At 36.9% G+C, this 57,671-nt stretch carries 57 protein-coding genes, 2 tRNA genes and 1 riboswitch (2 of these 60 running past the window's edge); of the genes, 30 read left to right on the top strand and 29 right to left on the bottom strand.

Annotated features, from left to right (window positions below; translation table 11 throughout):
* Together BM207_RS08375 and BM207_RS08370 are read left to right on the top strand one after the other, a co-directional pair.
* Positions 1–1,691: the 3' portion of a TonB-dependent receptor gene (locus tag BM207_RS08375; protein WP_143095931.1), read on the top strand. Its footprint begins 673 nt before the window's first position; the window shows 1,691 of its 2,364 coding nt (coding positions 674–2,364); its start codon lies beyond the left edge, outside the window; it ends in the stop codon at positions 1,689–1,691.
* Between the two features lie 30 nt (positions 1,692–1,721).
* Complete coding sequence (locus tag BM207_RS08370; RefSeq protein ID WP_090993124.1) at positions 1,722–2,918, top strand: serine hydrolase domain-containing protein; 1,197 nt, start codon at positions 1,722–1,724, stop codon at positions 2,916–2,918.
* Between the two features lie 9 nt (positions 2,919–2,927).
* Here BM207_RS08370 and BM207_RS08365 read toward each other — a convergent pair whose 3' ends face one another.
* The 4 genes from BM207_RS08365 to BM207_RS08350 form a co-directional block, all read right to left on the bottom strand.
* Positions 2,928–3,653: a menaquinone biosynthetic enzyme MqnA/MqnD family protein gene (locus BM207_RS08365; RefSeq protein WP_090993123.1), complete on the bottom strand. Its 726-nt coding sequence runs from the start codon at positions 3,651–3,653 to the stop codon at positions 2,928–2,930.
* Between the two features lie 13 nt (positions 3,654–3,666).
* Positions 3,667–4,299, bottom strand: a complete 633-nt coding sequence (locus BM207_RS08360) for a histidine phosphatase family protein (RefSeq protein WP_090993122.1) — start codon at positions 4,297–4,299, stop codon at positions 3,667–3,669.
* Between the two features lie 9 nt (positions 4,300–4,308).
* Positions 4,309–5,493, bottom strand: a complete 1,185-nt coding sequence (gene mqnE, locus BM207_RS08355) for an aminofutalosine synthase MqnE (RefSeq protein ID WP_090993121.1) — start codon at positions 5,491–5,493, stop codon at positions 4,309–4,311.
* A 115-nt stretch (positions 5,494–5,608) separates the two neighbouring features.
* A complete protein-coding gene (locus tag BM207_RS08350; protein ID WP_090993120.1) occupies positions 5,609–6,100 on the bottom strand; it encodes a lipocalin family protein in 492 nt (163 codons plus the stop codon).
* A gap of 102 nt (positions 6,101–6,202) precedes the next feature.
* Between BM207_RS08350 and BM207_RS08345 the strand changes: the two genes are divergently transcribed.
* From BM207_RS08345 to BM207_RS08335, 3 genes are all read left to right on the top strand, one after another.
* The gene (locus BM207_RS08345) at positions 6,203–7,324 is read left to right on the top strand and encodes a trans-sulfuration enzyme family protein (RefSeq protein WP_090993119.1); all 1,122 of its coding nucleotides are present in this window, start codon (positions 6,203–6,205) and stop codon (positions 7,322–7,324) included.
* 133 nt (positions 7,325–7,457) lie between these two features.
* A riboswitch (SAM riboswitch) is annotated at positions 7,458–7,570 on the top strand.
* Positions 7,571–7,794: 224 nt separating this feature from the next.
* The gene (locus tag BM207_RS08340) at positions 7,795–8,853 is read left to right on the top strand and encodes a homoserine O-acetyltransferase family protein (protein ID WP_090993118.1); all 1,059 of its coding nucleotides are present in this window, start codon (positions 7,795–7,797) and stop codon (positions 8,851–8,853) included.
* A gap of 15 nt (positions 8,854–8,868) precedes the next feature.
* Complete coding sequence (locus BM207_RS08335; protein ID WP_090993117.1) at positions 8,869–10,110, top strand: homoserine dehydrogenase; 1,242 nt, start codon at positions 8,869–8,871, stop codon at positions 10,108–10,110.
* A gap of 98 nt (positions 10,111–10,208) precedes the next feature.
* Here BM207_RS08335 and BM207_RS08330 read toward each other — a convergent pair whose 3' ends face one another.
* The 3 genes from BM207_RS08330 to BM207_RS08320 all read right to left on the bottom strand — a co-directional run bounded on the left by BM207_RS08330 (position 10,209) and on the right by BM207_RS08320 (position 15,568).
* Positions 10,209–11,552 (bottom strand): dihydrolipoamide acetyltransferase family protein, encoded by a 1,344-nt coding sequence (locus BM207_RS08330; RefSeq protein ID WP_090993116.1) that lies wholly within the window; start codon positions 11,550–11,552, stop codon positions 10,209–10,211.
* Positions 11,553–11,641: 89 nt separating this feature from the next.
* Entirely contained in the window at positions 11,642–12,886 is a 1,245-nt protein-coding gene (locus BM207_RS08325; protein ID WP_090993115.1) for a competence/damage-inducible protein A, read from the bottom strand.
* 9 nt (positions 12,887–12,895) lie between these two features.
* Complete coding sequence (locus BM207_RS08320) at positions 12,896–15,568, bottom strand: putative LPS assembly protein LptD (RefSeq protein ID WP_090993114.1); 2,673 nt, start codon at positions 15,566–15,568, stop codon at positions 12,896–12,898.
* A gap of 56 nt (positions 15,569–15,624) precedes the next feature.
* On the opposite strand from BM207_RS08320, the gene BM207_RS08315 reads away from it, so the two are divergent.
* Genes BM207_RS08315 through BM207_RS08305 form a run of 3 tightly spaced genes read left to right on the top strand, consistent with a single transcriptional unit; the run spans position 15,625 to position 18,299 of the window.
* Entirely contained in the window at positions 15,625–16,503 is an 879-nt protein-coding gene (locus BM207_RS08315) for an N-acetylmuramoyl-L-alanine amidase family protein (protein ID WP_177217084.1), read from the top strand.
* Between the two features lie 41 nt (positions 16,504–16,544).
* On the top strand, positions 16,545–17,321 hold the full coding sequence (locus BM207_RS08310; RefSeq protein WP_090993113.1) for an N-acetylmuramoyl-L-alanine amidase family protein: 777 nt from the start codon (positions 16,545–16,547) through the stop codon (positions 17,319–17,321).
* A 24-nt stretch (positions 17,322–17,345) separates the two neighbouring features.
* On the top strand, positions 17,346–18,299 hold the full coding sequence (locus tag BM207_RS08305) for an MlaD family protein (RefSeq protein WP_090993112.1): 954 nt from the start codon (positions 17,346–17,348) through the stop codon (positions 18,297–18,299).
* Positions 18,300–18,302: 3 nt separating this feature from the next.
* Here the strand turns inward: BM207_RS08305 and BM207_RS08300 are convergent, their stop codons facing one another.
* From BM207_RS08300 to BM207_RS08285, 4 genes are read right to left on the bottom strand one after another with little or no spacing between them, the layout of a single operon-like run.
* Positions 18,303–19,214 carry a ribonuclease Z gene (locus BM207_RS08300; protein ID WP_090993111.1) on the bottom strand — a complete coding sequence of 304 codons (912 nt, stop codon included), beginning with the start codon at positions 19,212–19,214 and terminating at the stop codon, positions 18,303–18,305.
* 2 nt (positions 19,215–19,216) lie between these two features.
* The gene (locus BM207_RS08295) at positions 19,217–19,603 is read right to left on the bottom strand and encodes an STAS domain-containing protein (protein WP_090993110.1); all 387 of its coding nucleotides are present in this window, start codon (positions 19,601–19,603) and stop codon (positions 19,217–19,219) included.
* Between the two features lie 41 nt (positions 19,604–19,644).
* Positions 19,645–20,595, bottom strand: a complete 951-nt coding sequence (locus BM207_RS08290) for a phosphoribosylaminoimidazolesuccinocarboxamide synthase (protein WP_090993109.1) — start codon at positions 20,593–20,595, stop codon at positions 19,645–19,647.
* A gap of 19 nt (positions 20,596–20,614) precedes the next feature.
* Positions 20,615–21,571 carry a PhoH family protein gene (locus BM207_RS08285; RefSeq protein WP_090993331.1) on the bottom strand — a complete coding sequence of 319 codons (957 nt, stop codon included), beginning with the start codon at positions 21,569–21,571 and terminating at the stop codon, positions 20,615–20,617.
* A gap of 101 nt (positions 21,572–21,672) precedes the next feature.
* On the opposite strand from BM207_RS08285, the gene BM207_RS08280 reads away from it, so the two are divergent.
* Positions 21,673–22,452 carry an SAM hydrolase/SAM-dependent halogenase family protein gene (locus BM207_RS08280; protein WP_090993108.1) on the top strand — a complete coding sequence of 260 codons (780 nt, stop codon included), beginning with the start codon at positions 21,673–21,675 and terminating at the stop codon, positions 22,450–22,452.
* A gap of 151 nt (positions 22,453–22,603) precedes the next feature.
* On the opposite strand, the gene BM207_RS08275 is transcribed toward BM207_RS08280, so the two are convergent.
* From BM207_RS08275 to BM207_RS08240, 8 genes are all read right to left on the bottom strand, one after another.
* Entirely contained in the window at positions 22,604–23,842 is a 1,239-nt protein-coding gene (locus tag BM207_RS08275) for a DUF1015 domain-containing protein (RefSeq protein ID WP_090993107.1), read from the bottom strand.
* Positions 23,843–23,909: 67 nt separating this feature from the next.
* Positions 23,910–24,860: a D-2-hydroxyacid dehydrogenase gene (locus BM207_RS08270; protein WP_177217083.1), complete on the bottom strand. Its 951-nt coding sequence runs from the start codon at positions 24,858–24,860 to the stop codon at positions 23,910–23,912.
* Between the two features lie 26 nt (positions 24,861–24,886).
* Complete coding sequence (gene serC / locus BM207_RS08265) at positions 24,887–25,960, bottom strand: 3-phosphoserine/phosphohydroxythreonine transaminase (RefSeq protein WP_090993106.1); 1,074 nt, start codon at positions 25,958–25,960, stop codon at positions 24,887–24,889.
* Between the two features lie 50 nt (positions 25,961–26,010).
* Positions 26,011–28,449 carry a TonB-dependent receptor gene (locus BM207_RS08260; protein WP_090993105.1) on the bottom strand — a complete coding sequence of 813 codons (2,439 nt, stop codon included), beginning with the start codon at positions 28,447–28,449 and terminating at the stop codon, positions 26,011–26,013.
* 8 nt (positions 28,450–28,457) lie between these two features.
* Positions 28,458–29,129 carry a ribulose-phosphate 3-epimerase gene (gene rpe, locus BM207_RS08255; protein WP_090993104.1) on the bottom strand — a complete coding sequence of 224 codons (672 nt, stop codon included), beginning with the start codon at positions 29,127–29,129 and terminating at the stop codon, positions 28,458–28,460.
* Positions 29,130–29,361: 232 nt separating this feature from the next.
* Positions 29,362–31,497 carry a polyribonucleotide nucleotidyltransferase gene (pnp, locus tag BM207_RS08250; RefSeq protein ID WP_090993103.1) on the bottom strand — a complete coding sequence of 712 codons (2,136 nt, stop codon included), beginning with the start codon at positions 31,495–31,497 and terminating at the stop codon, positions 29,362–29,364.
* A gap of 116 nt (positions 31,498–31,613) precedes the next feature.
* Positions 31,614–31,898: a 30S ribosomal protein S15 gene (gene rpsO, locus BM207_RS08245; protein WP_090993102.1), complete on the bottom strand. Its 285-nt coding sequence runs from the start codon at positions 31,896–31,898 to the stop codon at positions 31,614–31,616.
* A gap of 178 nt (positions 31,899–32,076) precedes the next feature.
* Positions 32,077–32,628 (bottom strand): ATP-binding cassette domain-containing protein, encoded by a 552-nt coding sequence (locus BM207_RS08240; RefSeq protein ID WP_090993101.1) that lies wholly within the window; start codon positions 32,626–32,628, stop codon positions 32,077–32,079.
* A 414-nt stretch (positions 32,629–33,042) separates the two neighbouring features.
* Between BM207_RS08240 and BM207_RS08230 the strand changes: the two genes are divergently transcribed.
* The 5 genes from BM207_RS08230 (at position 33,043) to BM207_RS08210 (ending at position 36,981) form a co-directional block, all read left to right on the top strand.
* Complete coding sequence (locus tag BM207_RS08230) at positions 33,043–33,462, top strand: acyl-CoA thioesterase (protein ID WP_090993099.1); 420 nt, start codon at positions 33,043–33,045, stop codon at positions 33,460–33,462.
* Between the two features lie 79 nt (positions 33,463–33,541).
* Positions 33,542–35,317 carry an aminopeptidase P family protein gene (locus BM207_RS08225; RefSeq protein ID WP_090993098.1) on the top strand — a complete coding sequence of 592 codons (1,776 nt, stop codon included), beginning with the start codon at positions 33,542–33,544 and terminating at the stop codon, positions 35,315–35,317.
* Between the two features lie 38 nt (positions 35,318–35,355).
* A tRNA-Arg gene (locus tag BM207_RS08220) sits at positions 35,356–35,430 on the top strand.
* A gap of 96 nt (positions 35,431–35,526) precedes the next feature.
* Positions 35,527–36,414, top strand: coding sequence for an SDR family oxidoreductase (locus BM207_RS08215; protein ID WP_090993097.1), 888 nt, complete (start codon positions 35,527–35,529; stop codon positions 36,412–36,414).
* Positions 36,415–36,435: 21 nt separating this feature from the next.
* The gene (locus tag BM207_RS08210) at positions 36,436–36,981 is read left to right on the top strand and encodes a YciE/YciF ferroxidase family protein (RefSeq protein ID WP_090993096.1); all 546 of its coding nucleotides are present in this window, start codon (positions 36,436–36,438) and stop codon (positions 36,979–36,981) included.
* Between the two features lie 35 nt (positions 36,982–37,016).
* Here BM207_RS08210 and BM207_RS08205 read toward each other — a convergent pair whose 3' ends face one another.
* Positions 37,017–37,244: a hypothetical protein gene (locus BM207_RS08205; protein ID WP_090993095.1), complete on the bottom strand. Its 228-nt coding sequence runs from the start codon at positions 37,242–37,244 to the stop codon at positions 37,017–37,019.
* Between the two features lie 432 nt (positions 37,245–37,676).
* Here BM207_RS08205 and BM207_RS08200 point away from each other — a divergent pair, with 432 nt between their 5' ends.
* Positions 37,677–38,207: an RNA polymerase sigma factor gene (locus BM207_RS08200; RefSeq protein WP_090993329.1), complete on the top strand. Its 531-nt coding sequence runs from the start codon at positions 37,677–37,679 to the stop codon at positions 38,205–38,207.
* A 1-nt stretch (position 38,208) separates the two neighbouring features.
* On the opposite strand, the gene BM207_RS08195 is transcribed toward BM207_RS08200, so the two are convergent.
* Positions 38,209–38,412, bottom strand: a complete 204-nt coding sequence (locus tag BM207_RS08195; protein WP_090993094.1) for a KTSC domain-containing protein — start codon at positions 38,410–38,412, stop codon at positions 38,209–38,211.
* Positions 38,413–38,534: 122 nt separating this feature from the next.
* On the opposite strand from BM207_RS08195, the gene BM207_RS19185 reads away from it, so the two are divergent.
* The 4 genes from BM207_RS19185 (at position 38,535) to BM207_RS08175 (ending at position 40,484) form a co-directional block, all read left to right on the top strand.
* Positions 38,535–38,828 carry a CinA family protein gene (locus BM207_RS19185; RefSeq protein WP_218155033.1) on the top strand — a complete coding sequence of 98 codons (294 nt, stop codon included), beginning with the start codon at positions 38,535–38,537 and terminating at the stop codon, positions 38,826–38,828.
* Between the two features lie 232 nt (positions 38,829–39,060).
* Positions 39,061–39,339 carry a hypothetical protein gene (locus BM207_RS08185; RefSeq protein ID WP_090993093.1) on the top strand — a complete coding sequence of 93 codons (279 nt, stop codon included), beginning with the start codon at positions 39,061–39,063 and terminating at the stop codon, positions 39,337–39,339.
* Positions 39,340–39,355: 16 nt separating this feature from the next.
* On the top strand, positions 39,356–40,006 hold the full coding sequence (locus BM207_RS08180) for a DUF4142 domain-containing protein (RefSeq protein WP_090993092.1): 651 nt from the start codon (positions 39,356–39,358) through the stop codon (positions 40,004–40,006).
* A 124-nt stretch (positions 40,007–40,130) separates the two neighbouring features.
* Positions 40,131–40,484 (top strand): hypothetical protein, encoded by a 354-nt coding sequence (locus BM207_RS08175; protein ID WP_143095930.1) that lies wholly within the window; start codon positions 40,131–40,133, stop codon positions 40,482–40,484.
* 53 nt (positions 40,485–40,537) lie between these two features.
* On the opposite strand, the gene BM207_RS08170 is transcribed toward BM207_RS08175, so the two are convergent.
* Both BM207_RS08170 and BM207_RS08165 read right to left on the bottom strand, forming a co-directional pair.
* Entirely contained in the window at positions 40,538–40,717 is a 180-nt protein-coding gene (locus tag BM207_RS08170) for a histone H1 (RefSeq protein ID WP_090993090.1), read from the bottom strand.
* Positions 40,718–40,882: 165 nt separating this feature from the next.
* Positions 40,883–41,284 (bottom strand): cupin domain-containing protein, encoded by a 402-nt coding sequence (locus BM207_RS08165; RefSeq protein WP_090993089.1) that lies wholly within the window; start codon positions 41,282–41,284, stop codon positions 40,883–40,885.
* A gap of 112 nt (positions 41,285–41,396) precedes the next feature.
* On the opposite strand from BM207_RS08165, the gene BM207_RS08160 reads away from it, so the two are divergent.
* Positions 41,397–42,188, top strand: coding sequence for an MBL fold metallo-hydrolase (locus BM207_RS08160; RefSeq protein ID WP_090993088.1), 792 nt, complete (start codon positions 41,397–41,399; stop codon positions 42,186–42,188).
* On the opposite strand, the gene tamL is transcribed toward BM207_RS08160, so the two are convergent.
* Positions 42,185–44,617 (bottom strand): translocation and assembly module lipoprotein TamL, encoded by a 2,433-nt coding sequence (gene tamL / locus BM207_RS08155; RefSeq protein ID WP_090993087.1) that lies wholly within the window; start codon positions 44,615–44,617, stop codon positions 42,185–42,187. The genes BM207_RS08160 and tamL overlap by 4 nt on opposite strands.
* On the opposite strand from tamL, the gene BM207_RS08150 reads away from it, so the two are divergent.
* The 6 genes from BM207_RS08150 (at position 44,608) to BM207_RS08125 (ending at position 47,318) form a co-directional block, all read left to right on the top strand.
* Complete coding sequence (locus BM207_RS08150) at positions 44,608–45,360, top strand: TrmH family RNA methyltransferase (protein WP_090993086.1); 753 nt, start codon at positions 44,608–44,610, stop codon at positions 45,358–45,360. The two genes, tamL and BM207_RS08150, sit on opposite strands and share 10 nt — an antisense overlap.
* Before the next feature lie 87 nt (positions 45,361–45,447).
* Positions 45,448–45,518 (top strand) — tRNA-Cys (locus BM207_RS08145).
* A gap of 39 nt (positions 45,519–45,557) precedes the next feature.
* On the top strand, positions 45,558–45,734 hold the full coding sequence (locus BM207_RS08140; protein ID WP_090993085.1) for a spore protein: 177 nt from the start codon (positions 45,558–45,560) through the stop codon (positions 45,732–45,734).
* Between the two features lie 395 nt (positions 45,735–46,129).
* Complete coding sequence (locus BM207_RS08135) at positions 46,130–46,456, top strand: ArsR/SmtB family transcription factor (protein ID WP_090993084.1); 327 nt, start codon at positions 46,130–46,132, stop codon at positions 46,454–46,456.
* A 7-nt stretch (positions 46,457–46,463) separates the two neighbouring features.
* Positions 46,464–46,898 (top strand): SRPBCC family protein, encoded by a 435-nt coding sequence (locus BM207_RS08130; protein ID WP_090993328.1) that lies wholly within the window; start codon positions 46,464–46,466, stop codon positions 46,896–46,898.
* Between the two features lie 48 nt (positions 46,899–46,946).
* On the top strand, positions 46,947–47,318 hold the full coding sequence (locus BM207_RS08125) for an iron chaperone (protein ID WP_090993083.1): 372 nt from the start codon (positions 46,947–46,949) through the stop codon (positions 47,316–47,318).
* A 15-nt stretch (positions 47,319–47,333) separates the two neighbouring features.
* On the opposite strand, the gene BM207_RS08120 is transcribed toward BM207_RS08125, so the two are convergent.
* Positions 47,334–48,362 (bottom strand): quinone-dependent dihydroorotate dehydrogenase, encoded by a 1,029-nt coding sequence (locus BM207_RS08120; RefSeq protein ID WP_090993082.1) that lies wholly within the window; start codon positions 48,360–48,362, stop codon positions 47,334–47,336.
* 87 nt (positions 48,363–48,449) lie between these two features.
* On the opposite strand from BM207_RS08120, the gene BM207_RS08115 reads away from it, so the two are divergent.
* A complete protein-coding gene (locus BM207_RS08115) occupies positions 48,450–50,360 on the top strand; it encodes an ABC-F family ATP-binding cassette domain-containing protein (protein WP_090993081.1) in 1,911 nt (636 codons plus the stop codon).
* A gap of 168 nt (positions 50,361–50,528) precedes the next feature.
* Entirely contained in the window at positions 50,529–51,788 is a 1,260-nt protein-coding gene (locus BM207_RS08110; RefSeq protein ID WP_090993080.1) for a type IX secretion system plug protein, read from the top strand.
* 11 nt (positions 51,789–51,799) lie between these two features.
* Here the strand turns inward: BM207_RS08110 and BM207_RS08105 are convergent, their stop codons facing one another.
* Positions 51,800–53,272 (bottom strand): alpha-amylase, encoded by a 1,473-nt coding sequence (locus tag BM207_RS08105; RefSeq protein ID WP_090993079.1) that lies wholly within the window; start codon positions 53,270–53,272, stop codon positions 51,800–51,802.
* Positions 53,273–53,342: 70 nt separating this feature from the next.
* Between BM207_RS08105 and BM207_RS08100 the strand changes: the two genes are divergently transcribed.
* Entirely contained in the window at positions 53,343–53,864 is a 522-nt protein-coding gene (locus tag BM207_RS08100; protein WP_090993078.1) for an acyl-CoA thioesterase, read from the top strand.
* A 12-nt stretch (positions 53,865–53,876) separates the two neighbouring features.
* Positions 53,877–55,061 carry a cation:proton antiporter gene (locus BM207_RS08095; protein ID WP_090993077.1) on the top strand — a complete coding sequence of 395 codons (1,185 nt, stop codon included), beginning with the start codon at positions 53,877–53,879 and terminating at the stop codon, positions 55,059–55,061.
* Here BM207_RS08095 and BM207_RS08090 read toward each other — a convergent pair.
* The 3 genes in view from BM207_RS08090 to BM207_RS08080 are tightly spaced (at most 50 nt apart) and all read right to left on the bottom strand, a layout consistent with a single transcriptional unit that may run on beyond the window.
* The gene (locus BM207_RS08090) at positions 55,054–55,578 is read right to left on the bottom strand and encodes an LSm family protein (RefSeq protein ID WP_143095929.1); all 525 of its coding nucleotides are present in this window, start codon (positions 55,576–55,578) and stop codon (positions 55,054–55,056) included. The genes BM207_RS08095 and BM207_RS08090 overlap by 8 nt on opposite strands.
* Complete coding sequence (locus tag BM207_RS08085) at positions 55,578–55,982, bottom strand: EVE domain-containing protein (protein WP_090993075.1); 405 nt, start codon at positions 55,980–55,982, stop codon at positions 55,578–55,580. Before BM207_RS08085 ends, BM207_RS08090 begins: the two co-directional genes overlap by 1 nt.
* A gap of 50 nt (positions 55,983–56,032) precedes the next feature.
* On the bottom strand, positions 56,033–57,671 hold the 3' portion of the coding sequence (locus BM207_RS08080; protein ID WP_090993074.1) for a sulfatase-like hydrolase/transferase. 401 nt of this gene lie beyond the right edge of the window; only the last 1,639 of its 2,040 coding nucleotides appear in the window; its start codon lies beyond the right edge, outside the window — the gene reads right to left on this strand; the stop codon is at positions 56,033–56,035.

The following is a 57,671-nucleotide window of genomic DNA, read 5'->3' as shown; positions in this document are numbered from 1 at the left end:
TATTAAAAAAGAACAGTTTATCAGGTTTAAACGGTTCCCTACAAGCTGGTGCCGGCTCGCCCGCGATATACAATGGGAATGCAAACATTAGTTTCAAAACAGAAAAAATTAATTTATTTACCAATTTAGGTTTACGGATTAGGAATCTATATTTAACGGAAAACCGTATTCAAACTACCATAGGAAACGTTGTAAAAAAGACCTTGTTTCAAGACAATTTCACAAAAAGGCGAGATGATTCTTATGATTTTTATCTGGGGGGAGATTATTATATCAATCCAAAGAACACTTTAACGGGAAGTTTTTTTCATAGTACGCTGATCATAGATAATGATATTGATTATAACTATAATTATTTCGGTAATAACAATACGCGCGATAGCAGTATTTACAGGCACGAGCATTATAGAGAGCCAAAAAAATACAATCAACTGGAACTATATCACGTTAAAACCTTCGATAACAAAGATCACAAGTGGACTACTAGCTTACAATACGATTTTTGGAATGATGATGAAAATCAGCATATCAATCAGCAGCAAACTTTTCCGAGTTCAATTTCAAGCAGCAATTTAACTACCAAAAACATTGAGCGTAGCAATGATATTTTTATCCAAAGTGATCTGAAAACAACTTTAGGCATATTTGGGAATTTTGAAACAGGGCTTAGAAGTGACCTTCGCGCAATAAGAAGCGATTATTGGGCCAAATCTAATGATATCTTACTTCCTCAATATAACAACAAATTAAACTACGACGAGAACTTATTTAGCGCCTATGTGCAATTTGGAAACAAAATAAAAAAATTAAACTACCTATTAGGACTTAGAGCAGAAATGTCTTTTATTGGCATTTCTGATAGGGTTGGAACTTTTAATGAGAAAAAAGAGTATATAAACATATTTCCAACTGCGCATCTCGTGTATAATCTTCAAAAAAATACAGACTTACAACTAAGTTATAGTAGAAGAATTAACAGACCCGAATTTTGGCAACTTAATCCCTTTGGGGGACTTTCTGACATCCGTAATCTCACTGTCGGCAATCCAGACCTAGACCCTACCTATACTAATTCTTTTGAACTAGCGCTATTAAAAAGATGGAATAAATTTACTATTACCCCTAATTTCTATTTTGCACGTACAAATAACTATTTTCAGTATGTACTTAAGCAAACCGCTGAGGGTAACTTTTTACGAACTCCAATCAATCTAAATAATGAGGAACGATATGGCTTGGAAATATCAAGTACTTACAATCCAACTTCTTGGTGGCGATTATCTTGGAACTTAAACTATTATAGGTTTAAACAACAAGGTGCATTTGAAGGCAAGGAATACGGCGTAGATGACAAAATGTGGACTACCCAGTTAAACAGCAGGATTAAGTTACCAAAAAATTTAGCTATAGAATCATTAGTTAGTTACCGGGCTAAGTTTAAAGACATCCAATCCATCAACAAAGCCCAATACCGGGTTAACCTGGCGATAAGCAAAGACATCTTACAGGAAAAGATGACCATCAGCGCCACTGCAAACAATATTTTCAACTCTTTAATTGACCGGCAAATACTTAATGCACCCACTTATGAATTACAATCTAGGTATAATGGCATAGGACCCATTTTAAATGTCACAGCAGTTTACCGGTTTAACAGAAAAAAGGGGGAAAAAGATCGCTTACCAGAATAGTATTATTAAACCTTTAACAAAATTAAAAACATGAAAAATCCCATTACTTTTATATTAGTCATAGCTTTATTAGCACCTTATAAAAAGGCGCAAAGTCAAGGTTTTAAATCTGCAAATGAGCATACAAGAAGCTCAATCGATTCATTGATTGAAGCGAAAATGTCCAAAACAGGAATAGTAGGTATGAGTGCGGCCATCATCGTTAACAATAAATTAGCGTGGATAAAGGGATTCGGGTATGCGGACAGAGAAAAAAGAACGCCGTTTACGCCAAAGACTATCATGAATATTGCTTCAATCACAAAAACATTTACCGGCGTTTGTTTGATGCAAGCTGTTGAAGACAAGAAAGTTTCTTTGGATGAAGACATTAACACCTATTTACCCTTTAAAGTGGTTAATCCAAACTTTCCGGATGAGAAAATAACATTAAGACATTTAGCCACACATACTTCTGGGCTCGTAGACCGCCATCCTTTTTATGGCGATAGCACCCAATTTTATGGAGGGGAAAAACCAGAAGATCTTGGTTCATTTATAAGTAATTATTTTTTGCCCGAAGGGAAATATTATTCAAAAGATAATTTCTTACAATCAAAACCTGGCACTTATAGAGCATATAGTAATGTGGGGGCAGGATTAGCTGGTTATATCGTAGAATTGAGAACAGGAGAAAAACTTAGCGAATATGCTAAAAAACATATATTCAAACCATTAAAGATGTATAATTCTGGCTGGTCATTGTCGGATATAGATATTAATAAACACACCAAACTTTATAGTAAGCAAGGCGACAAGGTTGAACCTATACCTTTATATGAGAGTACAACTTATCCAGATGGAGGTATGCGCACCTCAGTAGCTGAACTATCAAATTTCTTTAGCTGCCTATTAAATGATGGAAAATATCAGAAAGTTAGCTTACTAAATGAAAAAAGTGCGCGTGAACTAACTCGATTCCAATTTACCGAACAAAATAAGCCGGAAAACGTAAAGTTAAACGGACTGAATTCCGGAATCTTCTGGGCAACAAAAATGGGTGGCACCCGCATTGGTCATAACGGTTCAGATCCTGGAGTGCGTACTTTTATGCTGGCCGACTTGACCAAGGAAGTTGCCGTAATATTCTTTTCCAATACTTCGTTAAACGAAAACGAAGAAGGCCTATTCTTTGATATTTATGATGACCTTTATAATTACGGTAACATGCTAAAAAATTCTAAGTAAGCTGCTAACTTAAAGTTCCTTTAAATATTCCAGGAATAAATTCAAGGCCTTTCGCTTAGCTGAGGTTAGGTCGAAGTCTAGCTTATTCATCAAATAGTCTTCTAAATCAAAACCAGGAACCGAAGGAAGTTCCTTTAACAAAGCCTGACGCTGTGCTAAGCCCAATTTTAGTGCAGCGTTAAAATCGTCTATAAATGGCGTTGGAATACTTTTATTCGCCACCCAAGCTGCATAAACAAATGGTAAACCGGTAAATTTCATCCATTCCTCTCCCATATCATATGCATACTTAAACTCGCTTTTACGCGCAAAAGTTCGGTCGCCAATTAAAACAATGGCATCACAGTCTTCATCTTGGTTCACTTTAAATTCAACAGGCACTTTAAAGTGGAACTTTAATAAAACTTCTGCCAGTTTATTAGATGTACGTGATTCGGGGTCAAGTTTTACCGTTTTAATTTCGGCAGCAGGAACATTGGATAAAATAAACACTGAATTAACGGCACCAACAGATCCAATACAATAATCACCAACAATCTTCGCACCCTGAACAAAAGGAATGACCGCAACTGGAACTAACCCTATATCTACCTGATCATTAATTAATTTTAAAGCACAATCTGCAGGAATATCTAAAGCTAATGAAATCTGATTTGATACCTCAGATTTTTGAATTCCGTAAATAAAGGGTTTGGTATTGGTATAAACAACAGCCGAAATTTTGATCTTATTCAATATATTTATTTTTTTAACGCTTAGCAGTTGGCAAATAATGATCCAGGTGCTCGGTATTGTTAAAATCTATCACCTCAAATTTGTTCCCAACATAACTTAATCTGTAAAGTGTTGTATTTTGGTGAGGAAAATCGGCCATTTCAGACAATGGCTTATTGAGCAGGTAACACAACAACAGGCGCATTGCTCTCCCATGCATACAGACCAAAATACGGCCTGCAGTCACATTTTCTTTGATGAGGTCAACTGCTTTTGTGAGACGGAAAAGCACTTCATTCGGACTTTCACCACCTTCAAACTTCGCTTCATAATTGCCGCCCTGCCATTTCTCAACAATTTCCTTAAAAGCGTGCCTTGCTTCTTCTGTATTAGGCTTACCCTCCCAATCTCCCCATGCTAATTCATCTAAACCTTCTAACTGTTCCCACGGGATAGCTAAATCAATAAATTTCTGAACAGTTTGATGGGTTCGTTTAAGTTTTGAGGTATAAATATAATCGAATGGAATATGCCGATAGTGTGCGAAAAAAGCATCTGCCTGTTCTCGGCCTGTGTTATTTAAATCTGTATTCACACCCCTACCTTGTACAATCCCCAATCTATTTAATTCAGTTTCGCCGTGGCGGATGATATAAAGTTCTACCATATAATCCTCCTAATTGATAACGGGTAATTTATAATATTGTGGTTTAACTTCATTTTCAAAAACAACGTCCGTATAATCGGTTACAACATGATATAGCGTATCTCTTTCAATCGGCTTACGACCAACCTGCTTAATCAAATTAACTAATTCTTGGGTGCTCATTGCCGGGTTCTGTTCCTCTGCACCCGCCATCGAATAAATTTTAGTGGTATCATCGAGAGTTCCGTCAATATCATCTACACCAAAATTTAAAGACATTTGAGCCGTTTCCCTGCTAATCATAGCCCAGTAAGCCTTAATATGATCAAAATTATCTAGGTAAATACGGCTAATTGCATAATTCCTTAGATCCTCAATAACAGAAACTTCCGCTATGTGACTCATTTGGTTATGCTGATTTCTAAACTTTAAAGGAATAAATGTCTGGAAACCACCAGTTTTATCTTGCAACATACGCAAGCGATCCAAATGATCAATGCGATGTTCGAAGCTTTCTATGTGGCCGTATAACATCGTTGCATTTGAGCGCATCCCTAATTTATGCCATTCTTCATGAATAGCAAGCCATTGGTCGGCGGTACATTTATCTTTTGCAATCTGCTCCCTAATTTCCTCGGCAAATATTTCTGCTCCGCCCCCTGGAATTGATTCTAAGCCTGCTTTCTTCATGAGGCTCATTCCAGTTGCATAATCTATTTTTGCCTTCTTAAATATATAATGATATTCTACCGGTGTTAGTGCTTTAACATGCAGTGCGGGACGATGCTGTTTAATTGCCGTAAATAATGTACTATAAAACTCAACGTCGTACTGTGGTAAAACGCCCCCTACAATATGCACTTCTGTAACCGGCTCATGGTCATATTTTTTCACAATGGCTAACATTTCTTCCATTGTTAAGGCCCAACCCTCTTCTTTCTGTTTAATTAGCCTGGAATAGGAACAGAATTTACAGTCGTAAACACAGAGGTTAGTCGGCTCTAAATGAAAGTTTCTATTAAAATAAGTAAGATCTCCATGCTTCTTTTCTCGGATATAGTTAGCCAAAACGCCTAAATATCCAAGTTCCGCATGTTCATATAAGTAGACACCTTCCTCCAGGGAAATTCGTTCATTATCCTTAACTTTCTGGGCTATGGTTAATAATGGCTTCGGTAGATTCGGGTTATTTAAAAGAATAGCTAATGATTGCACGTATGATTTTCCTTAATGATTAGCAAAAGTACAATATTGCTGTTACTGAACATCATTTTGTTGTAATTTTAATAGGTCATTCGATAGGAGAAACCTTCGAATGACCTATTTTATATTACCTTACTGCTTTGGTAAAGTTGAGTACTACGTAAGCTGAACCACTCCCGTATTCAATTGGTGATTTAATAACCATGTTATTATCATCTGCAGAGCTAAGCATTAAACGATATCCGTCGGTTATATTTTTTGGTTTTTCACCTTCATTTACTTTCTTAAACTGAAAAGTTTCATCTGCGGTGCTCACAGACCAAAAAATATTCTGAGTCTTAGCTCCACAAGTAGAATTTGCCGGTAATTCATATTTACCATTACCACTGTTTGTTAAACTCCAAGTACTACCAATAAAACATGCGTATGAATTCTCTCCTAAAAATGACTTCACTGCAATTTCTGGGATATTTTCGAAAGAGACATTCGATAAAATCCAATTTCCACTAACGTCTCCCCGTTTCACTGCAACGGTTCCAGAAGTTGTTTTTGGAGAGCAGCTATCTAAAGTGATGAGTAAGCCAAGAGCTAGGCTGGCGATTAGGAATATTCTTTTCATGATCTTATAATTATTTAATTTTGTAGATGATTACATAAATCTTGCCAAAAATAATTCAATTGTCCTTTTATCGAGTAAATTTGCTTTGATAATTCGATCTATATGAAACCTGAAACTAAAGCTATTCACGCACTCAACCACACCGAAGCAGCTACTGGCGATGTAAGCATGCCCATTAGTTTATCCACCACATTTTATCGCGCTGAAGATGGAGGTTATCCTGGGGGCCATATGTATAGTAGAGTGAGCAATCCAAATCGATCAGCTTTAGAAAGTGTGATTACTGCATTGGAATTTGGTGCTGAAACCTGCACATTCTCCTCCGGGAATACGGCTGGAATGGCTGTCTTCCAAGCTTTAGATCCCGGCAGCCATATTATTGCGCCTGATGATATGTATTGGGGTTTCAAAAAACAGCTGCAAAGTATGTTCAGTACTACACTTAGCTTCGATTTTATAGATTTAACAGCAATTGAAAATATAGACAGCTATGTAAAACCTGAAACAAAAATGATCTGGGTGGAAACGCCTTCCAATCCATTATTAAAAATAAGTGATATAGAGGCAATTGGAAAAATATGCAAACAGCATCATTTAATTCTTGCCTGTGATAGTACATTTGCCTCACCGATGTTGCAAAATCCATTAACATTAGGTGCTGATATTGTTATGCACTCTACTACCAAATATATAGGTGGCCATAGCGATGTCTTAGGAGGTTCTTTAACGACCGCAACCGTTAATCCATTCTGGGAAAAAATTAGAAATATACAACAAATTGGCGGTGCAGTACAGTCGCCGTTTGATTGCTACTTACTACTTAGAAGTATTAAAACACTAGCCTATCGCATAAAAGGTCACTGCGAAAATGCAATGGAATTGGCGAAGTATCTAGCCGCTCATCCAAAAGTGGAATTTGTATACTATCCTGGGTTAATAAGTCACCCTCAACATGAGATTGCGAAAAAGCAAATGAAAAATTTCGGCGGAATGCTTTCCATTCTAGTCACGGGAGGTGCGGAAAGCGCACGAAAAGTAGTAAATTCAGTACAACTATTTTCCCAGGCAACTAGCTTAGGGGGTGTAGAAAGCTTAATAGAGCATAGAGCTTCTGTAGAAGGGCCCGACACTAAAACTCCACAGAATTTAATTCGAATTTCAGTTGGACTCGAGCATGTAGATGATATCAAAGAAGATTTAAACCAGGCATTAGCACAAATTTAATAAAAATCGTATTCACTTTCAGTAAGTTGATTAAATATCAGAATATAATTTTGTAAATGAAATATTATATTCCTACCTTTGAAATATTATTTGGCGAAGGCTAAATATATAAAGTCAATTCCTTTATTGGTTTGATTTATAAAGAAGTGGCTAGAGACAGGCTCTTTGACCCACTGGCAACCCTCCCAAACGGAGAAGGTGCCAATTCCTGACCGGGTAACATGGTGTTATTTGGAAATATAAATTTAAAGAATATGAAAACTTTCAATTCAATTTCGCTTCGCGAGAACTTGGGTCTGAACTCAAAACTGGTTTTTTTTACGATAAATATGTCGTATAGTAAAAGTATATGCTTTAGCATGTGCTAACCAATAATCTTCCATTTTATTTTCTTTAAACTAGGAAAGCATCGGTTAAGCCTCTTCTTTTAAGATGATTATGCCCATCATTCACACTTACAACTTTAATAAATGAGCACTACTTCAATATATAAGCACCCTAAAATCTTCAAACTCGAAAACGGAAAAAAATTACGTAATCTGGAAATTACCTATCAAACATTTGGCAAATTAAATGCTGCTAAAGACAATGTAATTTGGGCCTGCCATGCTTTAACCGCAAATTCGGATGTACTAGATTGGTGGAAAGGATTATTCGGGAATAATGCATTATTTAACCCGGAGGAACATTTTATCATTTGTGCTAATATAATTGGCTCCAATTATGGCAGTTCCAATCCATTAAGCAAGAACCCCGTAACCGGTTTGCCATATTACCTTTCGTTCCCGGAATTCACGATCAGAGATCTGGCTGCAGCTCATCACTTGTTAACCAAGCATTTAGGCATAAACAAGATTAAGGTGTTGATTGGCGGCTCATTGGGAGGACAACAGGCATTGGAATGGTCGCTAGCTGGCACTAATGAAATTGAAAATTTAATATTGGTTGCTACCAATGCGGTTCACTCACCTTGGGGAATTGCCTTCAACGAAAGTCAGCGTTTAGCCATCAGTACTGATCGTACTTTTTATGCAAACCAACCAGATGGAGGATTAAAAGGGTTAAAGGCAGCCAGGAGTATTGCACTATTGTCCTATCGCACTTACGAAGCTTACGCAGCTACACAACTGGAAAGTGTTAATGAAAAAACAACCGGTTATCGGGCAGCATCTTACCAGAATTATCAGGGAGAGAAGTTATGTAAACGTTTTAATGCTTATAGCTACTGGTATTTAACCAAGGCAATGGATAGCCACAATGTGGGCAGAGGTAGGAAAAGTGTTACAGATGCATTGAACAATGTAAAATCGAACACCTTGGTTATAGGTATAGAAAATGACGTGTTATTCCCTCTCAGTGAACAAAAATTTTTAGCAACACATATTAAAGGTGCGCAACTTAGCAGCATTAGCTCAGCATATGGACATGATGGATTCCTAATTGAAACGGATCGCTTAACTAATATTATTGGAAATTTTTTAAAGGAAAGTCCAAGCGAGAAAATAATAAAACTAAATAGAACAGCATAATTTTAAAAATAAAAAATGAGTAAGAAACTTAAGATCGGGTTATTTGGATTTGGTGTGGTTGGTCAGGGGCTGAATGATATTATTCGCAGTCAGAGTTTAAATTTGGAAGTAGTTAAAATAGCCATTAAAAATCCTGATAAGGAACGTACTTTACCAGCGTCGTTATTTACGACTTCTCATGATGAAATTTTAGATAATCCTGAAATCAATACCATTGTGGAATTAATCGATGATGCAGATGCTGCATTTAAGATTGTAAAAAAAGCGCTCAGTAATGGGAAAAATGTAGTATCGGCCAATAAAAAAATGATCGCTACACATTTACAGGAGTTGGTGAAATTACAGGCCGAGCATGGCACTTCCCTGTTATACGAAGGCGCTGTATGTGGTAGTATCCCTATCATTCGTAATTTGGAAGAATATTATGATAATGAATTACTACACGGCATAAGCGGTATTTTTAATGGATCTTCAAACTACATTTTATCGAAGATATTTAATGAAGGACTTGCTTATCAAACTGCTTTAAAGCAAGCGCAGGATTTAGGCTTTGCTGAAACAGACCCTATCCTAGACGTTGGAGGTTATGATCCTAAATTTAAACTTACCATTGCAACGGCACATGCTTATGGTCTCTTTATCAATCCCGACCACATCTTAAATGTTGGTATTCAAAATCTATCAGACAATGACATCCAATACGCTAAAGAAAAGAATTATAAAATTAAATTAGTCCCTACTGCCCGTAAAATTAGCACCAAACAGGTGGTTACCTTTGTATTACCAAAGTTTGTAAAAGCCGACGACTTCTTATACAATGTTGAAAACGAATATAACGGCGTGACCGTTCAAGCAGCATTTGCCGACAAACAATTCTTCTTTGGCAAAGGAGCCGGAGGTCACCCAACAGGTGCAGCAGTATTATCAGACATCGCAGCATTACGCTACGATTACCGTTATGAGTACAAAAAATATAACCAACAAAACGGTCTTATTCACACTGACAAAGTAAACATTGAAGTTTATCTACGTTATATACATGAATATACCGTTGATAAGCTACAAGTTGAAAATATTGTGGAACGCTTTTCTCGAAACGACTACAAATACGTAATCGGAAGCGTTAGCTTAAAAAATCTTATCGCCAATAAGGACTTATTAATTCAAAAAGATGTATTTATCGCGCAAACCGGGAAACTAAATTACAGTGAGGATATGATAAAGTCGATTGCCGAGGAAGGTGTATTGTTAAATTAATTAATTATTTTTTTTTGTTTTACTTGCAAAAAGCTCTGGATTTCGATTCGGAGCTTTTGCTTTTTAACACCACTGAGGTCGGATTATTAACAGTAAACTTATAGCTCTCTATTCAGGTCCCATTCCTCGAGATAATCCGCCACCCGGCGTACAAAGGAACCACCTAATGCTCCGTCAACTACACGGTGATCATAGGACAGCGATAAAAACATCATATGCCGAATAGCAATTACATCCCCAAATTCCGTTTCTAATACCGCAGGCTTTTTCTTTATGGCGCCAACTGCCAAAATCGCAACCTGTGGCTGATTGATTATTGGGGTACCCATAACATTGCCAAAAGAACCAACATTGGTTAGCGTAAATGTACCGTTTTGAGTTTCATCGGGCTTTAGCTTCGAGATGCGAGAACGACTCGCTAAGTCATTCACCGCTTTAGTTAATCCTACCAAATTTAGTTGATCTGCATTCTTAATGACAGGTACAATTAAATTTCCACTTGGTAAAGCTGCTGCCATACCTATATTGATATCTTTTTTCTTAATAATTTGTGTCCCATTTACGGTAATATTAATCATTGGGAAATCTTTTATTGCTTTACTTACCGCCTCGATAAAAATTGGTGTAAAAGTAATTTTTTCATTTTCACGTTTTTCGAAACTAGCTTTTACTTTATCACGCCATTTAACCAGATTTGTTACATCAGCTTCAACAAAGGAAGTTACATGGGGTGAGGTATGCTTGCTCATCACCATATGATCGGCAATCAATTTACGCATTCTGTCCATCTCAATAATTTCATCGCCACCGCTCACAGAAGTTGTCCGTTGTTCAGTGTTCGGTGTTGGTCTGGATGGCTCTTCCTTTGGCAAAGGTGTTTCCATTACTACAGTCGCTACTTTCTCAGGCTGGCCGCCATTTTTACTTTGAATATAATTTAACAGATCATCTTTTGTTACACGTCCCTCCGACCCTGTCCCTTTAATTTGATCGAGTTCATCAAGAGAAATATTTTCTTGGGTGGCTATGCTCTTAACCAATGGCGAATAAAAACGGTCGGAACTTTTAAAGTCTGGTATCTCATCAACCTGATTTGTTAATAAATCAGTTCCAGGCACCTGTGAACTATCAACTACTAACTGAACACTATCTGCTACCAACTGGGCACTATCACCTACTATTACCGGGCTTTCAACAGAAGATTCTGTTTCAATAATTGCGATTACCTCGCCTACCTGTACCACATCATCAATGGCAAACAATTGCTTTACCAATTTCCCTGCCACTGGCGACGGGACTTCAGAATCTACTTTGTCTGTCGCAATTTCCAACACGGTATCATCCAATTGGATCATATCTCCAAGTTGCTTATTCCATTTAATGATGGTTGCTTCTGCAACACTTTCTCCCATTTTTGGTAACAATAATTCGTATTGAGCCATTTTATTCTAAAGTTATATCCGGTAGTTAGACGCAAAATTACATTTTTTCTGCATTTTATCTAGGAAAATAATCTATGCTTGCATAGAAATCAAACATCTTGCTTTAATAAATTTAACAAAAGCGTAAATGCAGCTGTGGCAGATCTCTCTATGTTTTGAACTCTCTTTCCACCAAAGTTGAATACTTTAGCCACTACTTGCTGTTTGTGCGCAACAGCAATCCACACGGTACCAACGGGTTTGTCTGGCATTCCCCCATCCGGACCAGCGATCCCACTCACCGCAATAGCACAGTCTGTCTTAAAGTGCAAAATGGCACCTTGAACCATTTCCCTTACTGTCTGTTCGCTAACTGCTCCAAAATCATTAAGCGTCTTATGATTTACTCCCAAAATGGATTCTTTAAGATCGTAAGAATACACTACCGCTCCGCCAGCAAATACAGCCGAAGATCCTGCATGTTGCGTAATTAAATGAGAAATATATCCTCCGGTGCAACTTTCTGCAGTAGACAAAGTTAAGTCCATTGCTTTCATCTTATCCAGGATCGCTTTTTCCAGTGTAAGATCATCTGCTACTACCACATATTTCGATATCCTGGCGACAATTTGTTCGGTTATGGCGCTAACTTCATTTTTCAACAATTCTTCATCACTCCCTGATGCAGACAACCTTAACCTAACCTGACCTAGTTTTGGTAAATAAGCTAACTTAATATGCGACGGAATGCTATCTTCAATATCAGCAATCTCTTGGGCAAGAAATGATTCTCCAAGTCCTGCAGTTAACATAGTTTGATGGATAATTACAGGCAATTTAAAGGCGGTCTTTATACGGGGAATAATCTCCTCCTCCATTAAATACATCATTTCGAAAGGAACGCCTGGCATCGACACAATAATTTTCCCTTGATGCTCAAACCACATACAGGGTGCTGTTCCATTGGCATTTTGTATAACTGTACAACCATCGGGCACATCAGCTTGACGAATATTTGATTCAATCATCGGTCTATTTAACCTTGCGAAGATGGAGGTAATATGATCCAAAGTAACTTTATCTTGCCTCAATGGCATATTAAAGTACTTCGATAATGTGAGTTTGGTAATATCATCTTTGGTTGGACCTAAGCCACCCGTTATTAAAATAATATCTGCTCTTTTTTGAGCTTCGTTTAATGTTGACACGATATGTGCCGCATTATCTGAAACTGAAGTAATTTGCTTTACCGCAAGTCCGATTTTATTTAACTCTTTAGCCATCCAGGCCGAATTGGTGTCTACAATCTGTCCAATAAGAATTTCGTCTCCGATTGTAATTATTTCTGCGAGCATAGTATTTGATTAATACTTCGTATAATATCCTTTTCTCTTACTTAATTTAAGATCTTGTAAAATGGCTTCCTTCACCTGGATGGTAACTGAATAACTTGCATAAGTACCAAAAGGGATCCAGCTCGCATTTAAGTTCCAGCAATGTAAATCTCTGTAAATAGAGAATGAAGTATGTGAAATATTTTTTGCTTTAAAATCCCAGCCAGACTGGAATTGAATTTTCCACTTTGGCGTTAAGCTAACGTCACCATTAAAATTTAATGTATTTGAAATATTTTTAGTCGTTCTTGAGCTTAGCGCATTACTATAATTAAAGCTATAGGAGAACGCAAAATTCCAAGGCACATTAAAATCTACAAATGCATTTGGATCTCTACTGATAGCCTCCAACTCAGCAATCTGTTCTGGAGTTCTTCCTTGATTAGCTGGTTGATTCTTTAAAGCATCCATATTTTGATTTCGCTTTTTTAATGCCTCTGGATTAAAACTATAATCAAACGAGAAACTAAAGTTGGTTAATCTCGGGAGTTTACCTTCCGAAAACACATAGCTGTCTGATTCGTTAAGTTGATAAATCCCCGTATTGGTATTAAGAATATTTTCCACCAAGTAAGGACTAAAGGTACCACTAAAATTGAAACCCAGTTTATCTGTGAACTGTGAGCGCCCGCTAAAGCCTATCGGGGAAAGTTTTTTTACAGGAGCAACAAAATTATAGGTCCCGGAGAATGATAAACCCTGTATAATTGGAATTTTCTTTTCACCGGCGTTGGTCGTGTCTTTTTTAGACTTAACCTTTAACTCTACATTATTTTCAAGTGAAAAACTCAAGTTGGCCTGCTCGCCCGCAGATGGGCCACCAAATTGTGAGCCATCAAATATAGAGTACATAAGGGGTTTACCTCGATAATCTAGTATTGGTTTGCCATCAATTAATTGACTACGTCCCGGTCTGATATCGTTCTCGTAATACTTAAGTTCTTTATAATAACCATATTTCTTTGCCGAAAAATCTGGCTTGTAAGAGAAACTGAAATTGGGAGTTATCACATGGCTGATACCTTTTATATTACCAAAATTAGTAAACTGCTTTCGCCCGTAAATTTTTGTCGACATGCTCATGCCAATATTATATTCACCTGCTCTTTTAAAGCCATTTACCGTATCTAAAGCCACACTGTCGACACCCAAAAATTTTCGTTGATTAACCGTTTGGAAGTACCATTTTTCGCTGTAATTGGCATTTGCATTAAAATTAAAATAGTTTAACAGATTAAATGCCATATTTATCGGTATGGAATGACTTACGCCATTTTTAAATCTCTTTAATCCTCCTTTGTCAAATAAAAGATCTTCCTTTGTATTCACTGTGTTACTGGCCTGCATGCTATATCCCACTGCAATTTTTTCGTACCATCTTTTAGGACCCAGGTTACTTTTTGATTCGAACGGATTTAGTGTCGACATGTTTAAACTTACTTGAGGTAATGTTAAACTTATTGTTTTAGCCTGTGTTTCTTGCGAGTGGCTTAAGGCAGCAGTCAAATTAAATCGGCCGTCGCCAAAAACTTTACCGTAGGCAATACTAGAACTCATCGTATTCTGCGCAATTGCACCTATATCATAACTTCCATTGGCTGCGGTAGTTGTATAGTAGCTAGAAGTACCTGCATTCACAGAAGCGCTAAATGTTGAACCTGGTCTGGCCAACGCATTTTGAGCATGTTGCCAAGAAATATTGAAGTTGATTTGCGGCTTGTATTCAGGAGTGCCTTCCAATCCATTTCTTGTACTGGAATAACTTAGATTAACACCCCCATTGTATTTATATCTTTTTAGATATTGCGACATCAAACTGAGGTCGTAACTCCCGTTTGTATAAACGTTTGTCAGCACCCTTCCATCAAAATAATCATTAAATGCTTTATAATATCCTCCTCCATTAAGGGAAAATCCCCGAGTTTGATCTTGATTTGGTGTGGGTAAAATAAAACCTGACGCCTTTTTATTGGGCTTGGGAAAAAACCCAAATGGTAGGCCTAAAGGCATCGGGATGTCTTCAATTTTAAGATAAACCGGCCCCGTTATAATTTGCCTCTCAGTTGCGATACCCCTTGTAATAAATATCCCAAAGTGTGGATGTGGTAAATTACACGTACTAAACACCTGCCCTTTTATATGCACCTCATTATCAGGCTGTACTTTAGCTTTTCCTCCCGAGAAGAACCCTCCTTCTTGTGCAGTATATACTCCATGAATAACGCCGGTTTTAGTTACATTATCATAATAAAGTGAATCGGCAATTGCATTCCCTTCTAAACCACTTTTAAAAATCGGTCTGCCTGCATATTTCCCGTTCTTATTCCTAACTCCACTCGCAAAAATAATCTCGTTCTTTGAATCATACCTAATATAATCCGCTTGGAGCTCAAAGCCATCCGATGAAACTTTGGCGTTACCATAGAGGTAAACCATACCTGTTTTCTTGTCGGTGATCGTTGAATCATCCGCAGCATATTGAACTTTATCAGGCGCATCCTCTTTATTACCAGCTTTACGAGTGGTATCTGTTTTTTGGGTTGTTTGCTGAAAAGAAAAATAATTGGCCGCTTTTAACGTTTTACCAACAAGTGTTAATAAAACAATGACCAATATAAAAATGATGTCTTTAAAAAATTTCAATTTCGTGTGTGAATGTTATTTTTGTATTATTGTTTAACCCAAAACGTTCAAAATTAATGAAAAATATACCATTGGTTAGACCAAATGCAATTTTGATGTTATTTATTTGCTTAGCAATTACGCTATACGTTAAAAATCAGGCAGTTGCGCAAGAATATAAAATTAAAACAATTGTAATCGATGCAGGCCATGGCGGTAAAGATGGAAGTACACGCGGCGAATACTCTACTGAAAAAGATGTTGCGTTAAAAACAGCATTAAGGCTCGGAAAGGTTATAGAAGAAAAGATGAAGGATGTGAAAGTAATTTACACCCGCACTACCGATGTATTTATTCCGCTCTATGAAAGAATTGCCATCGCAAATAATGCCAAAGCAGATATTTTTATTTCTATCCATTGCAACGACATGCCTGTATATGCTAAAAAATATATCAGCGGTTATACCAAAAACAAAAAGGGCAAGAGGGTACCAATCTATAAAACCAGATATTCAAAAAGCACTTCTACAAAAGGAACGGAGACATTCGTATCGGGTATTGGCAGAGTAAATGAGCAAGATGAAGCCATTAAAAGAGAAAACGCCTCTATCTTTTTAGAGGATAACTACAAAGACAATTATGAGGGATTTAACCCAAATGATCCTGAGAGTGCCATAATCTTATCTTTGATGAAGAACACTTTTAGAGCGCAGAGTCTCAAACTTGCTAAGCTTGTACAAGACGAATATGTGAATGTTGGCCGCATAAATAGAGGCGTTCAGGAAAAAAGCTTAGCCGTGCTCGCTCGGGCAGGTATGCCGGCTATTTTAACTGAGATAGGTTTTATCAGTAACCCAGGTGAAGAGGATTACATGAATTCAGAGGAAGGGCAAGTGGAAATCACCAATTGTCTTTTAAAAGCCATACAAGCATATAAGCACAGCGTTGAGATATAATTTAACCTAAATTATTGTAAATTCGCAGCAAATATCGATTAATGAGACAAAAAACGATTATTCTATTTACGCTTATCTCCTTATTTTGTTTAAGTAACCATGTTTCCCGAGCGCAGGGTTACCGCATAAAAACCATTGTGATTGATGCCGGACATGGTGGCGTAAAACCAGGTGCAAAAGGAAGATATTCTTACGAAAAGAATGTGGCTTTAGAGGTTGCCTTAAAACTGGGTAAAAAATTTGAAAAGGAGCTTCCAAGCATTAAAATTATACAAATCCGTAAAACTGATGTTGATGTAGACTGGTATCGCAGAGCGGAAATAGCGAATGATGCCAAAGCAGATATCTTTATATCCATTCACTGTAACTCCATGCCAAAAGGCAATCATACTACAAGAGGAACAGAAACCTTTGTTGGTGCCTATAGGCGGATAAACGAGATGGATGCCGGATTAAAGGAAAATGAAGACATTATCAACGACAAAAATTACAAGAATAAGGAGGAGGCCATTGTTACCGATCCAGAAGAATTGATCAAATTATCCTTATATAAATCTCTTTACAGAGCAAAAAGTTTATCTTTAGCTAAACTTGTACAAAAAAATTATACCGAACTAAACAAAAGAGTAAACAGAGGTGTTAAGGAGCAAGGCTTATTGGTATTACAACGTGCTGCTATGCCCTCGATACTTACTGAAATAGGTTTCATTTCCAATCCTGAAGAAGAAGATTATATTAACTCTGATGAAGGTCAAGAAGAAATAGTGAACGCCATTTTTAAAGCCGTTTCGGAATATAAAAAAGAAATTGAGAATTAGTTAATAACAGAAATCCCTAAATTAATGAAAATAAAAAACGAAACAAAAGTAGGTGTATTGGCGGCATTTGCTATCGCATTATTAATTATCGGCTACAATTTTTTAAAGGGGAATTCTATTTTCTCAAGCGAAACTGTTTTATATGCTAAATACGACCGGGTTGATGGGCTCGGAGTTTCAAAACCTGTGCTTATTAATGGATTTCAAATTGGTAGAGTAGATCAACTTACCCTACAGCCGAATGGAACTATTGTTGCTACTTTAAAGATTAAAGGCAAATATGATATCCCAAAAAATACGATTGCCCGTTTAGAAAGCACTGATTTATTAGGAGGAAAAGCGATTGTAATGAATCTGGGGAACGATAGAAATTACGCTAAAGATGGGGACACATTAAATGCTAATGTAGAAAAGGGCCTGATGGAAACCGTACAGCCTGTGCAGAAGAAAGCTGAGCAGATTATTACTAAAATGGATTCTATATTAACGAGTGTAAACTCTATACTTAATCCTAATTTTCAGAAAAACGTTGATAAGAGTTTTACCAGCATCGCTTCAACCTTGGGGGCTTTAGAAGCAACTTCGAAAAAGGTTGATGCATTAGTAGGGTCAGAAAGTTCAAAATTATCCGGCATTCTTTCAAATGTTGAACAAATCACAGTTAACTTCAAAAATAACGGTGCTAAGATCGACGCTATCCTCGCTAATTTAAACACCGTTACCGACAAAGCAGCGGCTCTAAACTTTAAACAAACTGTTGATAATGCCAATAAAGCAATTGCAGACCTACAAGGAATGGTAGCCGATCTTAAAGGCGGAAAAGGATCATTAGGTAAGTTATTGAATGATGAAGAAATGTACCAAAACTTAACTAGTGCTTCTAAAAACCTAGATAATTTGATGATAGATTTAAAAGCGAATCCTAAACGCTATGTTCATTTCTCAGTATTCGGAGGCGGAAACAAAAAAGATAAATAGAAGTTAGATCTGGTAAGTATGCCCTTCTACGGCTAGCTCTGATGCCTCGAAAAGCGTCTTAGCTTCATCTAAAATAGGACCCAAAGTTTTATATCTGGATGAAAAATGACCCAGTAGTAATTTCTTGGCCTGTACCAAACTGGCTATTTCAGCCGCCTGCAGCGCCGTGGTATGGTGCGTTTCATTAGCCCTGTCTATCATTTCATGTAAAAACGTCGCTTCGTGATAGAGCGTATCGCAGTTTCTTATGCTATTAAAATAACGTTCGTCCATCAAAGTATCTGAACAATAGGCATAAGTTTTTGGGGTAGCTGAATCTGTTGTATAATCAACATTCAATAGCACCTCACCATTTGGTAAAGTCAAATCCAATCCCCGCTTTAGCATCGCATAATATTCAAGTGGTACACCAGCTGCTTCTAGTCGCTCGACAACAACCTTTCGCAATCGCTTCTTTTCTGTAAACTTAAAACCAGTACAAGGAATTCGATGGTTAAGAATAATTGTTTGGATAACAACATCTGAATTCTCAAGTATAATTTCGGATTTTTTAGGATTAATAAAATGATAAATCAGTTCATATCTCAGCTTCGTGTCTGAATGCTTAAATTGTATATCCAAGATTTCCTTTAATGCCTCGGGGGCAAAAATGTGGATAGGCTTAATTCTTCCATTTAAATGCATACTTGAAAGTAAACCAATTAATCCAAAGTAATGATCACCGTGCAGGTGGCTGATCAAGACAAAATCTATCTTCGATGCCTTTAAGCCGAATTTAATCAATTGTTGTTGGGTACCTTCTCCACAATCGATTAAATAAAACTTTTCGTTGCAATTAAGTAATTGAGCTGTGGGATTTCTGTTGTAAACCGGAGTAGCAGAACTGCTACCAAGAATGGTTACTTCGAAAGTCATTTCTACCCCTTATCTACGCTTCCGCGTAATTCTTTTTCTATTTCTTCCATAAAAATTAGATCAGTTGCCTCATCTAATTTATTCACAAAAGTTACGGCTTGGTGAATATTAGATATTTTCACAATGTTAGCAATAGCCTGACTAACGCCTGTTACCACAAAAATACCTCCCGCACTTTTACATAGCCTATCCCCTACTAATAAACAACTTAAATCCTGGGAGTCAGCGCATTCTTTCACTTTTGAAAGATCTACCACTATATTGCGATAACCTTCAGCATTTAATAAGATAAACTCAGATTTCAATGCAGGAGTATTGTCATTAGTGAATTTAGGTTCATCTAATTTTAAAACAACATATTTTTCGTGTTTATCTGTCGAGAATTTCATGGTTGGTTTATTAAAGTATTTAACGAAAGTAACGATTTTTATTAGGATAATAAATCATTAATCGCATTTTTCACATTTTCTTCTATACGGTTAGAGATGCTCGAAGAGGGATTCTTAACAAAAACTTCACCAGTAATCTGCTCATATAATTCGATGTATCGTTCTGAAATAGACTCTACTATTTCCGCTGTCATCTTAGGAACTACTTGACCATCTTTACCTTGAAAGTTATTTTCAATTAACCACTTTCTTACAAATTCTTTAGAAAGCTGTTTCTGCGCTTCATTATTTTTTTGTCTTTCTGCATATCCATCAGCATAAAAATAACGGGATGAATCTGGTGTATGGATCTCATCGATTAAATAAATTGTATCTCCTTCCTTACCGAATTCATACTTGGTATCTACCAAGATTAAGCCCCGCTCAGCTGCCATCTCAGTACCACGTTGATATAAAGCCTGCGTAAATGCTTCTAATTTCTCATAATCGACCAAGGAGACAATACCACGCGAAAGAATCTCCTCTTTAGAAATATCCTCATCATGGCCAACTGCCGCTTTTGTAGTTGGGGTAATAATCGGTGCTGGTAGCTTATCGTTCTCTTTGAGCCCCTCTGGTAAATCAACTCCGCATACAGTCCTTCTACCCGCACTATATTCACGCCAAGAATGACCTGCCAAATATCCCCTAATCACCATCTCAACTTTAAAAGGCTCACAGATCCTACCAATGGTAACCATTTCATCAGGAACGGCCATAACCCAGTTAGGAACTATATCTTTTGTCGCAGCTAAAAATTTGGCAGCAATCTGATTTAAAACTTGCCCCTTAAAAGGAATAGCCTCTGGTAAAACCACGTCAAACGCCGAAATTCTATCTGTAACTACCATTGCCATAAGTTGGTTATCAATGGTATATACATCTCTAACTTTACCTTTATAAAAATTGGTCTGTTTTGGAAAACTGAAATGAGTTTCTTTAATTGCTTTCATTGGTGCGAAAATAAGAAAATTACTGAATATCCCCGTAGGCTTTCAAGATTGCTTTCACCAACTTATGCCTAACAACATCTTCTCCAGTGAGGTAAATGATGTCAATACCTTTGATCTCCGCTAAAATCCGAAGTGCGTTATGCAAACCAGATTGAGCCTTCTTTGGTAAATCTATTTGGGTAACATCACCTGTAACAATAAATTTAGCAGTAGGACCCATTCTAGTCAGAAACATTTTCAATTGAAGGTCGGTAGAGTTTTGGGCTTCGTCCAAAATAACAAAACAGTTATCTAAAGTACGTCCTCGCATAAAGGCCAAAGGCGCAATTTCGATGGTCCTGTTCTCCAGATACAGTTTTAGCTTTTCTGGTGGTATCATATCATCCAACGCATCGTAAAGCGGACGCAAATACGGGTCAACTTTTTCCTTCAAATCTCCTGGCAAAAAGCCTAAGCTTTCTCCCGCTTCAACAGCAGGGCGGGTTAAAATGATTCGTTTAATCTCCTTGTTTTTAAGTGCTCTTACGGCCAATGCTACCGCAGTATAGGTTTTTCCAGTACCTGCTGGTCCGATGGCAAACAACACATCGTTTTTACCTATGCTATCAACCATCTTACGTTGGTTGGCTGTACGGGCTTTTATCATGAGACCATGGTTGCCAAAAACAATCACTTCCCCGGTATTTGCAACTGCGGGAACTTCATCAGTTTTTGCCGCAGATTTCTTAGCACCTAAAATTGCATCAACATCATTATGTGATAATGTTCTATATTTTTCGAGGTGAGCCACCAATTGCTCAAACTTGTGCTCAAAAGCCTTTAATTCAGCCTCGTCGCCCAATGCCTTTACGTCATTTCCTCTTGCTACGATCTTCAATTTTGGAAAAGCACTTTTAATTAATTCGTAATGCTCATTATTTGCGCCCCAAAATTGGACCTGGTCTGTTGTTTCTAATGTTAGCTTTAGTTCGTTCAAAATATTGTATTTTAAATAGAAGTGTATATTTTGATTTAAAAATTGAATATTTGTAGGCGAAATGCCTATAGGCAAGAATAAGCATAAATATTGAATTTTTAATGGCAATAATTACATTAACAACAGATTTAGGATCAAAAGATTTTTACCAGGCTGCATTGAAAGGCAGTATCCTGAGTGTCTTGCCTACAGCTAATATTGTTGATGTTACTCATGAAGTTCCCTCCTTCAATATTTCTTATGCTGCGTTTGTCCTAAAGAATGTATATCCGTACTTTCCAAAAAACACAGTACACCTTATAGGCATAGATTCGGTATTTAGTGAACATACAAAATATGTTGCCTTAAAATATAAGGACCATTTTTTTGTGGGTGCCGATAATGGTATATTTTCCCTGTTGTTTGAGGAGAAGCCCGATGAAATTGTGGAATTAAACATTATGCAAGATTTAAAGTACTTGCATTTTCCCTTGGTTGATATCTTTGTAAAAGCAGCAACTACTTTAGCTAGAGGGGGAAAATTAAAAGAAGTAGGTATACCTACATCAGAAATTGAGGAACGAACGCTTTTACACCCTGTAATAGAAAGAGATATCATTAGAGGGAGTGTTATTTATATTGATACATTTTGTAATGTTATTACTAATATTACAAAAGATCTTTTCACTAAAATCCAGCGAAACCGCGACTTCACACTGTACTTTCGTAAAAGTGAAACGATTAGTCAGCTGAGCTGGCATTACAATGAGGTACCGGAAGGCGAAAAATTATGTCTTTTCGGAATTAGCAACCACCTAGAGATCGCTATCAATAAAGGGAAAGCAAGTGGTTTGCTCGGGCTACATTTAAATGACATTATTAGGGTAGAGTTTCATCCATAAACATGAAAAAAGCATTTTTTAAATTACTGGTCAAGCTTAATAAGGTGTTCCTCCCAAGTTATTATCAGAAGGATCCCTTGAAACTAACCAATTTTCAGAAAGCAATATTAGGGTTTAGATATTGGGTATTATTAAATGCGTTGGACTAGGCTCAAATAAAACGGTTAATTAACATTCCCACTAAAAACTTGGGCTCTACCCAGGTCGATTTAGGCGGCATTACTCCATTTATATCCGCAACCGCTATCAATTGCTGAATAGAAGTAGGATAAAGCGTAAAGGCAACAGCATAATGCCCATTATCAACCTGACGCTGCAAATCGCTAATAGGCGTTTTGTCGCCTTCAAAGGTGATCCGTGCATCGGTACGAGGGTCCTTAATGGCTAAAATCGGTTCTAGAATATAATCTTGCAAAATACTCACATCAAGCACAGCTACCGGATCATTTTCATCACAAACATGAGGTTTGGCGACAAGTCTGTACCATGATTTATCAATATACACACCTAGTTCGTGTATTTTAGATGGATTACCCATTTCATTTACTTTCTCAATCTCAAATGACTCACCTACTGCACTAAAAAAATCCTCTACCCTGAGACCATTCAAATCTTTAACCATCCTGTTAAAGGCCATTATCTTTACCTCCTTGGTATTAAAATAAGCCGTAGAAAAATAGTTATAGGAGGAATCCTCTTCTTCGGTCGTTAAAGTTCTTTGAAGTTTGGCCATCTTGGCCATAGAGGCAATTCTGTGGTGACCATCTGCGATATAAACAGTAGGAATACTGCCAAATGCCGCGACAAGGCAATTCAAGTCTTCCAAGAGCTCTATTGTCCACAACTGATGTTGGGAGCCGTCCTGATATACAAAATCGTTGTCAGGTTTTCTTTCCTGATATTTAGCAATCACCTGATCAATATGCTCATTCGGAGCATAAGTAATTAAAACCGGATTAGCATCCAGACCTGTTTGCTGCAAATATTCCGAAAGGAGTTTTTCTCTTCTTTCAACAGTCGACTCATGCTTTTTGATATTTCCGTCCAAATAATCATTGATATGAGTTAGCGTCCAAATCCCATTTTGCGTCAATCCGTCGGCGATTACTCGATAGATGTAAATAGCAGGTTTATCTTCTTTCTTTATAACTTCATTTTCTAAAAAATGTTCGAGATTTTCATTAATCTTTTTATAGATTAATTCCTGTCTTGAACCTCTCAAATAAGGATTATCAAGCTCTGGATTAATTAAATGCAAAAAACTATGTGGATTTTCAGAAGCCATTAGCCTGGCCTGACCGAGGCTATAGTTTTCAAGCGGCCGAGTTACTATACTATTCTGCAAATGCATAGCAGGTTTTAAGGCATAAAATGGCTTTATCCTTGGCATAAGAAGTTTATATTTGGTTATTAAAGTGCAAGGGGCCCTATAAATATCTTGCCCCTCGCCTCTTGCTTTACGCGCTAAAGTGCGCGATAATTAAATTAGCTAATTCTGCTCCAACACGTTCTTGAGCTTCATTCGTTGATGCGCCAATATGAGGAGTAAGTGAAATTTTAGGATGATTAAGAAGGCGTTCCAAAGGAGTTGGTTCATTATCAAAAACGTCTAAACCAGCAAAAGCAACTTTACCAGAATCTAATGCTTCTATTAATGCTTGCTCATCTATGGTACCGCCTCTTGAGCAATTTACTATCCCAACGCCAGGTTTCATCGCCGCAAATTCCTCTGCTCCTAAAATCGGCTTGTCAGCAAATGGAGTATGTAGTGAAATAAAATCGCTCTTTGCAATTACATCAGCCAAGGCCACCGTTTCTACTGGAATATCAACTTTAATACCTCCTTGTAAGTTTAAAGTAATGTTCCCACTAAAAGGATACAAGTCATAAGCTAATACATTCATTCCTAAACCTAGTGCTACTGCTGCAGTTTCCCTTCCTATTCTTCCAAAACCAATTATCCCAATAGTTTTGCCACGCAACTCAATTCCTTTTGCGTAAGCCTTTTTTAATTCGTTAAATTTGGTTTTTCCTTCAACAGGCATTTTCCTATTGCTATCATGCAAAAATCTAACACCAGTAAAAAGATGAGCAAAAACAAGTTCAGCAACCGAGAGGGATGACGCAGCGGGAGTATTTACAACTGCAAGGCCTTTACTCCTAGCGTACTCCACATCAATATTATCCATTCCTACCCCACCTCTGCCAATTAACTTAATATTCGGACAAGCGTCTATTAATTCCTTTCTAACTTTAGTTGCACTGCGCACTGTAATACCATCATAATTTAGCAAAGCAGTGGCAAGTTGATCTTGCGGAATTGTTTGAGTATCTACTATAAAACCTGCCTCTTCAAGCAGTTTTTTCCCCACTGGGTCTATGCCGTCATTGGCGAGTATCTTGATCATAACGTATTTATATTGCTATTAAAATTCTATTTGTTGGCTTTGTGTTTTTCTTCAAAAGTCTGCATTAAATCAATTAACGCATGTACACTGGTGATAGGAAGCGCATTGTACATTGATGCCCTAAAGCCACCAACACTTCTGTGTCCCTTTAACCCTTCAAAACCATTATCATCCGCAAATTTTGCAAATTGTTTCTCTAACTCAGGATTTTCCATCACGAAACAGATATTCATTCTCGAACGATCCTCCACTGCACAGGTGCCTTTAAAAAGGGAATTTCTATCAATCTCAGTATATAATGCAGTAGCTTTGGCCCTGTTTTCTTTTTCAATTTCGGCAACCCCTCCTTTAGATTTTAACCAATTTAGGTTAAGCATGGCCACATATATAGAAAATACAGGTGGTGTATTATACATAGAGCCACCTTCAATATGAGTTTGATAATTCAACATGGAGGGAATGCCTCTTCCAGTTTTCCCCAAGATCTCATCCTTTACAATAACGATTGTTAATCCTGCAGGGCCAATATTCTTTTGAGCCCCAGCATAAATCAAATCGTATTTTGAAACATCTATCTCCCTACTCATGATATCAGATGACATATCACAAACGACGGGAACCTTAGTTACCGGAAGCGTGAACATCTCTGTTCCATAAATGGTATTGTTTGACGTACAGTGAAAATAAGCACTGTCTTCAGGGATTATATAATCTTTAGGGATAAAGGTATAATTAGCTTCTTTTGAGGAACCAACAATATTAGCCTTACCAAAGAATTTAACTTCTTTAATTGCCTTATTTGCCCAAACTCCAGTTTCTAAATAAGCCGCTGTTCCGCCTTCTGGTAATAAATTCATCGGCACCATCGCAAATTGCAAACTAGCGCCACCTTGTAAAAATAAAACGGAATATCCAGCGGGTACATTTAACAGTTCTTTTACCAATTTGGTAGCTTCTTCCACAACACCTTCAAACTCAGGTGTACGATGTGAAATTTCTAAAATTGATAATCCATCTTTAAAATCCAAAACAGCTCTAGAAGCTTGCTTAAACACCTCTTGAGGTAAAATACAGGGACCTGCACCAAAATTATGTCTCATTTTATCTAAAATTTATATAGGCGTAAATGTAACAGTTTTGTGTCAGATAATTAATGATTTTTAAACTTTAAAATCAATTTAAAGTTTAATTGGCGACCAGTTAAATAATTTGGGATAGCATACTGAACATTATCCACATCCTTTAACCAAAGATATGAGACGGTGTTATTAATGTCGAGCAAATTAAATACTTCAAAATGAGCGATAAACGAAGTAAAGTAACGACTCAAAAGCTTAGGTTTTTTTAAGCTATTGTCGTCTAAAAAATCTTTAGAAAAGCCAATATCCACTCGTTTATAAGCTGGAATATTAAAATCGTCAGTATATCGTTCGCTCAAGGGCGCCCCAATTGGTAACTTCGAGCCGTAGAGCATGGTTAAATGAACCTTATAACTATCTCCTTTCAATAACCTGTCCTGAAAAAATACTGAAAAATTAACGCGCTGATCTGTCGGGCGTTTTAAATAACCAGGATAGATAACCTTAGCGGTTCCTGATTGATTTTCTTTAACATAAAAATCACCTTTAATATCCTGATCAGCTGCCATTAACGAAAGCCTAAAATAAGAGACCAAGTCTTTCACAAATTCACCACCAATATTAAAATCCGCCCCATAAGTGCGTCCTTTAGCTGTTTGAGTAGAAAGATACTTAATTCTTACATTGTCAAAAATGTACGGAACTAACCTATCTGCATATTTAAAGTATGCTTCCGAACTGAACTTCAAACGGGTACCAAGTCCATCGAAAGCATAATCTAAGCCTGCTGAAAAATTGTAGGAACGTTGCGCTCTCTGACTAAGATTTAATTCCCCATCATAGGCTCGTATACTTCTATAACTGGGCGCCTGCTGATAGATTCCAGCTGAAAAACGAATGATTTTATTGTTGCTTTCTGGACGATATGCCAACAATAATCTCGGGCTTAATAACAATTGATTTGTTAAGGTATTGTAGTTGCCCCTGATGCCCAATTGTAAATCAGTATTACTTGATAAGCTATAACTATCCTGTACAAAGGCAGTAAAATTAGCAATCTCAAGAATATTAGCTTTCGAAATGCTTTGTTCTAAATAGAACTTTTTGGCGTTATTTGGCAAAATATAACCAGCTGAGTCAATTAAATGATATTCATTGAGGTTATCTACAAACTTGTTCCTTTCGGCCCTTGCTCCCCACGAAAAGACGTGGTTACCAAAATTTTGTTCTGTTTTTACCTCAGAACTTAAGACTTCAGAATTCAAACTGTTCCTTGCATAATTCAAATAGGTGCCAATACCGCGATTTGTACTGATTGCTTTAAAACCAACTTTGGTAAAATCGGTTTGAAGTTCATCAAATAGATACCTTCCTTCAATATCAAAGCGTTCACGTTCCCGCGTGTTAAAATAACTATTGATCCATTTGACAACTAGGTTTGGTTTAGGGCTGAAAGTCGCTGTTATCGCCGCTCCTCCAGTTCGATAATCATCTATCTCTTGGCCATTGTAAGCAACTTTTAAACGGAGTTGCGTTTCTAAGGTACCGAATAAAGTCTCGCGATCCTCCGGAATTAAATTAAACCGACCGCCATTAAAATACCCTAATATACTGAGGTTAAATTTCTCTGAAAAATTATGTTGATATAACAATTGTGCGTCACCGAAATTAGGTCTATAGTTTCCTTTATTATCTTGGGTATTCAGCAAGCTCGCATTATTCTTATAGCGCAACCCGATTAATAAAAAATTTCTGGCACCAGCTCTTTTAATAGCGAGCGACGCACCTAAAAGTCCCGCATTGAAGGCCAGATGGTTACTATCGGGCCGATCATATTTGGCATCCAAAACAGATGATAATTTATCACCATATCTTGCTTCAAAACCTCCCGCAGAAAATTTGGCACGGGTCACCAGGTCACTATTAACAAAACTCAAACCTTCTTGCTGACCATTTCTGATTAATATCGGTTTGCTAATTTCTACGTCGTTTACATAAGTAAGGTTCTCATCAAAATTTCCCCCTCTCACACTATATTGAGAACTAAGTTCATTGTTTGTTGAAACTCCCGGTAAGGTTTTGATGATTGTTTCGAAATTGCCCGAAACAGAAGGCAACGAAGAAAGATCAGCAATATTAATCGTACTTGAATTACTCAGTTGGTTTTGTTTATTCGTAATAGTTACCTGCTCTAATTCATTTACGTTAGGTATCAATGTAACCTCCCTGGTAATTCTACCGGCTACTTTTTCATTGATTTTTATCAGCATTGGCTGATAACCTAAGAGATTGTACTTTAGCGTAAAAGAAGTTGTTCTCGAATAAATGGCATAAGTACCATTTTGATCGGTAAGTGTAGACTCCCGCTGACCGAGCACTGTAATTGTAACTTTTGAAAGGGGCTTTTCATCTATTCCGAAAACTGTTCCTGAAACCTTCACCAAAGGCTGGGCATTTACAAACGTAAAGCCTACCAGTATGGCAAAAATCAACAGGCAAAATTTGAGCATGCAGTAAATTAAATTTGATGAGAACCAATTGTTAAGTTTTTAAGTTCCTTTATCATCCCTAAAGGATCTGGAGCTGCGAAAACGGCATTTCCTGCAACAAGCGCATTTGCTCCGGCACTAATCAAACTCGCAGCATTTAAAATACTTACGCCTCCATCTACTTCAATAATTAAGCTTGGGTTTACCTGTAAAGCATTTTGTTTCAATTCGGCGATTTTAAGTAAAGATTGGGGAATAAACTTTTGCCCCCCAAAACCAGGATTCACTGACATGATCAGTACCAGGTCAAGATCGGCCAAAATATCTTTTAAGAATGCTACTGGTGTATGGGGATTTAATGCCACTCCAGCCTTACATCCCGATGCCTTAATTAATTGTATTGTCCGGTGCAGATGGGTACAGGCTTCATAATGAACAGTGATAATCGCTGCTCCTGCCTTGGCAAAATCCTCAATGTACTTATCCGGATCAACAATCATTAAATGCACATCCAACGGTTTTTGAGCGTGTTTTTTTATGGCATTCATTACCGGAAAACCAAAAGAAATATTCGGCACAAATACCCCGTCCATCACATCAATATGAAACCAGTCTGCTTCACTCTGATTGATCATCTCACTATCTCGTTGTAAATTTCCAAAATCAGCTGCTAGAATCGATGGGGCGATGAAGTGTTTCATAAAGTTTCTTTTTTTACGATTAACGTCATTGCGAGGTACGATGCAATCTTGAAGCTAGCGCAGAAAAGAGATTGCTTCGTACCTCGCAATGACGAATAATGAGATATTGCAAGTTACAAAAGAAGTCTGACAGTTTTTAGCCCGAAAGCCCGAAAGTTTTGTGTGTATAGCTTACCCTAAATGCAAAAACCCTCCCAGCGAAACTGAGAGGGTTAGATTTGACAAAATTGCCTTATGCTTGTGGAGCAGTCGGTTTCTCAGGTCTTGGCAATAAAACTTTACGAGAAAGTTTCATTTTACCTTGCTTATCTACATCCAATAATTTCACTTCTAATTTATCGCCTTCTTTCAATACTCCATCCATGGTCTCTAAACGCTCCCATGAAATTTCTGAAATATGCAATAAACCATCTTTACCTGGCATAATCTCTACAAATGCACCAAATGGCATTATTGATTTTACTTTACCTTGGTAAACTGCACCGATTTCTGGTTTTGCAGCAATGGCATTAATGCGTGCCACAGCAGCATCAATTGCAGCTTTATTGTCGGCAAAAATTTCAACAATACCTTTGTTACCAACTTCTTCGATAGAGATCGAAGCGCCAGTTTCGCGCTGCATTTCTTGAATAATTTTACCACCTGGGCCAATTACCGCACCGATAAATTCTTTATCAATACTTAAGGAAACAATACGTGGTGCATGTGGTTTGTAGTCCTCATTTGGTGAAGCAATCGTTTTCTTCATCTCACCTAAAATGTGTAAACGGCCTTCTTTTGCTTGCAATAAAGCTTTAGTTAACACTTCATATGATAAACCATTGATCTTTAAATCCATCTGGCAAGCTACAATTCCATTTTCTGTTCCTGTAACTTTAAAGTCCATATCACCTAAATGATCTTCATCGCCTAAAATATCAGAAAGAATAGCATACTTACCAGTTTTCTCATCGGTAATTAAGCCCATCGCAATACCAGAAACAGGCGATTTGATTTTAATACCTGCATCCATTAGCGCCAATGTACCTGCACAAACAGTTGCCATAGACGACGAGCCATTTGATTCAAGGATGTCAGAAACGATACGGATAGTGTATGGATTTTCCTCGCCTTGTGGCAATACTTTTTTCAAAGAACGTTGTGCTAAAGCACCGTGCCCAATTTCTCTACGTCCAGCACCTCTATTTGGTCTTACCTCTCCAGTTGAGAAGCCTGGGAAATTATAATGTAACAAGAATTTGTTATAACCATTGATAAAAGCACCATCAATCATCTGCTCATCATCTTTGCTACCTAAAGTAACTGATGTTAATGATTGAGTTTCGCCACGGGTAAATACCGCTGATCCGTGGGCTGCTGGAAGGTAACCAACTTCGCTCCAAATTGGACGGATTTCAGTTGTTTTACGACCATCTAAACGAATTCCTTCATCTAATAAAAGATTTCTAATTGCATCGTACTGCACATCATGGTAATAATGCTTAGCCATTGCTTTAGTTAAATCTTCGGTATCTTCTGGCATCGCCTCAAAAAACTCATTGATAATATCAGTAAAGCCTTTTTTACGTTCGTCTTTATTAGCGCCAGACTTAGCTACGGCATAAACTTTATCATAAGTATCTGCATAAACTTTAGCTTTCAAATCAGCATCGTGATCCTCGTGGCTGTATTCACGTTTCACGGTTTTACCAGTAGCTTCCGTTAATTCAACCTGAACAGCACACTGAACTTTAATAGCGTCATGCGCAAATTTTAAAGCCTCAACCATTTCATCTTCTTGAATCTCATCACACTCACCTTCAACCATGCCTATGTCATTTGCCGAACCAGCAACCATAAATTCTAAAGTTGCTCGCTCCAAATCACTAGCTAATGGATTGATTACTAATTTCCCATCAATCTTCGCAACGCGAACTTCCGAAATTGGACCATTGAAAGGAATATCGGACACTGATAAAGCTGCTGATGCTGCTAAACCAGCTAAACAATCTGGCATAATATTTTTATCAGCCGAGATTAATGAAATCATTACTTGTGTATCAGCGTGATAATCTGAAGGGAACATAGGGCGTAAAGCTCTATCAACCAAACGCGAGATTAATACTTCATAGTCAGATAATCTTGCTTCGCGACGTAAAAATCCGCCTGGAATACGGCCAGCTGCCGCATATTTTTCTTGATAATCTACCGATAAAGGTAAAAAATCGGTACCTGGTTTAGCACCTACTGTGGATACAACTGTTGCTAACAACATGGTATCGCCCATTTTAACTACAACAGAACCATCAGCTTGTTTTGCTAACTTACCTGTTTCAATTTCTACAATTCTTCCATCGCCCAAATCGAACGATTTTTTTATTACATTCATATTAAATTGTTGTGGCCTGTTTTTCCTCTTTCGAACAGACCGAGTTTATTTATATTTTCTTCGATTATTCAACTAAAAAAGCCATCAAACAAGTCTGATGGCTTTTAATGATAAAATTACACTGACTTAATGATATCTCTTAACTGTAATGTTTTGATGATAGCACGGTAGCGCTCAATATCTTTTTTGTATAGGTAAGCTAAAATACCGCGACGTTTACCTACCAATTTTTGAAGTGACAACTGCGTAGAGAAATCCTTACGATTTTTCTTTAAGTGTTCTGTTAAGTGCGCTATACGGTATGTAAACAACGCTACTTGACCTTCTGCAGAACCAGTATTGGTTTCTACTTCGCCGTGTGCTTTAAAGATTTCGGCTTTCTTTTCTTTACTTAAATACATTCTTGAATGATACTAAAGTGTTTATAAATTAATTAATTGAGCGCAAAGATACGACATATTAGCTAATTTGCAAATTTGCAGGCAAATACCCAAAAGCTATTAATTCTTGAGGGTCTTCTATTTTTTTCGTCGCTCCGTTGTGGAGCAATATAATTGATGTTGAGAGATTTAACACACTTCAATAATCATGATCGGTGATGATAAAGCCCTTATTAACAGCTGCTGCTTTGATACCTTCTTTTACTAGCTCAATATGCAACGGAGCCAAGCCATTGAATGGCTCATCAAGCAACACAAACTTAGCCTTGCCATAGAGCAGGATAAATATTTCAATTAACCTTTTTTCACCACCAGAAAGTTCATTACTCTTTTTAAAAAGAAATGGCTTAATAAAGGCGAGTTCGTGTAGTTGCGCAGCTTGGATGGAGGTGCAATAAATGGCTATTATCGTCTTAACACTTACATGTATTGGCAAAAAACTGTCTTGCGGCAAATATCGTATTAAATCACGACTATCAAATAAGGTATGAATTAACTTATCATTTACCTTAACGTATTTATGACCTGCCTTTAAGGCGCCAAAAATAATCTGTAACAAAGTAGACTTTCCAGCGCCATTTCTTCCCAAAAGTCCAATAACCTCTCCAATCTTACAGCTGATAAAAACATCAGTTAAGATCTGATTTAAACCAAACTCTTTATTTACGCTGTCAACATACAAACCACTCATATAAGTAATAAGATAATACCTATAATTAAACTTATAAGTATTGAATTTAAATACAATGTAGTTTTACTAAGCCCAAGATTGTGGTAAAAATAATACTCCTTAGGTCGACTTAAATCATAAAAGAGAAAATGTAAAGATGGAGTTAAGAAAACATAGGCAATACCGACCCCCGATAGAAATTTACTAGAATCAATAAAAAAGAGTGCTAATAAAACTGATATTGCGAAAGAGGGAAAAATAAGCTTTTTATAGAAAACCCATAGCGCTGCAAGAATATTCATTAATTATTTCTCCTTAATTTGCGTTGATATTAAACTCCCCATCCTACCAAAGTAAGAAAATTTGCACTAAGCACACTAATAAACTCCAATTTAAAAGATTGTTTCCTACTTTTGTCTACAAATACACAACATTTTGATCCAAAACCAATATAGCATTTTCGAAACTGAGTTAGCTGTTCGTCCAGACGATATAGATATGTTTAACCATGTACATAACAGTAAATATCTAGATTATGTGCTCGCCGCGCGGTATGAGCAAATGGAAAGATGCTATGGCATGAGTTGGGCCCAATTTACCGAACAAGGTTTCGGATGGGTAGTTGCTAAAGTAACAATCAGCTTTAAAAGACCGCTAAAAATTGGAGAAACTATGGTTGTTAGAACCGGAATTTTAGAGATGAACGAAAAAGGAAGCAACGTACAGTTCGAGATTGTAAACAAAGCGACTGGAAAAGTTTCTTCAGATGGGGTTTTTGACTACGTGATGATCGACTTAAAAACACAACGCTCTTGCAAAGTAAATGAAGAGATGATCAAGGCTTATAGTATATAAGACTAAACGTACAGCATTGTAGAATCTATTTTCTTAGATTCACATTTTTTTAAAAGCGAATTCTTTCCCACATTTGTGGATGACTTTTAAAGAAAAACTAAGTGCTATACGGGAGCAAATGAAAACAGACGGCGTAGATGCCTATGTAATTCCCTCAGCTGATCCGCATATGAGTGAATACCTCCCCAACCATTACAAATGTATTTCTTTTGCAACAGGATTTAGAGGGTCAGTTAGTACGGTAGTTATTACCCAAGATTTCGCCGGTTTATGGGCTGATTTTAGATATTTTGAACAGGCTGAAGAACAGTTGAAAGACAGTGGGTATCAACTGGTAAAGCTAAAAGCTCAGCATACTCCTGAATACATTACTTGGTTAAGAGAAAACTTAGCCGACTCTGCGGTTATTGGTTTTGATGAGAAATTAGTTTCAATTACCTTGAGCGAACTCTTTCATAAGCAATTAACCGTAAAAAAAATAAAGTATAAACATAAAGACTACCTCCAGCCAATTTGGAAAGACAGGCCTGCTTTACCTACTGAACCGGCTTTTCTAATTAGTGAAGAATTTACAGGCCAATCTACAAAAGAGAAACTTAATCTGATAAGAGCAGTGATGAAACAATATCATGTTCAACATCACCTTATTTCCTCTCTTGATGATATTGCCTGGATATTTAATTTAAGAGGCAAGGACGTAAATTATAACCCGGTTGTGTTGAGTTTTGCGTTAATAGCCGAAAATCAAGCTACATTATATATACAAAGCGATAAGTTAACAGAAGAAGATAAAACCAGCTTATCACAAAGTGGGGTTAATTTATTAAACTATGAATTTATTGCAAAAGATCTGCAATTTATTCCTGCTGAAAGCAGCATTTTAATTGACCCAAGAAGAAACTGCTTAGCATTGTATAAGCTCATACCTTCTTCAGTAGTAATTGTAAAGGAAACAAACCCTTCTACTCATTTAAAAGCGCTTAAGAACAGTACGGAAATTGAACATACTCGTATCGCTATGCGAAAAGATGGGATAGCGATCACCCGTTTCTTAAAGTGGGTTAAAGAAAATGCTGGCAAGATAAAAATGACAGAAATTTCGGCAGCTGCACAATTACGGAGTTTTAGAGCTGCGGAAGTGGGCTTTATTGGAGAAAGCTTTAATACGATTTCGGCTTATAAAGCACATGGAGCACTACCTCATTATGCCGCGAATTCTAAGAGTGACTCTGAAATCAAGGCCGAAGGATTATTTTTAGTAGATTCTGGCGGTCAATATTTTTATGGAACAACGGACATTACGCGGGTGATACCATTGGGCAATCCTACCGAAGAAGAAAAAACTGATTACACCTTAGTACTTAAAGCAATGATTGAAGGTTGTAAAACTCGATTTCCTAAAGGTACCTGTGGCTATCAAATTGATGCCATAACGAGAAGGCCATTATGGGATCATGGAATTAATTTCGGACACGGAACTGGGCATGGTGTTGGTTATTTGCTAAATGTACACGAGGGGCCACAAGTTATCAATGCCGGACCAACCCCAATTGCACTGGAATTAGGAATGATAACTTCTATAGAACCGGGCATCTATCGTCCTGGAAAACATGGAATTAGAATAGAAAATCTCGTACTCACAGTTGAAGACCAAACGAATGAGTTTAATGAATTTTATGCCTTTGAAGCTTTAACCTTAGCTCCGATTGATACAAGTATTGTAAAAGTTGATTTATTAGCAGCATCACATATTAATTGGCTAAACACGTATCATCGCTTAGTCTTCGAAAAATTAAGTCCGTTTTTAAATAGTGAAGAAAAAACATTCCTAAAAGAGATGACCAAGGAGTTATAAGTTGTAGGTATAGATGCCATTCTATATATTTGCAAAATGTTCCCGTAGTTCAATGGATAGAATTATGGTTTCCGGTACCATCGATATGAGTTCGAATCTCGTCGGGAACACCATAAGGCTCGCAAGTTGCGAGCCTTATTTTTTATAAAATTTTTCTTCTAAAAACTTTTTTTTGGCAAAGGTGTTCCTTTTAGGTAACATCCACTGCTATGAAGATTGAAAAAGCAAACCCACATACCAAATATCCAGTTCCCCCATACCCCAAGCAAAAAGAGAATTCTCTCGCTAAAGAGGATAAATTAAATCCTCCTGCCAATCACGGTGAAGATTCATACACAGGCAACAATCGATTGAAAGATAAAAGAGCAATTATTACGGGCGGTGATTCTGGAATTGGAAAAGCAATAGCTATCGCATTTGCAAGAGAGGGTGCAGATGTGTTGATTAGCTATTTGGGTGATGAAGAGATCGAAGACGCCAAAAAAACAGCTAAATATGTTGAAGATGCAGGTAGAAAAGCGGTACTGGTAAAGGGTGATATTCGAAGTGAAGCACATTGTAAGAAGATTATTTCAATAGCCTTGAAAGCCCTTGGCGGTATAGACATTTTAATTAATAATGCGGCCTTTCAGCGATCGAGAGGACTAACGGCCGATATTACGGCAGCAGAGTGGAAGCAAACTTTCGATACTAATATGCATGCTATGTTTTATTTGTGTAAAGCTGCCGAAAAACACATGGAACCTGGAGGTAGTATTATCAACACAACCTCTGTAAATGCCTATAGTCCCTCGCCAGACATTTTACCTTACGCTGCTTCTAAAAGTGCAATCCAAAACTTTACCGCCAATTTGAACCAAATTTTATTAATGAAGGGAAAAGGGATAAGAGTAAATGCAGTCGCACCGGGATCAATTTGGACCCCTTTAATTTCGGCTACTGTACCTAACCCCGAAGAATTCGGGAAGTCGACCCCAATAGGAAGGCCCGGACAGCCCGTAGAAGTTGCTCATGTTTTTGTTTTTCTTGCTGCTAAAGAAGCAGCATACATAGCAGGAGCAACAATTCCAGTTACAGGAGGAATGATCACAATTTAAATCATATAAAAATCAAATACCATGGAAACAAAATCAAAAAAAACAATGTCTAAAGGGAAAACTGGTAAAATGGAAGATTCAGAATTTCATGAATTCTTTGTAGATGAATTGAAAGACATCTATTGGGCCGAGAATCACTTAGTTAAAGCATTACCTAAAATGCAGAAAGCAGCAACGAGCCCAGATTTAGCAGCGGCACTTGAAAAACACACGCAAGAAACTCAGGATCATATTTCTCGTTTAGAGCAGGTCTTCAAACTATTGGGTGAAAAAGCCCAAGCAAAAAAATGTGATGCAATGGCTGGCCTGTTGGAAGAGGCAAAAGGAGTAATGGAAGACACTGATAAGGGAACGATGGTTCGTGATGCAGGATTAATTATTGCCGCTCAAAAGGTTGAACACTACGAGATTGCAACCTATGGCACTTTACGCACTTTTGCAGAAACAATGGGACATACAGATGTTCAAGAACTCTTACAACAAACTCTTGATAATGAGAAAGAAACAGACGTAGCGCTAACTGAACTCGCTATGAATTGTGTAAATGAAGCAGCGGCACAGGAGTAATTTTATGAAAATAGATGAAAAGCACCTTAAGTTTATTAAGGTGCTTTTTTATGCGATTGATAATGACCCGAAGTATCTTTAGCATTAGCCGCATTATCTTCTTTATGTTCCGAATCCTTTACTTTCACCTGCTGGTCTTCTATTGCATTTACATCGGCATTATCAGCCGAAGTACCTTCAATTGGATTTCCCTCTCCCTTAAGCTGGTGATCGTCTTTGCTTATCCCTCCTGATGGGTTATTGTGATTTTCTTGCTGTTCCATAATATTTAATTTTAAAATACAATTGTTACTTATATAATAATAGTTGACTGCAAAATGTTCTTAAAACTTTAATTAATGTACTCTTATTGATCAGCTAGATTCCAAAAAAAAGATAAATGATTACACCCTGATGAACAAACAACACAAAAGATGGAAGGTTATTATTAAATAATTGCATTTCGGTAAATACGTAAAATGAGTGGTGAAATACGGTATTTAATTGTGTACTTCCAGGAGCAACATTGATAACTTTCTGAACAAATTATCAGAAAAAACTGTCTGATTTAAGCAAAACTAGCCTTAAGGCGAAATAACAGTTAAGCAGTTTTATACGATGGCTTGAATTCTCAAAAAAAAGAAACTAACAACTGGTATTAAGTTTGTTTTAAATTTCATACCATCCAAATTCATGGATTGCTAAAAGTTAAAACTATGGTTGTTGAAACGTTAAATTTTGATTCATTGATTATTGAATATCGCTCACAATTGAAAACTTACGCGATGAATTTTACACGTGATGAAGATGATGCTGATGATCTCATCCAAGACACCTTACTAAAAGCGTTCACGTACTTTGCCAATTTTAAACCAGGAACAAATTTTCGGGGATGGCTTTTCACCATCATGAAAAATACATTTATCAACAATTATCGAAGAAGTACTCGGTCACGAGCGCTTATCATTACTGAAGAAAATATATCTTCCAATAACCTAGCGCATAGTGCTTCACGAAATAATGGAGAGTTGAAGTTCATCAACGAAGACATCTCAAAGGCACTTAAAACATTACCCACAAATTTGTATGACCCCTTCATAAGATATTTTGAAGGCTATAAGTATCATGAAATAGCAGAAGAATTTGACATGCCTGTAGGCACTGTTAAAACACGGATTCATCATGCTCGTTTACAGCTCAAAAAATACCTTAAAGTATATGAAGAATTGAAAGGTAGGGTGAGTTAATTTATTCAGCATTTATTTTTACTGCTTCATAGCATTTTTTGATTTTTCTATTTAAAAAAGTTCCCTTAGAAATAGCGGCTTTAAAATCTTTGTACACTTTTTCAGGAACTTCTTTATAGGCGTATACGTCACCAGATATAAATACTACATAAAGCAACATCTTTGCGTGATCATAGCGCATACTGGAGATTACGGATGAAGGCATAAAAATATATTAGAACTTAATAACTCATTTTTGGAGAAAGGGTTTTGTTTTGATAAAAAATTATAAACCTAAATTCTATGCTATTGTTATTGCTTAGTAGAAAAACTTAGTAAACGCTATATATGAATAGTGAAAATTTACAGCTTGTCGCGGAATTGCTTATAAAACACAAACTCTACCTCTCCTTTGCAGAAAGCGCTACTGCTGGTCGCTTAGCCGCAGAGTTTTCGCTGGTAAAAGATGCCGGTAAATTTTTAAAAGGTGCATTTGTATGTTATGATGCCTGCCTGAAAGAAACTGTGCTTGCTGTACCTCATGAACTTATCGAAAAATACACTCCCGAATCAATGGAAGTAACGAGAGCAATTACGCTCGGTTTACAAAAAATAATTCAGTCCGACATCTATATCGGATAACCGGTTTACCTGCTCCGGGAGGTAGCGAAAGTGACGAAAAACCAGTTGGTACCATGTTCATTTGTGGATTTCATCATAGGCAGGAGGTTTTTAATAAAAAGGTGATCTTCAATGGGGACCAAGAACAAGTTATCCTACGTACGGTCGACGAAGTAGGGGATCTCTTGAACATATACCTGCAGCAACTTGAGTTAAATTAGAAACAAATTTTTAAAATATTGGTTTAATAATTATGGAACCATTTAACATACGTATTCAACAAAATGATAAAGATGTAACACTAACGGTTTTGCCCGAAGGCAATTATTTTAAGTTAATCTATTTCGGAGGAATCATTGGTGCAATAAGAGAGTCGAACGGGGCTTGGGAACTCCTACCTGAGGAAGAAATAGAGCCAGGCGGACTTCCATTTTACGACTATAAAAAAGGTCTTATTGATCAGCCAGAGCTTACTTTGAACTTACCGAAAATAAATCAGATAGCGGCTGAAATTGAAAACATAATTCATTGACACTAAACTCCTCATTATGAAATCAAAAAGTATAATATTCGTAATCACTCCACTTTTATTTGCTTGTAGCAATCCGGAAAACGAACAAAAAACAGAATCAGCTACAGTTATCACTTCCAACGACACCAATATTATCAAAAAAAGTGAAGCTGAAATGAAAAACGAGGACAAGGCCACATTCTTTAACAATGCCGCAATAGGTGGTTTAATGGAAGTGGAGATGAGCTCCAAACTATTGGAAACTACCAAAACAAATCCGGAAATCACTGAATATGCACAGATGATAGAAGATGATCATTCAAAAGCCAATCAAGAACTTAAGTTAATTGCCCAGAAAGAAAACTTTATACTCCCTACCACCCTGCCTGCTTCAAAGTTAAAGTTGTTGAAACAATTCGAAGGACTTAACGATGAGGCAAAGAATGAATTTTACATAAACTCAATGGTTCACGAACATGATGAAGCTATCAACCTATTTAGTTTAGCCAAGAGCATGGATAACGCTGCAATCGCTAGCTTTGCTTCTAAAACATTACCTATTTTAAAGCATCATTACAAAATAGCAGATGAGCTAAAAAGCGCTATTCAAAACGCTAAAAAAAACCAGGGAGATGATGTATTAAAATTAAGCAATAAGACAGAAAATAAGCCTTCAAAGAACCAATAATATGTGAATAAATTTCAGGAAACTAAAAAAATAATTAACACCGCTGCATTGTTATGTTGATAAAATCTTTTTTTACCAAAATTTCTAATACGTATTTTCGTTTATTCAAATCAACCTAATCGAAATGTCACCTACATTTACGTGTATTTATTTTTTGGAGAACACCGATACTTATCTACTTGAAATCAAAAGAAATGATCTTCCACAGGATGAAGATATTTCCAAAATTTACCAGTGGATGAGAGTAAGTAAAGATTTTCAAGAAGCAAATCCATTAACTTTTAGATCTATGGACTCCTCAATGGAGGTAGAAGAGCGATACTTCGAGGAAGGTTTCCTGAAGTTCAATCGCGATAACGGAACCTTTATCGAAAAATACAATTCAGCCCAGCATAAATTTGAAGCTAAAAGTAACGCAGAGATTCCACCCGCGCTCACGGAGGCCATCAATAAATTTTGTCAAAAAACCAACCTATAAAAAAAGACCTACAATTGCAGGTCCTTTTCTTTAATAATCACGCTCAAAAATTATTATTTCGCACTGTTTTTCTTTTCAGTAACTTCGGTACGGATCTCCTGAGCTAAACCTTTAAGGTCTTGCATAGCTTTACGTACTCTTGTACCTGCAGCAGCATTACCGCCGTTATAAAATTTTTCTGCATCTGCCTCAATCGCAGCGATTACTTCTTTAACTTTTGAGAATTTTTCCATGTTTTTAATTTGTTTTAATTATCAAATATATCATTTAAACCCAATAAACAAGTATCAAAAGAATTATTTATGATTGCCCTGAATATGTTTTAAGCCACTTTTTTAGCAAAAATACCTGAATCGCAATTTGTTAGCTTATAGTATCCTCGGAATAAAAAAAATCCTTTAATGCCCTTTAAACAAGGTTAGTAAGCAAATACTATCAGAAATTGCCAATGCAGTGAATGACAACTCCTGATGTAACGTTAACAATTGACCTTCTGTTAGCTTCGTTACCGTACCTAAACTTTCAAATGATAAATGGCCGTTTATTAACTGTATGCTCATAATTGCCTCCCCTTCAGATTGGCCTGGATGGAAGTCCTCCCCCTCTTTTAGCGCTATCAACGTAATGGTAATTTTATCGGATTTAAAAACGGTAATTGCATTTTTTCCATTTTTATTGTAAGCTTCTTCCTGTTTTAGCTCGCTAATATATTTTGGAATATCAATTGGTATAATAGCGGCATCCAGTGGCCTCGCCCCTGCCGGTCTTTGTGCGGTAGCATTGTTATGTTTCTCTTCCATAGTTGTGAGTTTAAGTTAAAACAGCAGTTCAATCAAGTTGTTTTATTTGTTGTTTCTAAAATGTTTATAATTTTCTGTAATTAAATTTAATGATTTTATTTCCTTTGCATATATGTCGCTATTTATCTCATCTCTTAATACAGGCAGCAACGGCAATTGTTTTTACATTGGTAATGGCAATGAAGCGGTTTTGATTGATGTAGGTTTAACATGCAAAGAAACAGAGCTGAGAATGCAAAGACTTAACTTGAGCATGAACCAGGTAAAAGCCATCTTTATATCGCATGAACATAGTGATCATATTCGTGGTCTTCCGGTAATTGCTAAAAAATATCAATTGCCGGTTTACATTACACCATCCACTTTGGTATGTGGGAAACAACAGCTGCCCTTGCACTTGCTGCATGAATTTAAAGCTTATTCGCCCGTTCAAATAGGCGACTTAAAAATTATTGCCTTTCCCAAAAAGCATGATGCCGTTGAGCCGCATAGTTTCACCGTGAGCTGTAAAGGAACTAAAGTTGGCGTATTTACGGATATCGGGCAACATTGTGAACACGTTATAGATAACTTTAAACAATGTCATGCCGTGTTTTTAGAGGCTAATTATGATGATAAAATGCTCGATCTGGGGAGATATCCTTATTTTTTAAAAAATAGAATTAGAGGGGGAAATGGTCACTTATCAAACTCCCAGGCTTTAGCTTTATTTACAAGCCACAAATCAGCTAATCTAAGCCACTTATTCTTATCACATCTTAGCAAGGACAATAATTGCCCAGATCTGGTACAACGCTTATTTAATGCCAACTCCTGTGGTACAGAAATTATTGTAGCTTCAAGGTTACAAGAAACCCCTGTTTATCATATTGTAAATCAGGTAACTAACTTGGTAAGTCTTTAAAAAGGAAATCCAATACCAAAATTATATTGCATAAATCGATATACGTCAGGATTATGCGAATTTTGATATCTTCTTTTAAATTCTTTACCCCCATTAAAAAACTTGTTGATTACCCATTGTTCTGAACCAACAAACTGGGGATCTTTTATTTTTAAGCCCAAATCAAACCTAAATACGAAGAATTCAACATCGTACCTAAATCCAATCCCGGTACCAATGGCTATTTGCTTACCTAATTGATCTAACTTGAAATAAGTTTCTGGTTGAGGGTTTCCGGCCGAAATATTCCATATGTTGCCCATATCAAGAAATGCCGCTCCTTTTAACTTTGCTCCGAAAAGCTTATTCATAAGCAAGTAACGGTATTCGAAGTTCGTTTCTATTCTCATCTGCCCAAGTTGATCTATTCCAAATGAGGCACTTCTCGCAATTGAATCTGTAATCACCTCTCGGTTATAGTTTCCGGGACCAAGGGTTCTTGCCTGCCAAGCACGAACGCCACTTGAGCCACCTGCGTAAAATAATTTCTCGAAAGGCATTGCTGTCGAATTTCCATAAGCATAACCTATACCTGTATTAACTCTGGCAATAAACTGTCTATCGCCTCCAAGGCTTTTATACCAACGAAGATCAACCTCCGGACGAACGTATTGATTAAAGGGTAAACCAAAAATCTTTCCGAAATCACCTTTTTTCGGATCGTGTTTGTCGCCAAATGCGCTGGTTGAAAGTTGCAAAAGATTGCCGGCAATGTCAATGTTTCCTCTAAAATATACAAATGATCTATTCTGTAATAACTTATCGCCATTAAGCGTATAGGCATATTTCATCCCTAAAGTGAAATCCTTACGTCCCAACAATTTGATATTATAAAAATTGCTCTCCAATAGTTTCTTATTTGAATTGTATTTATCAATATCAGTTTTATCCAGCGTATCTATGAGTATACTCCCAAACCTATATTCAACATTTAACGGGGTAAATGAATGCAATTTTGATTTAGTTTCTACCCAATCGTAAGTCACAGAGTTGATAAAGATCCGACGAACGGTAATGTCTTTCTGCAAGGCATATAAATAGCTTGTTGAGAAAGTGGTATATGGCATCCCATTTTTACCCATCATGGGAATGTTCACAAAAGGAATCATTAGCCTCGCCACAGATAGGCTCGCACTAACAGAAAAATCACGTTGGTATATGTCGTTAAATATTGACTTATTTTCCGTTCTTCTGGCTTGTAAGCCGCCTTTAACTTGGAACTGAAACCGCTCCGCTCCTTTTAAAAAATTATTATTTGTATAGGTATTACTTAATGTAAAACCCACCGTACCGTTATTAAAAGGTACCTCTCCCTCTATTCTATTGCTCATCCTCTTTTGCGGAATCAACAAAATAACCGGATTTATTTTATTGGTACTGTCCTTTGCCAAGGTATAATCAATTTTTACATTCTTGAAAACATTCAATTGATACATCCTGTCATACGTTAGATTTTCTTTTCTAATATCATAGATTTCTCCTGATTTCAAAAAATCATATCTCACAATCGGATTCCTTCTAAATCTTCCTGAAAGATCTATAAAACGAATGCCTCTAATGGCCTTTTTATTTCTCAAAGAATCTGCTAGCCTTTCCGAATCAGAGAAACCCTCCGAATTTTCCGCAATAATAATGTTCGTACTGTCAATGGTATACACTTTATGCTTTGTCCCATCAATAGGGTCATCAATAAGCAAATCTACACTTACCTTACTGTTATGCTGAGTCGAATCTGGTTCAAACCTTACGTGGGGACGTTCAAAATAGCGATATCCATTTTGACGCATTAACTGATAGATCTGTTCTCTTTCCAACGCCAGCGAGTCTTCATCATAACGCATTCCCTCGTGGAGATGAGTAAATGTATCTTTCTGGGATAGATATAACGTTTTAACTTGCTCATCAGGAATTCTATATCCCACTTTGTTGATGAAAAAAGCTGGCCCTGGATCTGCTACGAACCTAAGTTTTGCTTTCTTGTTAAGAACAGAAAGCTCTGATTTTACCTTCGCATTGAAATAGCCTTTACTTTTTAGGAATTTTTCGATCTGGTTTCTTGAAATTTCTACTAAGGCACTATCTAAAATTGGTGGCGGTGAGCCTAATGGCTTTATATTGTTGGTTTTATACTTACCATCTTTGGTATTGAAAATATTATAGATTCCCACATTTAGCCCAATTGTACCTGAAGGTCTGATATCTTTTTGCACATAATTATAAGCCTGCTCTTCAAATTGCTTATCAATACTATCTATTTTAACTTTCGTTACAATAGCCTGATAGTCTTCTATATATTTTGTAGACGAACAACCTGCTATAAAAACAAGAATAAATAGTAATATTGTAAGAATTTGTACCTGCTGTTTATCGTTAAGTTTATATGCTTTCAAAATCTCAAATCAGTTTTATTAAATCTTTACATCAAAAAAAATACCGTAAAGAAAGTGGAATATTTATTATTGAAGGTATAAAATCTATTGTAGAATTTATCAATTCCAATTATCAATTGCACAGTATTTATTATGACCCTAGTTATTTTCAATCTTTACCTAAATTCCCCGCAAATATAAAGTTATTCGAGGTAAACAACGTGGAATTAGCGAAGATTAGTACGCTTCAAGCGCCTCAGGGAATTATAGCACTTGTAAATGTCCCTATAAAGCAAAAATTAGACCTCAATTTATTAAAAGGTAAGTTTTCTTTGGTTTTAGACGATGTGCAAGATCCAGGTAACTTGGGTACAATCATTCGCACGGCTGATTGGTTTGGAATTGATCAGATCATTTGCTCTGTACATACCGTTGAGGTCTATAATCCAAAAACAGTGCAATCCACGATGGGATCCCTGGCTAGGATGAACATTTTTTACACCAATTTAGAGGAATTTATTGCACAGGTTAACCTCCCTATATTTGGTGCTTTATTAGATGGAAATGATATTTATGAAGTTAACTGGGGAAATGAAGGATTGATTTTATTGGGAAATGAAGGCCATGGAATTTCCCAAAACCTCCTAAAATTGATTACAGTACCCGTCACCATTCCAAGAATTGGTGTTGCCGAGTCATTAAATGTGGCAGTTTCTGCAGCTATATTTTGCAGTGAGCTAGGCAAATTGAGCTTAAAACGTTAATATGTTAACAAGTATTGCCATTATTTTATTTGCTTTCTTTTTGCATCCTCATATATAATTACTATTTTTGCAACCTTGAATTAAAAGGGTCGAGTGGCCGAGTGGCTAGGCAGAGGTCTGCAAAACCTTCTACAGCGGTTCGAATCCGCTCTCGACCTCAGGTTTATAATAATTAAGGAAACATAAAACGCATTATCATGGCAGTTACAAGATTAAAAAGAAAAGACAGATACAATAAAACAGTTTCTCGTTTAGAAGTAAAAACATTAAAATTAGCGACTAACATTGAATTAGGAAGTCGTTCACAGCAATCTACTAAAGATCAATTGGCTAAAAACAATGCTGTATTAGCTAAACTTACAGCTTCAGCTTAGTCTTTTATTCTTTTAAAACATTTAAAAAGCATCTCGAATTTATTTTTGAGATGCTTTTTTTGTGCGCGTTAGTCGCCCTTTTTCCCTCCCAACATTATTCTTTTTCGATATAAGTTTCTTCCTTAGCACAAAAGCATATTTCCTGGAAGATTGTAGGCCCATTTAAATAGGTATTACTCGGATATCATTCGGATATTGTTCGGATATATGACAATTGTGTCCGAATAATATCCATTTAAAAACCGAATAATATTTAAGTATAACCTAGTTTGTAAGAGGCGATGATATAGTACTAGCCTATTCATAATATTACACACTTAATAAAAGAATAAAAAAAATTGCGTAAGTAATTACTTACATATATATTTGTAAGCAAATACTTACATATCAAGAAGATGAGAAGAGATGTTTTTCAGGCGATTGCAGACCCAACTAGAAGGGAAATCATAAATTTAATAGCATTTAAGTCATTAAACTTGAATGCTATTTCAGAAAATTTCGACATGAGCCGATCAGCTATTTCCCAGCACATCAAAATTCTTACCGAATGTGGGCTGGTTACCATAAAAAAAGAAGGAAGAGAGCGATTTTGTGAAGTTAAGTTCCAGAAATTAAATGAAGTAGCTGAATGGATTGAACAATACCGGGTTTTTTGGACAAACAAATTGGATGCACTAGCGGTTCATCTATCGGCAAACGAACTTAATGTTAAACCTAAATAAAAACAATATGAATAAGCAACCAGTAATTGTAGAAAGATTATTTAATGCAACTAGCGAGAAAGTGTGGAGCGCAATCACCACCAATGACGAAATGAAAAAGTGGTATTTCCAACTGGAAGATTTTAAGCCTATAGTAGGTTTCAAGTTCGATTTTATGGGGGGTCCCGATGCTAATACACAATATTTACATCTCTGTGAGGTAACGGAAGTAATTGAGGGCAAAAAAATAGCTTATACCTGGCGCTATGATAATTATCCCGGAAACTCACTGGTAACCTGGGAGCTTCTTGATAAAGGAGAACAAACGCTTGTACGAATTACCCATACAGGATTGGAAACATTTGCAGAAGCTGGCAAAGACTTCGCTAAAAACAACTTCAATGAAGGCTGGACGCACTTCTTATATACAGCCCTAAAAGCATATTTGGAACCGGAAGATTAATATATTTACTTGTTGTAATAATGTAATTTGTATTTTAGCATAGCAAGAATGAAAACTAAAACTGACAATATTGACGACTATATCTCGGCTTTTCCTGCAACGGTGCAGGAAAAGCTACAACAAATTCGTGAAACCATTCAAAAAACAGCTCCGGAAGCCATAGAATCAATTAGCTATGCCATGCCTGCTTTTAAATTAAAAGGGAAACCTTTAGTTTATTTTGCAGGATACAAAAACCACATTGGCTTTTATGCTACGCCTACGGGCCATAAAGCATTCGAAGAAGAGCTGTCAAATTACAAGCAAGGGAAAGGGTCTGTTCAGTTTCCTGTCGACAAGCCAATGCCGTTAGCGCTCATCGCAAGGATTACAAAATTCAGAGTAGCAGAACAACAATTAAAAATGCAAGAGGGCGAGTAATTAACTACTTCTCAATTAAACTAATTCTTTACAAATTCTCTTAATTAACCCAGGTCCTTCATAGATAAAACCTGTGTACAACTGAATCAACGCAGCCCCTGCAGCGATTTTTTCTTTCGCATCTTCGGGCGAGTGTATCCCTCCTACCCCGATAATCGGAAAAGCATTACCAGACTTCTCCGTTAAATAGCGAATAACCTCAGTAGATCTTTTTGTTAAAGGTTTGCCACTTAAACCACCCATTTCGCTCTTTATTTTCTCCTCAGTATAAAGTCCATCTCGGTCAATGGTTGTATTTGTTGCAATTACGCCGGCAATTTTAGTTTCCTTAACAATCTCTATGATGTCATCTAATTGCTCATTCGTTAAATCTGGAGCAATTTTAAGCAAAATAGGTCGAGCTATATCATTTTTACGATTACGTTGCTGTAAAGTATTAAGTAATTCTTTTAATGGTTCCTTTTCCTGGAGGGCTCTTAGTCCAGGTGTATTGGGAGAACTAACATTTACAACAAAATAATCTACTACATCAAATAAACGATCAAAACATTTGACATAATCGCTTACTGCGTCTTCATTAGGGGTATTTTTATTTTTACCAATATTACCTCCCACCACAATAGATGGATCTTTTTCTTTTAATAGTCTTAAGCGCTCGGCCATTACATCAACACCTTTGTTGTTGAAGCCCATTCGATTAATAATAGCGCTATCATCTTGCAAACGAAACATACGAGGTTTGTCGTTTCCTGGCTGAGGTAAAGGGGTAACGGTACCAACTTCTATAAAACCAAAGCCCAGATTACTAAGAGCTTCCACATATTCGCCATTTTTATCAAATCCAGCAGCTAGTCCTACTGGATTTCTAAATTTAATACCAAAAACTTCACGTTCCAATCCTTTTAGATTGATATCGAAGCTACTTCGCAGAATGGTTTTCCCTAAAGGAAAATAATCATTAAACCATTTTAAACGTTTCACTACAAAATAATGAACCTTTTCCGGATCGAACTGAAAGAAAACAGGTTTAACGAGGCGATACATTTGGCAAAGATATTAATTTTTGGGAAATTGAGAATGGGAATAAAATAGCAATAAATGTAGATGAGAATTTCGTATTTTTGTAGCGAAATGATTTCTATAAACGACTTAACCTTCCTAATCGGCTCTAGAGCCTTATACGATGAAGCAAACTGGCACATTAAGCCCGGAGATAGAGTTGGGCTAATTGGTGCAAATGGTACTGGAAAGTCTACTTTATTAAAAATAATAGTTGGCGAATATGCGCCCTCATCGGGTAGTATCTCGATGGCAAAAGATTTAAAAATTGGTTACTTAAACCAAGATTTGCTTTCTTACGAATCTCACCATACGATCTTACACGTTGCGATGGAGGCTTTTGAGCGTCAAAACCAATTGCATGATGAGATTGAAGAACTACTTAAAAAAATTGAAACTGATTATAGCGAAGAAACGCTATACAAACTGAGCGATAAACAACAAGAATTTGAAGCTTTAGATGGTTACAACATCGAATATCGTGCAAATGAAATTTTAGCAGGCCTAGGTTTCAGTACCGAAGACCAACACCGCCCTTTGAATACATTTTCTGGAGGTTGGAGGATGCGGGTAATGTTGGCCAAAATTCTTTTGCAAACACCTGACATCCTTTTATTGGATGAGCCTACCAATCACATGGATTTACCCTCTATTAAGTGGTTAGAAAACTATTTAAGTGGTTTTGAAGGTGCCATTGTCATTGTTTCCCACGATAGATACTTCTTAGATAAAATTGTACGCAAGACAGTTGAATCCAGGAAAGGGAAATTGACTGTGTATGCAGGAAACTATTCGTTTTATGTAGAAGAAAAATCTCTGCGTGGTGAGATCCAAAAGGGAGAGTTTAAAAACCAACAAGCTAAAATTAAGCAGGAAGAGCGTTTGATAGAACGTTTTAAAGCTAAAGCAAGTAAAGCCAAAATGGCTCAGTCGAGGATGAAAGCCTTGGATAAAATGGAACGTGTAGAGGATGTAGACGATGATAATCCTACAGTAAATTTCAGTTTCAAGTTCTCTAAACCCAGTGGAAGGCACGTAGTTAAGGTTGAGCATGCGACGAAATCCTATCCTAACATTGACATTTTAGAAAACGCTGACGGATTAATTGAAAAAGGCGATAAAATTGCGCTGATTGGCGCCAATGGTAAAGGTAAATCTACACTATTGAGAATGATAGCCGGAACGGAGGGTTTTAGTGGTAAAATAGAAACTGGACATAATGTAACGACTACTTTCTTTGCACAGCACCAACTCGAATCATTGCATTTAGACAATACCATTTTAGAGGAGCTTCAGGCATTTGCACCTAAACATACCGATACAGAATTACGATCTATCCTGGGTTGCTTTTTGTTTACAGGCGACGATGTATTCAAGAAAATTAAGGTATTATCTGGGGGTGAGAAGTCGAGAGTGGCTTTAGCTAAATCATTAACCACCGATTCAAATTTCTTGATTTTGGATGAGCCTACCAACCACTTAGACATTCAATCGGTAAATATTTTGATCCAAGCACTTCAACAGTACGAAGGAACATTTATTTCGGTATCTCATGATAGATATTTCCTAGACAACGTAGCGAATAAAATCTGGTTTATAGAAGAGGAAAAAATTAAGGAATATCCGGGAACTTACGCAGAATATGAAGAGTGGAATAGCAAAAGAGTAATCCCAACACCTAAACCAATTCCCGTAAAACAAGCAGAAGAGAAAAAACCAAAAGCAGCAGAACCGCTCCCCTTAAATACACAGCAACAGTTAAAGAAGCTTAACGATAAGTTAAAACGAATTGAAGAAGAAATTTCGGCTTTTGAACTAAGCGTGAAAGCAGTAGAGCTCGAATTAGCTAATGAGGATATTTATTCAAACAAGCATAAACTAGAAGAGGCTAATAAGCGTTATCTAGCTGAGAAGACGTTGTTAGATCATGCGCAAAAAACTTGGGAAGAGCTTGCCGGAGAAATAATGGAATTGGAGGGCTAGCTTGAGGATGCGTCATTGCGAGGTATGAAGCAATTTAATGAACAATTCAGAAGGAGATTGCTTCGTACCTCGCAATGCCGAGTAAAACGGTATAGAAACTATGCCACATGAGCGCCCTTAACACTATATATTTGACATTAATTACTTGACAATAAAAACCTTAACCTATTGAAAAAAGCAATTTTCTTATCAATTTGGCTTTCATGTACGCTCCATAGTTGGGCACAAGAAGCCTTTGTTTATGAGAATAAAGTTTATCAATCGAGTATTAAAACCGTTGAATGCTATAATTCAAAAAAAGAACAGTCTATACCGATCTATACTTTAAAAAGCAATGAAAGTTTAACCTTTAGCTTCGACGACCTCAAAGGCGGCAATCGTGGGTTTAGCTATACGGTAGAACATTGTTCGGCAGACTGGAAGCCGTCTAAAATTAATTACATTGATTATTTAGAGAGCTTTAATGAAGATATTATTACGAAATATCGCTACTCTTTCAACACGCTTCAAAAGTTTACGCACTACGATCTTAAACTTCCAAATGATCAGATTAGGCCAAAGATAGCTGGAAACTATCTTTTAAAGGTTTATGAGAATGGTAACAAAAACAAACCAGTTATTTCTCAGCGTTTTTTTGTGCTAGATCCAGTATTGAACGTAGGGACAGAAATAGTGGCTAGTAGTCAGGTTGTAAACCGCACAAAAAAGCAAAAGGTTAATTTCACTATTTTTCACCAAATGCCCATCCAAAATCCACATCAGGATATAAAGGCCATTGTAATGCAAAACATGAATACGCATACGGCAATTTTAAATACTAAACCTTTGTTTGTGAAACAAGGTTCGTTGGTTTATAACGAACTAAATGCAAATGAATTTTGGGGAGGAAATGAATTTCGAAAATTTGATATTAGAAGCTTTCGCTTTAAAGCAGAACATGTTCAGGAAATTTATGTAGACACCATTAACGTAGCCCAGCTGTTTACCGACGTATCAGGTAGTGCTCCAAAATATACCAATCAGTTCGACGAAAATGGGAATTTCTTTATCCGGAACCAGGATGGAAGAGATTCGGCAACAGATAGTGATTATACAAAAGTTATTTTTAGCTTAAGTACTACTCCACCAAATAGCAAAGGCAATATTTATGTAGTAGGCCGGTTTAATAATTTTAATTTAAGTGAGGAGAATAAATTAGTTTACGATATTAGCAAAAGAAAATATTTCGCAAACATTAAATTGAAACAGGGACTATATGATTATAAATATATTTGGGTAGATGAGACTGGAAAATTTGATGACACCTATTTTGAAGGGTCATTTTTTGAAACGGATAATTCTTATCAAGTATTCGTTTACTACCGCAAACCTGGCGGCAGATGGGAAGAACTCATAGGTTTTAGCCATGTTAATAGTGCAATAAAGTAAGTTTAATTAGGCTATTCTTTTAATACCCAAACGGAAACACTCCCTCCATTACAAAAAAACATTCCTTTACCATCTTCATCTAAAACTACTTTTTCCTTTCTATTCTCCAAGGCATCTCTCATTGTTTTTCCCGCAAAAGCCTTTCCCATCTCCATCTCTTTGAAGCTATCCTCACCATTGCTAAGCAACACAGCGATTCCAGAGTTGGGATGCTCTTTATCCCCTGCGCGGGTCCACCCAATACAATTAGGATGATCTAAGTAATCTATTTGTCCACCATAAGCCAAGTTTGTTCTAACATTCAATAATTCAGGTAATTCTTTTAGCCCAATTATTTCTATCTGCTTTCCATCCTCATCGTACTTGGCCCCATAAACATCAGTATAAAAAACACAGGGAATTCCTGCTTCTCTAAGCAAGACCATTGCATAAGCTAATGGCCTGAACCAAAAATCTACAAACGACTCAAGTGCTTGAAGGGGTTGTGAATCATGGTTATCAACAAATGTTACCGCAAGAAAAGGATTGCATTGAACAACCGTGTTATCAAATATGCTTGCCAAATTATAAGATTTACCTTCTATGGAGGCCAAATAGAAGTTATGATGAAGAAGTGAATCAAAGAGTTGTGTTCTCCCAGCAGTTAGCTCAATGTAAGTTTTTAATTCGGCTACGTCTTCGATATTCCAATTTTCGGCAACAAAAAAGAAATCTCGATTGAATGTAGTTTTCATATCGTCTATCCAGCCATTTATAAACTCAACAGATATATGTTTTACTGCATCTAACCTAAATCCATCAACTTTGGTAATACAGTAAAACCAATGACCCCAATTTTTAAGCTCTTCCTTTACAGATTCGTTTCTATAATCTATATCATTAAACATCAGATAATCGTAATTGCCCAATTCAGTTGAAGGCACGTTTTCCCAACGTTCACCATATCCGTTTTGAATAGAAAAAATTGCCGATTCATTTAAATCTTGCGCCCAGTCTACGCCACTAAAACATTGGTAATCCCATATGAATTTACTATACTGTCCATTCCTCCCAGGAAAGGTAAACTTGGTCCATGCTTCAATCTCCATTTCTTCAGAGATAAATTCTTCTCTATTCTCCTTACTTACCTTTCTTACAGTTATCTTTTCCAACTCATCGGCGCCTGCTTTATGGTTAAATACAACATCAGCTAAAACAGCGATGTCGTTTTCATGAAGCTTTGCTATTGCGGTAAGATATTCATCTTTGCTCCCATATTTGGTGTTTACACTGTTTTTTTGATCAAATTCACCAAGATCATATAAGTCGTACGAATCATATCCAATTGAATACCCCCCATTACTCCCTTTATTTGACGGTGGAAACCACACGGTGGTTATCCCTAATTCTTTTAAATTTCCAGCTTCATTAGCTGCCTTAACCCATAGATTTTCAGGTTCATTATAATACCAATGAAAGTATTGGATGAGCGTTTGGTTTTGCATATTTTAGGGAATTTACGTAATAACACTAAAAGTGTGGTTTTGTTTAAGAGTTTTCCTTATTTTGCGCCTTATGAGCGTTAAAGCAAAAAACCCTAAAAATTCCTTTACCATTATGAACGAATTGGTGTTGCCAAACGACACCAACACTTTAAATAATTTAATGGGTGGCCGTTTGTTGCATTGGATGGATATCGCTGCTGCTATTTCAGCTCAAAAACATTGTAATAGAATTGTGGTAACAGCTTCTGTGGATAATGTGTCATTTAAGCAAGCTATTAAACTCGGTGATGTAATTACTATAGAAGCGAAGGTAACAAGAGCTTTCCACACTTCTGTTGAAGTTCGGTTAGATGTTTGGGCTGAAAACATACCATCTGGTACCAGAGCGAAATCAAATGAAGCATATTATACGTTTGTCGCTGTTGACCAAAGTGGAAGAACCATACCAGTTCCGGAATTAAGACCTGAAACAGTTGAAGAGATCGAATTATATAGCGGAGCTTTACGCCGACGTCAATTACGTTTGATCTTAGCGGGTAAAATGGAGCCCAATGATGCGAATGAGTTAAAAGCCTTATTTTTTAAAGAATAAAAACAATCGGCCATGACTACTTACACAACTTTAATAGCCTTAAGTGGACTAGTCATTTTTTCTTATTTATTTGACCTTTTTGCCACTAAAACAAAACTCCCCTCGGTTTTACTACTCTTACTATTGGGCATTGGGCTAAAATTACTTTCAGAACATTTCCATTGGCAGACAATTAATTTTTTGAGGATACTGCCTACATTGGGTACAATTGGGCTAATTCTCATCGTATTTGAAGGCTCATTAGATCTCAAGTACAATAAACAAAAGAACAGCGTAATTAAAGGCGCTTTTTTTGCTGCATTTTTTATCTTGATTATTACCGTAGTCACGATTACCCTCATTATTCAGCAAATTACGGGAAGGGATTTTTATCTATGCTTTACCAATGCTATCCCATTTAGCGTAATAAGCTCTTCCATTGCTATACCTTCTGTTGCAGGATTAGGTAAAAAAACGAGAGAATTTATTATATATGAGAGCTCGTTCTCCGATATTTTAGGGATTATTTTATTCAACTTTGCCGTATCTAACCCTCACATTTCAATGAGCTCATTTGCTGGTCTGGGATTAAACATGGCGTTAATAACTGCTTTGTCAATCATCGCCTGTGTCTTATTATTATATATAATGGGAAGAATTTCTCACCATGTGAAGTTCTTTTTGATTATTTCTATCTTAATCTTGGTCTATGCCATTGGCCAATCCTACCATCTTTCTTCCTTAGTGTTAATCTTAGCATTTGGGTTGTTTTTAAACAATGCCGATCAGATTAAACATGCGTGGTTTAGGGGTGTTTTTTTGTATGAAAATTTGGCAAACGATTTAGCCCAGCTTCATCAGTTATCGGCCGAAAGCGCATTCATTCTCAGAACTTTCTTTTTTGTAATATTTGGCTTTACCATTGATATTTTTAAGCTGGAAGATCAGCATATCTTTCTGAATGGTTTATTGATTTTATTTTCAATTTACTTTATACGTTTTGCCTACTTAAGAATTTTTAAAAAAGAAAACACAGTACCCGAAGGTTTTATAACACCACGTGGGCTCATAAGCATTCTTCTGTATTACAATTTACCTAATGAACTAAAAATACCCGAGATAGGGACCTCATTTTTGTTTATGGCGGTATTAGGTACAAGTATTATTATGTCGGTTGGATTGATGACAAGTAAGAGAAATCAAAAATCGATCACTTAGTAATGCTGGTGGGATTGTCAAGATAAGCCGATTTGGAATATTTTTCAAGTTTTAAATATTCCTTTCTAAATTTTTGTGTATCCAAATTTATATGTAGAATGAGTTTAGTATTCAGTGCTTCGCCTACTATGCCACCCAATGTTCCGCCTACTGCTCCTACTCCTGTTAATAATGCAGTGCCCAGTGCCTTTTGTCCAAAATCATCAAAAGTATCGTTTGAGAAAAAAATTGCAACACCGGCAGAAAGCCCAATAGCTGACCCTGTCCCTAAGCCTTCCACTACCGTTAACCCCTTTCGTCTTACCTTAATCTTGACAATATTTTTTGCTTTAAAAATATAATATCTGCCTTGAAAATCTTGTACGGCGATACCATCTTCCGAGACCTTTTGCAGGGTACCTCTAACATTCTTCACGCTATCCAGTACAACTTTCACCTCATACTTTACGTATTGAGCGAAACTTGAAGTAGCACACATTAAAAACATGATTAATAAGCAAATAAGTATTCGTTTCATCAGCTTCCCATCTCTAAGATTTTATCGAACTCTTCGGCCCGTAACGGCATTACAGAAAGTCGACCTTGCTTAACTAAGGAGATATCTTTCAAACTTTCCTCAGCTTTAATTTGCGCTAAAGTTACCGGATTTTTAAGAGTTTCTACCGGAACCAGATCTACCACCACCCAATTGGGATCACTCGTTGTAGGATCTTGATAAGCCTCTTTCGCAACTTTAGCAACTCCTACTACATTTTTACCTTCATTACTATGATAAAATAAGACTAAATCACCTTCTTTCATCTCTCTGAGATTATTTCTCGCTTGATAATTCCGAACACCATCCCAAAAGGTACGTCCGTCTTTATTAAATTTCTCCCAACTGTACTTAAATGGTTCTGATTTTACTAGCCAATGGTTCATATTCCATATTTATTATCCAAAACTAACAAATCTAAACGGATTAGAAAATATTAGTTTTCTTTGTAAAACACATTACCCGGAATGCTGTCTTTTTCAAAATTATCCCCTTTCCATTTCAAATCAAATGTTACTTTTTCTTTTCCCGAGCAATACAATTTGAAAGGGTGATAACCCGCCTTTAGCTTGATAGTTGCTTCTTTAACTGTGTTGGGCTTGTAGCCATAGTCTTCGTCAATTAAAGTGGCTTGATGAACTCGTAAGAGGGCTTTCTCTCCTGAACTTAAATAAAAAGTATATGCTCCATCTGTTGGCACTTTGATATAACCTTCGTATAAATAGATGCCATGACCCGCCAAAGGCATGGGCGAAACAGCCGAACCCCTCGCCACCTCTTTTAGCGTGGCAACTTCCGGTAACCACGGGTAATCTCCATCAAAAGCTTTCCAGGCTATTCCTGGTTTAACTTTCTTTACAGAAGAAGCAGGAATTAATGCATCATCATATGGCCTTTTTGCCGAAGAGTCTGGCCTACGAGCCTGCAACATCATGTGCTTCATCCGTTGTGCCCGCTCAGGCATTTTAGCAGCCAGGTTATTGCTTTGATGTGAGTCCTTTACTACATTAAAAATTGCTACTTCATCATCGGCGGTTTTCACATTGTACCTTAATCCAACAAAATTGCCCACTCTAACCATCTGCATTTGTTTACGGGTTTTGTGGCGGTTGTCTGGTGCAAACTCTGCATAGTTCGGTGATCTTCCACCTTCGAAATACTCAGAATAAATAATACCATCGCTTTGTTTTCCTTTGCCAATGAGTGCCGGAAGGATGGAACGACCGTCTGAGTTGGCCGGTGCAGGTAATCCCGCGGCGGCTGTCATTGTTGGTAACCAATCGTACGAAATGGTGGGTGTTTTCAGTTCCCTACCAGCAGGTACATGGCCTGGCCAGCGCACAATCACTGGCATGCGCATTCCTCCTTCCAATTCATCACGTTTGATACCATCAAATGGCCCTGTACTTCCGAAAAAATTTGCCGCAAAATCTACCTGTGGTTTAGGCAGATAGCTTTCAATAGACGGGCCATTGTCTGAACTAAAAATAACAAGGGTATTATCGTCAATCTTAAGATCTGCCAATAATTTAAGAATATCCCCAATAGCTTCATCAATTCGGCGTACACTACTTGCGTATCGCTTGTAAGTATCTGGCCATGGAACTTCTGGTGTTAATGGGTTATGATCATTGTCGTACCTGGCAGTTGCATAATCTGGATAGGTATAACTATCGATATTGCCGTTTGCCGTATTGATCATATGACCTGGTTGCCCTAACCATTGCACACCTCCTTGCAATCCGCCTCCTGCCGGATATGGACCAGTAGGCAATTCAAGTACTGCATGGGGAGCATCATAAGCAAGATACATGAAAAACGGCTGCTTGTTATTTGTTTTTTCTTGTAGATCAACAATCCATTTTTTTGCTACCGCAGTCCAAAGATCAGTGGTATAAGATTTATCCAAATCCTTGCTCACTTCCTTCCTATTTTCCCATACCTCTTTTGGCTTTCGGTACAAACCCTCTTTCGGGTAATGTTCATGTCCATCGCTATGGCGCATATAACCGTAGTAATAATCAAAACCTCTATTCAATGGATGTGCAGGCCATTCATTGGTTCCCTGTAAGCCC

The sequence above is a fragment of the Pedobacter insulae genome (genome assembly GCF_900113525.1).
GTDB lineage: Bacteria > Bacteroidota > Bacteroidia > Sphingobacteriales > Sphingobacteriaceae > Pedobacter > Pedobacter insulae.
The sequence above is the reverse complement of the archived record's forward strand: the minus strand, read 5'-3'. Positions and strand labels throughout refer to the sequence as shown.

What these genes read in the sequence shown, in the direction of transcription:
- BM207_RS08370 (WP_090993124.1), top strand. Translation starts at nt 1,722, where the DNA reads ATGAAAAATCCCATTACTTTTATATTAGTCATAGCTTTATTAGCACCT.
- BM207_RS08360 (WP_090993122.1), bottom strand. Translation starts at nt 4,299, where the DNA reads ATGGTAGAACTTTATATCATCCGCCACGGCGAAACTGAATTAAATAGA.
- BM207_RS08350 (WP_090993120.1), bottom strand. Translation starts at nt 6,100, where the DNA reads ATGAAAAGAATATTCCTAATCGCCAGCCTAGCTCTTGGCTTACTCATC.
- BM207_RS08345 (WP_090993119.1), top strand. Translation starts at nt 6,203, where the DNA reads ATGAAACCTGAAACTAAAGCTATTCACGCACTCAACCACACCGAAGCA.
- BM207_RS08340 (WP_090993118.1), top strand. Translation starts at nt 7,795, where the DNA reads ATGAGCACTACTTCAATATATAAGCACCCTAAAATCTTCAAACTCGAA.
- BM207_RS08335 (WP_090993117.1), top strand. Translation starts at nt 8,869, where the DNA reads ATGAGTAAGAAACTTAAGATCGGGTTATTTGGATTTGGTGTGGTTGGT.
- BM207_RS08330 (WP_090993116.1), bottom strand. Translation starts at nt 11,552, where the DNA reads ATGGCTCAATACGAATTATTGTTACCAAAAATGGGAGAAAGTGTTGCA.
- BM207_RS08325 (WP_090993115.1), bottom strand. Translation starts at nt 12,886, where the DNA reads ATGCTCGCAGAAATAATTACAATCGGAGACGAAATTCTTATTGGACAG.
- BM207_RS08315 (WP_177217084.1), top strand. Translation starts at nt 15,625, where the DNA reads ATGAAAAATATACCATTGGTTAGACCAAATGCAATTTTGATGTTATTT.
- BM207_RS08310 (WP_090993113.1), top strand. Translation starts at nt 16,545, where the DNA reads ATGAGACAAAAAACGATTATTCTATTTACGCTTATCTCCTTATTTTGT.
- BM207_RS08305 (WP_090993112.1), top strand. Translation starts at nt 17,346, where the DNA reads ATGAAAATAAAAAACGAAACAAAAGTAGGTGTATTGGCGGCATTTGCT.
- BM207_RS08300 (WP_090993111.1), bottom strand. Translation starts at nt 19,214, where the DNA reads ATGACTTTCGAAGTAACCATTCTTGGTAGCAGTTCTGCTACTCCGGTT.
- BM207_RS08295 (WP_090993110.1), bottom strand. Translation starts at nt 19,603, where the DNA reads ATGAAATTCTCGACAGATAAACACGAAAAATATGTTGTTTTAAAATTA.
- BM207_RS08290 (WP_090993109.1), bottom strand. Translation starts at nt 20,595, where the DNA reads ATGAAAGCAATTAAAGAAACTCATTTCAGTTTTCCAAAACAGACCAAT.
- BM207_RS08280 (WP_090993108.1), top strand. Translation starts at nt 21,673, where the DNA reads ATGGCAATAATTACATTAACAACAGATTTAGGATCAAAAGATTTTTAC.
- BM207_RS08275 (WP_090993107.1), bottom strand. Translation starts at nt 23,842, where the DNA reads ATGCCAAGGATAAAGCCATTTTATGCCTTAAAACCTGCTATGCATTTG.
- BM207_RS08270 (WP_177217083.1), bottom strand. Translation starts at nt 24,860, where the DNA reads ATGATCAAGATACTCGCCAATGACGGCATAGACCCAGTGGGGAAAAAA.
- serC (WP_090993106.1), bottom strand. Translation starts at nt 25,960, where the DNA reads ATGAGACATAATTTTGGTGCAGGTCCCTGTATTTTACCTCAAGAGGTG.
- BM207_RS08260 (WP_090993105.1), bottom strand. Translation starts at nt 28,449, where the DNA reads ATGCTCAAATTTTGCCTGTTGATTTTTGCCATACTGGTAGGCTTTACG.
- rpe (WP_090993104.1), bottom strand. Translation starts at nt 29,129, where the DNA reads ATGAAACACTTCATCGCCCCATCGATTCTAGCAGCTGATTTTGGAAAT.
- pnp (WP_090993103.1), bottom strand. Translation starts at nt 31,497, where the DNA reads ATGAATGTAATAAAAAAATCGTTCGATTTGGGCGATGGAAGAATTGTA.
- rpsO (WP_090993102.1), bottom strand. Translation starts at nt 31,898, where the DNA reads ATGTATTTAAGTAAAGAAAAGAAAGCCGAAATCTTTAAAGCACACGGC.
- BM207_RS08240 (WP_090993101.1), bottom strand. Translation starts at nt 32,628, where the DNA reads ATGAGTGGTTTGTATGTTGACAGCGTAAATAAAGAGTTTGGTTTAAAT.
- BM207_RS08225 (WP_090993098.1), top strand. Translation starts at nt 33,542, where the DNA reads ATGACTTTTAAAGAAAAACTAAGTGCTATACGGGAGCAAATGAAAACA.
- BM207_RS08215 (WP_090993097.1), top strand. Translation starts at nt 35,527, where the DNA reads ATGAAGATTGAAAAAGCAAACCCACATACCAAATATCCAGTTCCCCCA.
- BM207_RS08210 (WP_090993096.1), top strand. Translation starts at nt 36,436, where the DNA reads ATGGAAACAAAATCAAAAAAAACAATGTCTAAAGGGAAAACTGGTAAA.
- BM207_RS08205 (WP_090993095.1), bottom strand. Translation starts at nt 37,244, where the DNA reads ATGGAACAGCAAGAAAATCACAATAACCCATCAGGAGGGATAAGCAAA.
- BM207_RS08200 (WP_090993329.1), top strand. Translation starts at nt 37,677, where the DNA reads ATGGTTGTTGAAACGTTAAATTTTGATTCATTGATTATTGAATATCGC.
- BM207_RS08195 (WP_090993094.1), bottom strand. Translation starts at nt 38,412, where the DNA reads ATGCCTTCATCCGTAATCTCCAGTATGCGCTATGATCACGCAAAGATG.
- BM207_RS19185 (WP_218155033.1), top strand. Translation starts at nt 38,535, where the DNA reads ATGAATAGTGAAAATTTACAGCTTGTCGCGGAATTGCTTATAAAACAC.
- BM207_RS08185 (WP_090993093.1), top strand. Translation starts at nt 39,061, where the DNA reads ATGGAACCATTTAACATACGTATTCAACAAAATGATAAAGATGTAACA.
- BM207_RS08180 (WP_090993092.1), top strand. Translation starts at nt 39,356, where the DNA reads ATGAAATCAAAAAGTATAATATTCGTAATCACTCCACTTTTATTTGCT.
- BM207_RS08175 (WP_143095930.1), top strand. Translation starts at nt 40,131, where the DNA reads ATGTCACCTACATTTACGTGTATTTATTTTTTGGAGAACACCGATACT.
- BM207_RS08170 (WP_090993090.1), bottom strand. Translation starts at nt 40,717, where the DNA reads ATGGAAAAATTCTCAAAAGTTAAAGAAGTAATCGCTGCGATTGAGGCA.
- BM207_RS08165 (WP_090993089.1), bottom strand. Translation starts at nt 41,284, where the DNA reads ATGGAAGAGAAACATAACAATGCTACCGCACAAAGACCGGCAGGGGCG.
- BM207_RS08160 (WP_090993088.1), top strand. Translation starts at nt 41,397, where the DNA reads ATGTCGCTATTTATCTCATCTCTTAATACAGGCAGCAACGGCAATTGT.
- BM207_RS08150 (WP_090993086.1), top strand. Translation starts at nt 44,608, where the DNA reads ATGCTTTCAAAATCTCAAATCAGTTTTATTAAATCTTTACATCAAAAA.
- BM207_RS08140 (WP_090993085.1), top strand. Translation starts at nt 45,558, where the DNA reads ATGGCAGTTACAAGATTAAAAAGAAAAGACAGATACAATAAAACAGTT.
- BM207_RS08135 (WP_090993084.1), top strand. Translation starts at nt 46,130, where the DNA reads ATGAGAAGAGATGTTTTTCAGGCGATTGCAGACCCAACTAGAAGGGAA.
- BM207_RS08130 (WP_090993328.1), top strand. Translation starts at nt 46,464, where the DNA reads ATGAATAAGCAACCAGTAATTGTAGAAAGATTATTTAATGCAACTAGC.
- BM207_RS08125 (WP_090993083.1), top strand. Translation starts at nt 46,947, where the DNA reads ATGAAAACTAAAACTGACAATATTGACGACTATATCTCGGCTTTTCCT.
- BM207_RS08120 (WP_090993082.1), bottom strand. Translation starts at nt 48,362, where the DNA reads ATGTATCGCCTCGTTAAACCTGTTTTCTTTCAGTTCGATCCGGAAAAG.
- BM207_RS08115 (WP_090993081.1), top strand. Translation starts at nt 48,450, where the DNA reads ATGATTTCTATAAACGACTTAACCTTCCTAATCGGCTCTAGAGCCTTA.
- BM207_RS08105 (WP_090993079.1), bottom strand. Translation starts at nt 53,272, where the DNA reads ATGCAAAACCAAACGCTCATCCAATACTTTCATTGGTATTATAATGAA.
- BM207_RS08100 (WP_090993078.1), top strand. Translation starts at nt 53,343, where the DNA reads ATGAGCGTTAAAGCAAAAAACCCTAAAAATTCCTTTACCATTATGAAC.
- BM207_RS08095 (WP_090993077.1), top strand. Translation starts at nt 53,877, where the DNA reads ATGACTACTTACACAACTTTAATAGCCTTAAGTGGACTAGTCATTTTT.
- BM207_RS08090 (WP_143095929.1), bottom strand. Translation starts at nt 55,578, where the DNA reads ATGAAACGAATACTTATTTGCTTATTAATCATGTTTTTAATGTGTGCT.
- BM207_RS08085 (WP_090993075.1), bottom strand. Translation starts at nt 55,982, where the DNA reads ATGAACCATTGGCTAGTAAAATCAGAACCATTTAAGTACAGTTGGGAG.